This window comes from Rhodoblastus acidophilus, from assembly GCF_009720655.1.
GTDB lineage: Bacteria > Pseudomonadota > Alphaproteobacteria > Rhizobiales > Beijerinckiaceae > Rhodoblastus > Rhodoblastus acidophilus_A.
In genome coordinates this window covers 225,056-282,726 of the sequence record NZ_WNKS01000002.1, presented here as the reverse complement: position 1 = coordinate 282,726, position 57,671 = coordinate 225,056, and the positions used below count along the sequence as shown (strand labels likewise).

The following is a 57,671-nucleotide window of genomic DNA, read 5'->3' as shown; positions in this document are numbered from 1 at the left end:
GCCGATGGCGAGCGCAAGCTTTTGCGCACCCACACCTCGCCGGTGCAGGTGCGCACCATGCTGAAAAACCCGCCGCCGATCCGCGTGATCTGCCCGGGCCGCACCTATCGCTGCGATTCCGATCAGACGCATACGCCGATGTTCCATCAGGTCGAAGGTCTGGTGATCGACCGCAAGGCGCATATGGGCCATTTGAAGTGGATCCTCGAAGAGTTTTGCAAGACCTTCTTCGAAGTGCCCAATGTGAAGATGCGCTTCCGTCCCAGCTTCTTCCCCTTCACTGAGCCGTCGGCGGAAGTGGACATTCAGTGCTCGCGAAAGGGCGGCGAAATGCGCTTCGGCGAGGGCGACGACTGGCTCGAAATCTTGGGATGCGGCATGGTCCATCCCAATGTGTTGCGCAATTGCGGCGTCGATCCCGACGAATTCCAGGGCTTTGCCTGGGGCATGGGCATCGACCGCATCGCCATGCTGAAATATGGCATGAACGACCTGCGCGCCTTCTTCGAGGCCGATGTGCGCTGGCTCCAGCACTATGGTTTCAGGCCGCTCGACCTGCCGACGCTTGCCGGCGGCCTTTCGAGCTGAACCCGCGCTTTTCAGAGATAGACGATGAAATTCACGCTCTCCTGGCTGAAAAGCCACCTCGATACCCAGGCGTCGCTGACCGAAATCGCCGAAACCCTCACGAGGATCGGCCTTGAAGTCGAAGGTCTGGAAAATCCGGCCGAAACCCTTGGCGGCTTCCGCATCGCGCGGATCGTGACGGCGGAGCCGCATCCCAACGCCGATCGCTTGCGCGTCTGCCAGGTCGATGTCGGCGAGGCCGCGCCCTTGCAGGTGGTTTGTGGCGCGCCGAACGCGCGCGCCGGCCTGAAAACCGTGTTCGCGGCGCCGGGGACCTATATCCCCGCCAAGAATTTCACCATCGCCAAGGGGGTGATCCGCGGCGTCGAATCCGGGGGCATGATGTGCTCGCCCGAGGAACTGGGCCTTGAGGGGGATTCGAGCGGCATTTTCGAACTGGCCGAGGACGCGCCGGTCGGGACGTCCTACGCCGCTTACGCCGGGCTCGACGATCCGCTGATCGAGATCAACCTCACGCCCAATCGCTCGGATGCGGCGAGCGTTTACGGCATCGCCCGCGACCTCGCGGCGGCCGGCCTGGGCAAACTCAAGGGCTTTTCGCCGGCGCCTGTCGCTGGCGCCTTCCCCTGTCCGGTGACGCCGACGTTGGATTTCGCCGCTGAGGACGCCAGGCTGGCGCCGCTGTTCGCGCTGCGTCTGGTGCGCGGCGTCAAGAATGGTCCCAGCCCGGAATGGCTACAAAAACGCCTCAAGAGCATTGGCCTGCGCCCGATCAACGCGCTGGTGGACATCACCAATTTCATGACCATTGATCGCGGGCGGCCGCTCCACGTGTTCGACGCCGCCAAGGTTTTTGGCGATCTGGTCATTCGCTGCGCCAAGGCCGGGGAAAGCCTCGTTGCGCTCGACGGCAAGACCTATGCGTTGGATGAGAATGTCGTGGTGATCGCTGACAATCACGGCGTCGAATCGCTCGCCGGCGTGATGGGCGGCGAGAGCACCGGTTGCGACGAGACCACCACCGATGTGCTGATCGAATCCGCGCTGTGGGACCCGGCGAACATCGCCCAAACAGGCCGAAAACTGGGCATTGTCTCCGATGCGCGCTATCGGTTTGAGCGCGGCGTTGATCCTGAGTTTACGGTTCCGGGCTTGGAGCTGGCGACGCGCATGGTTTTGGCGCTGTGCGGCGGGGAGGCGTCGGAAATTTCGGTCGCGGGCGCTGTCCCCGCGCTTGCCGAGGCCATTGATTTCCCACTGTCGGAAGTGCAGCGCCTGACCGGCGTTGCGCTCGATCCCAGCGACATGACGGCAAAACTGGAGGAACTCGGTTTTGCTCTTGCGGCGCAGCCCTGCAACGCCGGCCACATCCAGGTGCGCGCCCCGAGCTGGCGCCCCGACATCGAGGGCAAGGCCGATCTGGTCGAAGAGATCATCCGTCTTGCCGGTCTCGACCGCATCACGCCGACGCCGCTGGAGCGCGAAGGGTCTGTCGCCGGCGCGGTGCTGACCCTGTTGCAACGGCGCGTGCGCTCCTCTCGTCGCGCCCTGGCGTCGCGCGGCATGGTCGAGGCGGTCACCTGGTCGTTCATCTCGAAAGCGCAGGCCGAACTTTTCGGCGGCGGCGCGCCGGAATTGGCGCTCGCAAATCCCATCGCCGCCGATTTGTCGGACATGCGGCCGAGCCTCGTTCCCGGCCTGATCGCCGCCGCGAAAAGCAATTTTGCACGCGGCTTTGGCGACATCGCTTTGTTCGAAGTCGGTCAGGTTTTTCGAAGCGACGCCGAGGACGGCCAGTTCCTCGCCGCCGCGGGCCTGCGGCGAGGAACCGCCAAGCCGGCCGGCGCCGGCCGTCACTGGGACGGCAAGGCGGGGTCTGTCGATGTGTTCGATGTGAAAGCGGACCTGTTCGCTCTGCTTTCGGTGCTTGGGGTTTCCGCGCAATCCGTGCAGCTTGTTTCCGGTGGTCCGGCTTTTTTGCATCCGGGACGCTCGGCCACGCTGCAATTCGGCCCGAAAAATATTTTGGGTTGGTTCGGCGAGCTTCACCCGCGCGCGCTGGAGGCGCTGGATGCGATGGGGCCGCTGGTCGCTTTCGAAATCCTCCTCGATGTTCTGCCCGCGCCCAAGGCGAAGCCGACGCGCGCGAAACCGAAGCTGGAGCTGTCCGACTTCCAGCCGCTGGAGCGCGATTTCGCCTTCATTGTCGACAGCCAGGTCAAGGCCGCCGACCTGATCAAGGCGGCTCAGGGCGCAGACCGGCAGATGATCGTCAATGTCGGCGTGTTCGATCTTTATCAGGGGCCGGGCGTTCCTGAGGGAAAGAAATCCGTGGCGCTCAACGTGACCTTGCAGCCGCGGGAAAAAACGCTGACGGATGTCGAGATCGACGCGGTCAGCGCCAAGATCGTCGCCGAGGTCGGCAAGAAGACGGGGGCCGAACTGCGCGGCTGAAAACGGGAGGCGGAGATGGCGGAAGGTTTTTGCTGGTTTGAGCTGCTGACGGACGACATCGACGCCGCGCGCGATTTTTATGGCAAGGTCATCGGCTGGACCGAGGCGCCGGCGCCGGGGGATCGCGCCTACCACATCTTTTCCGCCGGCAAGAGTCCGGTCGCCGGGCTGATGCGGCTTCCCGACGAGGCCAAGGCGCAGGGCGCGCGGCCGTCGTGGATGGGTTACATTTCCTGCGCCGATGTGGACGCGGAAGTCGCGGCTGTTTCCGCCGCCGGCGGCAAGGTTTGGCGCGTGCCTGAGACCATCGAGGGCGTCGGCCGGTTCGCCGTCGTCTCCGATCCGCTCGGCGCCGCTTATTGCCTCTGGCGGGATTTGGTTGGCCAAGAGCCCGCGGAGGTCCCGCCGATGACCCCGGGTCATGTCGGCTGGCATGAGCTGTTCACCGAAGACGTCGACGCGGCCATGGACTTCTATGCCGCGCGCTACGGCTGGACGAAAACCCAGGACCTCGACATGGGCCCGATGGGGGTTTACCGGCTGTTCGCGACCGGCGACATGGCGGTGGGCGGCATGATGAAGCGGCCGGAACAAATCCCGCAGGCGTTCTGGGGCTATTATTTTGTTGTCGATGCGCTGGACGCCGCCATCGAACGGGTGGAGCAGACCGGGGGGACCAAACTCATGGGTCCCGCCGAAGTGCCCGGAGGGGCCTGGATCGCGCAATTCTTCGATCCCCAGGGCGCCTATTTCGCGCTGGTCGCGGCGAAGCGTTGAGACGAGTCGCCGTCCTTCTTCTGCTGTTGCTTGGCGCCGATGGGGTCGCGCGGGCGGCGTCTGACCCTTGCGCAAAATATGCCGACGCCGACGCCTACAATTATTGCCTCGCCGGGTCGGGGCCGGTGGCGCGCTCGCGCTCCCTGGGCGCGGCGCCGGCTGCCGAGGCGCCCGTCGCCCAAAAAAACCGGCGCGTGTCGCGCCGGGCTGCAACAAAACCGTCGAGCCCGCGTTTGCCGGCCGGCGTCGTTCAAAAACCTGCTCCCAGGGGGCGCGTCCGCCTCCAGATTATTCTGCGTTAGGTTTTTGTTTTCACGCGTTTTCTTTACGCGAACCGGCATCCACTTCGCTTGAAAACGCGCTAGATTTCATCGAGTTCAGCGAGCGTGACCGTGTCGGCCACCTCGGACAAGCCGATGACCAAACCATCGCGGAAGCGCACGAAGTCGGCGATATCGACATCGGCGACGCGGTTGGTGCCGCGATGGCGCACGCGCGCCGTGCGTCGGATCGCAACGCTTTCGCCGTCGATGGTCAAGCTGTGCACGGTCGAGCCAAGATTTTCATACTGAGTCATGAGGCACATCATCGCCTTCGCGACATTGGCCTTGCCTTTCACCGGACCGGAGTAGGGAAGGGCCATCCAGCCGCCGCGCACCTCGAAGACGATGTCGTCGGCGACATAGTCCAGCATGGCGCGAAGATTGTTTTCCGCGCGAAGCTCAAGCAGGCGTCGGACGCGGGTTTCAATCAGCTGGCGATCGACCTCGGCCAGCGCGTTGAGTGTTTCCTTGCTGCGCAAATCAGCATTCCTCCAGCCGCGCCATGGCGAGCGAATCGAGTAATTCCGTGAGTTCGGTCACCAGGCCGTCGCGAAAACGCAGGAAATCCACCACGGCGACACCCGCGCTGCGGCCGGTGCCGAGGTGACGCAGACGCGTGGTGCGGCGCACGGCGACGCGGTCGCCGTCGATGACGATGTCGTGGACTTCGGAGCCGAGGCTCTGGAACTGGGTGAAGAGATTGCCGAACGCCTGGGTCACCGCCGCCTTGCCCCGGACCGGCCCGGGAAAGGGAAACATGCTCCAGTTGCCGATCATCTGACAGGCGATGTCTTCCGAGAAGAACGACATCAAGCCGGCCATGTCGCCCGCCGAGCAGAGGCTCAGCATCTCGTGGATGCGCGTTGCGAACAATTCGCGGTCAACGCTCGCGATGTGAGCAAGGTCTTGGAGGCTTTGCATCGGCGCTCCTGAACTCGGGCAAAGTCGTCTCTTGCGGTCCGACTCCGCGCCGAGTTATTGACGGAATACAACCCTCTAGATGCAATTTCGAAACCCCGCCTTGCGCAGGATCAACCTTCTTCGAGTCGGGCGATGGCGAGGGAATCGACGATTTCAATGATCTCGACGATCAGACCGTCGCGGAAACGCAAGAAATCCGCGATTTCCACGTCGCCGACCCGTCCCGTGCCGTAGTTGCGCAGGCGGGTTGTCCGGCGCAAGGCGACGCTGTCGCCATCGATCACGACGTCATGCGCCGTCGAGCCCAGGTTTTGCAACTCTGTGTAGATCGTGGTGAGCGCGCGCGCCCAGGCCTCCTTGCCGCGCGCGCGCCGCGCACTGGGAAAAATGCTCCAGTTGCCGATCAGCTCGAAAACGACATCGTCCGAAAAAAGCGCGAGCAGGCCAGGCAGATCCCGTGCAACCAGCCGGTCGTTAATGGCCTGAAGCCGCGACTCAATGAAGCCGCGATCGACGGTGGGTATGCGGGTGAGAACGTGCAAGCTCTGCATCAACAATCCCGAGCCGTTTGAAAGGCTCAGCTCCCTGAATGTTTCTGCCCCCGATCTGATCGGAAACGTTGTCTTGGCATTTCTCGATTTTCCCGCCGGGTTTTCAAGCGTTGCAACTACGTAGCTGCAAAATGCGCGCGCGTGCGTTGCACGAAATCAACATTCCTCAAGGTCGGCTATGGCCCGGGAATCGACGATCTCCGTGAATTCCACGACCAGACCATCGCGAATTCGCAGGAAATCAACGATTTTGATGTCGCCGACCCGGCCGGTTCCATAGCTGCGCAGGCGGGTGGTGCGCCGCAGCGCGATACGATCACCGTCGATGACAAGGTCGTCCAATGTCGAGCCGAGGTTTTCGACACTCGTGTAGATTGTAATGAGGGCCTGCGCCAGAACGTCCTTGCCGCGCAATCGACCCGCCTGCGGAAAGATGCTCCAGTTGCCGATCAGCTCGAATTCGATCTCGTCGGCGAAGAACGCCATCAAACGCGAAAAGTCCGTCCCGGCGGCCAGCAGTTCGAAATAGGCGTGGACCTGCGTTTCCACGCGTTCGCGATCGATGGTTGCGATCCGGGCGAGATCTTCCGGGCTTTGCATCGGCGCGGCTGAACCTCAGCTGAGGTTCAGCTCCTTGAAGAAATCGTTGCCCTTGTCGTCGACGACGATGAAGGCGGGGAAATCCTCGACCTCGATCTTCCAGATCGCCTCCATGCCGAGCTCGGGATATTCGAGCAACTCGACCTTCTTGATGCAATCCTGCGCCAGACGCGCGGCCGGGCCGCCGATCGAGCCGAGATAGAAGCCACCGTGCGTCTTGCACGCCTCCGTCACCTGGGCGGAGCGGTTGCCCTTGGCGAGCATCACCATGGAGCCGCCATGGGACTGGAACAGGTCGACATAGGCGTCCATGCGGCCCGCGGTGGTCGGCCCGAACGAGCCCGAGGCGTAATTGGCCGGCGTCTTGGCCGGTCCCGCGTAATAGACCGGATGGTTCTTGAGATAGTCGGGCATGGGGTCGCCCTTTTCCAGCCGCTCCCGGATTTTCGCGTGGGCGAGGTCGCGGGCGACCACGATGGTTCCCGTGAGCGAAAGCCTCGTCTTGACCGGATATCGGGACAGCTTCGCCAAAACCTCCTTCATCGGCTGGTTCAGGTCGATCTTGACCACATCGCCGCCGAGTTCGCCTTCGATCGCCGGCAGATATTTGGCGGGATTGCGCTCCAGTTCCTCGACGAACACCCCGTCCCCGGTGATTTTTCCCAGGCACTGGCGGTCGGCCGAGCAGGACACGCCGATGCCGATCGGCAGCGAGGCGCCGTGGCGCGGCAGACGGATGACGCGGACGTCGTGACAAAAATATTTGCCGCCGAATTGCGCGCCGACGCCGAGGTCCTGGGTGAGTTTGTGGATTTCGGCTTCCAGCGCCAGATCGCGGAAAGCGTGGGCGTCTTCGCCGCCTTCGGTCGGCAGCGTGTCGAGATAGCGCGCCGAGGCCAGCTTCACCGTCTTGAGGTTCAGCTCCGCCGACAGGCCGCCGATGACGATGGCGAGGTGATAGGGCGGGCAGGCGGCGGTGCCGAGCGCCAGGATCTGTTTTTTCAAAACCTCGAGCAGCCGGTCATGGCTGAGCATGGAAGGCGTGCCCTGGACCAGATAGGTCTTGTTGGCGGAGCCGCCGCCCTTGGCCATGAACAGGAATTTGTAATAATCCTCGCCCTCTTCATAAATGTCGATCTGGGCGGGGAGATTGGTGCGCGTATTCGTCTCCTCGAACATGGAGACGGGCGCGAGCTGGGAATAGCGCAGGTTGCGTTTTTCGTAGGCGTCCTTCACGCCCTCCGACAGCGCGGCCTCGTCGCCGCCCTTGGTGAAGACGCGGCGGCCCTTCTTGCCCAGGATGATGGCGGTGCCGGTGTCCTGGCACATGGGCAGCACGCCGCCGGCGGCGATATTGGCGTTTTTCAAGAGGTCGAAGGCGACGAACTTGTCGTTGCCGGTCGCCTCGGGATCGTCAAGAATTTTGCGCAGTTGCGCGAGATGGCCAGGGCGCAGCAGATGGTTGATGTCGCCCATCGCCGTTTCCGCAAGCAGGCGAATGGCCTCGGGCTCCACCACCAAAATGTCCTCGCCATCGAATTTTTCGACGCGAACGCCCTTGTCGGTCAGTTTGCGATAGGGCGTTTCATCCTTGCCGAGAGGAAACAGCGGGGCATAGGCGGACATGGCGACATCCCGAAATTTTTCAGTTGGGCGCGCTTGTAAGGAATTTTCGCCGCCCTTCCAAGAGCGGCGATGGGATGAGGCCTTGGTCCTCAAAGGTTTGCGGGAAATACTTAAGGGAAAACCGTAAACCCGATGAAGACGAAGAAAATCGTCAGGTGGACGGCGCCCTGCAACAGGGTGGCGCGGCCGATGCCCAGCGTCACCGTGCTGACGAACAGGGTCAGCAGCAGCAGGGAGGTGTTCAGCCGGTCGAGGCCAAGCACCAGCGGGGCGCCGAGCAGGAAGCTGGCCACGGCGACGACGGGAATGGTCAGGCCAATGCTCGCCAGCGCCGAGCCGATGGCGAGGTTGAGGCTGGTCTGGGTCTCGTTGCGGTTCGCGGCGAACAAGGCTGAAATCACCTCCGGCAACAGCACCAGGGTGGCGACACAGACGCCGATGACGGCCGGCGGCAGCCCGGCGGCCAACACCATCGCCTCCAGCGCCGGGGTGAGGCTTTTCGCCAGCAGCACGACGGCCGCCAGTGAGAACGTCAAGAGGCCAAAGTTGGCGAAGGTCCGGGGCCAGCTCAGCGCGCTGCGATCCACCTGGTGGGGTTCGAGGCCGTCGGCCTCGCTGAGGAAATCGAGGGGGTGGCGCACCGACTGCACAAAGACGAAGACCAGATAGAGCACCAGGGCGGCGGAAGCGACCATCACCAGTTGCGGCATGGAAAAATGGGGGCCGGGCGCGGTGTCGGTGACATTGGGCTCAACCAGGGTCAGGACCGCGAGCGTCGCCAGGGTCACCAGCGCGCCGGTGGTTCCCTCCAGGCGGAACTCGACGCGGCGATAGCGCAGGTCGCCGATCACCAGGCAGGCGCCGATCAGGCCATTCAAGACGATCATCACCACGGCGAACAGGGAGTCGCGCGCCAGGGCCGCGTTGCGGGCGGGGTCGGCGACCATCAGCGAGACGATCAGCCCCGCCTCGATGCAGGTGACCGCGAGCGCGAGCACGAGCGCGCCATAGGGCTCGCCGATCTTCGCGGCGACGGCCTGCGCGTGGCGCACCGCGGCGAACACCACGGCCACCAGCAGCCCGGACGCAAAGATCTTCACGGCGGGCGAGTCAAGATCGAGCACGTGGGCGTATTTCGCCGCCAGCAGCGCCAGCGCCAGCAGCGGCGCGGCGATCGACCAGGCCGGCGTGCGGCGAAGGGTTTCGATGGATTCCAAATCAACCTCGCAAAAAATCTTCAAGTCGCGCCGCAAGCGTCTGCCGGTCGCGGGTTTCGCATTCCCATACCGTCAGCACGGACCAGCGCTGCGCCGCATAATGCGCCAGAATTTTTTCGTCCCGTTCACGGTTGCCCGCGATCTTGCGGCGCCAGTATTCGGCGTTGGTCTTGGGCATGCGCGCGCCGCGCTTGCAGTCGTGCCCGTGCCAAAAGCATCCGTGGACGAAAATGGCCTTCTTGCGGCCGATATAGACGATGTCGGGCGCGCCCGGAAGGTCGCGCCGGCACAGGCGATAGCCGGGCGCGATCGCTCGCAGCAGGCCGCGCACAAGACGCTCGGGCGTGGTGTCCCGGCCCTTGACCGCGCGCATGACGTCGGAACGGTCCATCGTCGGGCCCAAGCGATGCTTTCGCGCATCCTTAAATTTTGGGGGGAGGTAGGCGCAGCACTTCCTCCGTCTTCTTGGCGATCTTGTTCGTGATCGTTTCGCCGATCGCCGCGAGCAGCCACGGCAGGTCGATGGTGACGCGGACCAATTCGGGCAGGAATTCCAGGCCGCCTCTCAGCGTCTGGCCCATGGCGGTGACGGTGAGGTCGGCGCGGCCCTGGCCCCAGACGATGTCCACCGCCGAGAGTTTGTCTCCGAGCTTGTCCTGAACCGCGCCGAATCCATTGCGGACCCGGCGCTCGGCTTCCGCCGCGCCCAGCTTGTGCGGCACGTCGACGCTGATAGTCTTGCCCATGATGCCCCCGATTGAAGTGCGGATTATCGCCGAAGTCCGTTTGCGCACAAGGCCGGGAGCGGCCTCAAAACGCGCGAAGAGTTATGCGATCTGCGCATGGTTGCTGCGCGAATTTACTTGAAATTCGCAGGTGCAGCAAGCTGTCTTTATTGCTGTTTTTTCAAAGCTTTGCCGAGAATCTCGTGCTGCGTTGCAACGAAAGGTGAGAGCAAATTCCCCCCAAAACAACCAGATGATTATTCCATCGTCGCATAGCTAAACTTCCAATGCGCAGATTATACGCAACTTCCCGTCATCCCCAGGGAATAAAGCGCCATGGCCGGTAACCGCATTCGCAATGCCCAGCTTCGCAGCAAGATCATGACGGCGGACCAAGCCGCAGCCTTGATCCCTAAGGGTAGCAATGTCGGCATGTCCGGGTTCACCGGCGCCGGCTATCCCAAGGAAGTGCCGCTGGCGCTGGCGGATCGCATGAACGCCGCGGCCGCGGCGGGCGAAAAATTCAAGATTTCGGTGTGGACCGGCGCCTCCACCGCACCGGAACTGGATGGCGCGCTCGCCAAGGTCGACGGCATGGAGATGCGCCTGCCCTATCAATCCGATCCGATCTGCCGCAAGCGCATCAACGCCGGCGAGATGGAATATCTCGACATTCACCTGTCGCACGTCGGCCAGTTCGTCTGGGGCGGCTATCTCGGCAAACTCGACGTCGCTATCATCGAAGTCGTCGGCATCCGCGAGGACGGCTCGCTGATCCCCTCGTCTTCGGTGGGCAACAACAAGACCTGGCTCGACTGCGCCGACAAGGTCATCATTGAGGTCAACAACTGGCAGAACGAAGCGCTGGAGGGGATGCACGACATCTATTACGGCACGCAACTGCCGCCCAAGCGCAAGCCGATCCCGATGATCACGGCCTCCGATCGCATCGGCGAAACCTGCCTGCGCTGCGATCCCGCAAAAATCATCGCCATCGTCGAGACCCACTCGCCCGACCGCAACTCGCCGTTCACGCCGCCGGACGAGAATTCAAAGCTGATCGCCAGCCACATCATCGACTTTTTGGGCCATGAGGTGAAGCGCGGCCGCCTGCCCAAGGAGCTGCTGCCGCTGCAATCCGGCGTGGGCAATGTCGCCAACGCCGTGATGGAACAGTTGCAGGACGCGCCCTACGACAATCTCATGGCCTATACGGAAGTGTTGCAGGACGGCATGTTCAACCTGCTGCGCTCCGGCAAGATGAGCTTTGCCTCGGCGACGGCGCTGTCGCTGAGCCCCGAAGCGGCGGAAGAATTCAATCGCGACGTGCATCTCTATCGCGAAAAGATCGTGCTGCGCCCACAGGAGATTTCGAACCACCCCGAGGTCATCCGCCGCCTCGGTCTGATCGCCATGAACGGCCTGATCGAGGCCGATATTTACGGCAACGTGAACTCCACCCACATTCGCGGGTCGAGCATCATGAACGGCATCGGCGGCTCCGGCGATTTCGCCCGCAACAGCTGGCTATCGATCTTCATGACGCCGTCGCAGGCCAAGAACGGCGCGGTGTCCTGCATCGTGCCGATGGCGACCCATGTCGATCACACCGAGCATGACGTGCAGGTGATCGTCACCGAGCAGGGCCTCGCCGACCTGCGCGGTCTCTCGCCGAAGAAGCGCGCGCGCGTCATCATCGACAATTGCGCGCATCCGTATTTCAAGCCGGCGCTGAACGAATATTTCGAGCGTTCCGTGAAATATTCGCACGGCCAGCACACGCCGCACATTCTCGACGAAGCCTTCACCTTCCTGCCCGAATGGCAAGCCGACAAGGCGGCGCAGGACGCCTGGAAGGAAGACAGCCTGGTGCAGGCCGACGCCTGGAAGTGATTTTTTGCGTCGCGCGGGGCGTTTGTCCCGCGCGAATTTCAGAGGTCGAAAGCGGCGGCGAACAGGTCCTGCGTGTATTTTGCGCGCGGATTGGCAAAAATCTCCGCGGCCGTGCCCTGCTCGACCGCCTTGCCGTCGCGCAGCACGATGATTTCGGACGCCAGCGCCTTCACCACCTTCAAATCGTGGCTGATGAACAGGTAGGACAGGCTCCGCCTGTCCTGAAGCGCGCGCAAGAGGTCGACGATTTGCGCCTGAACCGAGCGGTCGAGCGCGGAGGTCGGTTCGTCCAGCACGATCACGTCAGGATCGAGCGCAAGGGCGCGGGCGATGGCGATGCGCTGGCGCTGGCCGCCGGAAAATTCGTGGGGATAGCGGTCCATGGTCGCGGGATCGAGCCCGGTGTCGGCCAGCGCGCGGGCGACAAGCTTGCGACGTTCGTCTGCTGACAGGCCCCTGTCCTGGACAATCAAGCCTTCCTCGACGATCTCGGCCACCGACAGGCGCGGCGACAGCGAGCCATAGGGGTCCTGGAACACGATCTGCAATTTTTTCCGCAACGGCCGCATCTTATTTGCGCCGAGCGTGTCGATGTTCTGGCCGAGATAGAGGATCGGCCCCTCCGAGCGGATCAGCCGCAGCAGCGCCAGGCCCAGCGTGGTTTTTCCAGAACCGGATTCGCCGACCACCGCCAGCGTTTGACCCTTGCGCAGGCTGATCGACACGCCGTCCACCGCTTTCACATAGGAGGTTACGCGGCGGAAAAGGCCTGATTTGATCGGGAACCAGACGCGCAGATTGTCGGCCGACAACACTTCGGGGGCGGACGTATCGGCGGGCGGCGGGTCGCCCTGGGGTTCAGCGGCTAGCAGCATTTTGGTATATTCGTGCTGCGGATTTGCAAAGATCTCGGCGGTGGGGCCGGTTTCGACCACGCTTCCTCCGCGCATCACCGCGACCTCATCGGCCATCCTTTTGACCAACCCGAGATCGTGCGTGATGAACAGGATGGCCATGCCGTGGCGCTTTTGCAGATCGCGCAACAGGTCGAGGATTTGCGCCTGAATGGTCACGTCGAGCGCTGTGGTCGGTTCGTCGGCGATCAAGAGGTCGGGGTTGTTGGCGAGCGCCATGGCGATCATCACGCGCTGGCGCTGCCCGCCGGACAGTTCGTGCGGATAGGCGCCCATGCGCGCCTCGGCGTTTTGCAGCCCGACTTCCTTGAGCAGTTCAAGGGTTCGGGCGCGGCGGGCCTGCGCCGAGGCCATGCCGTGGATTTCGAGGATTTCGCCGATCTGCTTTTCGATGACATGCAGAGGGTTGAGCGAGGTCATCGGCTCCTGGAACACCATGCCGATGCGCACGCCGCGCAGGTCGCGAAGCGTGCTTTCGGGAGCCGTGGTCAGCTCCTGCCCGTCGAAACGGATGGAGCCGCCAACGATTTTCGCGCCGGGCGCCAGCAGGCGCACCACGGCGAGCGCCGTGACCGATTTGCCCGAGCCGGACTCGCCGACAAGGCCCAGCGTTGTGCCGCGCGCCAGCTTGAGCGAGGCGTTTTGCACCGCTGGGGTGTCGCCGAAGGAGACGGAGAGATTTTGGATGCGAAGCAGGGGCTGGTCCATCACACCGTCTTTCGCGGATCATAGGCGTCGCGCAGCGCCTCGCCGATGAAGACCAGCAGCGACAGGGTCACGGCAATGACCGCGAAACCGGACAGGCCGAGCCAGGGCGCCTGCAAATTGCTCTTGCCCTGCAGCAACAGCTCGCCCAGCGAAGGCGATCCCGGCGGCAGCCCAAAACCCAAAAAATCCAGCGAGGTGAGGGTGGTGATCGAGGCGCTGAGGATAAACGGCAAGAAGGTCAGCGTCGCCACCATGGCGTTGGGCAGCACGTGCTTGACCATGATCTTCCGATTGCTCAGGCCAAGCGCCCTTGCCGCGCGCACGTAGTCAAAATTCCGGGCGCGCAAAAATTCGGCGCGCACCACATGGACGAGATTGACCCACGAGAACGCCAGCAGGATGCCGAGCAGCACGAAAAAGCTCGGCGTGACGATGGCCGAGAGGATGATGAGCAAATAGAGGCTTGGCAGCGATGACCAGATTTCGATGAAGCGCTGCATCAACAAGTCGGTCCAGCCGCCGAAATAACCCTGCACCGCACCGGCGCTCACCCCCACCACCGACGAGATCGAAGCGAGCAGCAGGCCGAACAGGACGGAGATTCGAAAACCGTAGATCAGCCGCGCCACCACGTCGCGGCCCTGGTCGTCGGTGCCGAGCCAGTTCCATTCGATGTCCTGGCAATTCTTGGCCGGGCCGCCTGCAAACGTCTTGCCCTTGGCGCATTGCGCGTCGGTCAGCGTCCACGTCGGCGGCGCCGGCGCCGGGGTCGGCAGGCTGAGATTGTGGGTGTTGTAGGAATAGCGGATCGGCGGCCAGAGCATCCAGCCGTTGGTCTCGATCTCTTTTTGAATGACGGGGTCGCGGTAGTCGGTTTCCGCCAAAAAGCCGCCGAATTTCTCTTCCGGATAGTTTTGGAGCGCAGGGAACAGCAGTTCGCCCTTGTACCACGCGAGGATCGGGCGGTCGTTGGCGATGAATTCCGCGCCCAGCGACAGGATAAAGGCGATCAGGAACAGCCAGAGCGCCCAGAAACCGCGACGGTTGCTGGCGAAGGCCCGCAGACGCCGCATGGTGATCGGGGTGAGTTTCATCGTCAGGTTTCCCGAGTCTCGAAATCGATGCGCGGATCGATCCAGGCATAGGTGAGGTCTGACAGCAGGTTGATGAACAGGCCCAGCAGGGCGAAAATGTAGAGGTTGGCGAAGACCACGGGATAGTCGCGGTTGAGCGTCGATTCAAATGACAGCAACCCCAGGCCGTCGAGCGAGAAGATCGTTTCGATCAGCAGCGAGCCGGTGAAAAAGGCGGAGATGAAGGCGCCGGGAAAACCGGAGATCACGATCAGCATGGCGTTGCGAAACACGTGGCCGTAGAGCACGCGGCCCTCCGTCAGCCCCTTCATGCGCGCCGTCGTGACATATTGCTTGCGGATTTCTTCGAGGAAGGCGTTCTTGGTCAGGAACGTGGTCGTCGCAAAGCTGCCGAGCGTGAGCGCGCTCACCGGCAGGACGATGTGCCAGAGATAGTCCTTGATTTTGTCGAACGTCGAAAGCGTGGCGAAGTCATCCGAGGTCAGCCCGCGCAGCGGGAAAATCTGCCAGAACGAGCCGCCGGCGAACAGCACGATCAGCAGGATGGCGAAGAGAAAACTCGGGATGGCGTAGCCGACGATGATGACGGCGGACGTCCAGGTGTCGAGCCGTTCGCCCTCGCGGCGCGCCTTGGCGATGCCGAGCGGGATCGAAATGGCGTAGGACAGCAGAGTCATCCACAGGCCAAGCGACATGGACACCGGCAGCTTGTCGCGGATCAACTGGAGGACAGGGGCGTCGCGGAAATAGGAGCGGCCGAAGTCGAACATGGCGTAATTGCGGATCATCAGCCAGAACCGTTCCAGCGGCGGCTTGTCGAAGCCGAATTGCTTTTCCAACTCCGCGATGAATTTGGGGTCGAGGCCCTGCGCGCCGCGATACTTTCCGGAAAATTCCGCGCCGGCGCCGGGCCGCGCCCCGGCCAGCGTCGATTGCGCGCCGCCGCCGAAGCGGGAGGTCGCGCCGGAATCCTGCCCCTGCATCTGCGCGATGACCCGCTCGACGGGGCCGCCGGGCGCGAATTGCACGATGAGGAAGGACAGGGCCAAAATCCCGAACAAGGTCGGGATCATCAGCAGCAGGCGGCGCGCGATGTAAAAGATCATCAGCCCCGGGCCTTGGTCGCGGCGGCTTTTTCCGCGTCCCACCACCACAGCTGGGAATAGGAGAGATCGAGGCGGGGGGTGACGTCGGGATGGCCGAAGAAGTCCCAGGAGGCGATGCGGCGCGACGAGGCGTGCCAGTGCGGAATCCAGTAGCGGCCGGCGCGCAGCACGCGGTCGAGCGCGCGGCAGATCACGATCAACTGGGCGCGCGACTTGGCCTGGAGCGCCTGGTCCACCAGCGCGTCCACGGCGGGATTGTCGATGCCCGGCAGGTTCATGCCGCCCGGCGCTTTTCCGGAAACCGAGCCGAAATAGGCCAGCAGTTCGTCACCCGGGACGCCGCCGATCATTTTTCGATCCGTGATCATGTCGAAATCGTAATTGTCGATGCGCGACTTGTATTGCGCGGAATCCACCACCCGCAGGTTCGCCTCGATGCCGAGCAGGCGCATGTTCTTGAACATGGGTTGCACGACCTTGTCGAAGGCGTTGTTGAACTCCAGCGCTTCAAAGGCGAGCGGCGTTCCGTCGGGCAGCAGCAATTGTGTGCCCTTGCGCTGGCAGCCTGCCTCCTTGAGCAGGGTGCTGGCGCGTTGCAGGAGAGCGCGGTCCTGCCCCGAACCGTCTGACACCGGCGGCACGAAGGGCATGCCGAAAACTTCCGCCGGAATTTTGTCGCGCAAGGGTTCGAGGATCGCCAGTTCCTCCGGCGAAGGCGGGTCCACCGCCTTCATCGCGGTATTTTCAAAATAGCTGACGTTGCGCGTATAGGCGCCATAGAACAGGTTGCGGTTCGACCATTCGAAATCGAGGCAAAGGCCCATCGCCTCGCGGATGCGGGGGTCCCTAAACTGGGGACGGCGCATGTTGAAGAAGAAGCCCTGGAAGCCGGGGCTGCGCTTGTCGGGAAATTCCTTTTTCGTGACGCGCCCGTCGCGCATGGCTGGGAAATCGTAGCCGGTCGCCCATTCCGAAGCCGTAAAACTCTCGTGCAGGTTGACCTGGCCTGACTTGAACGCTTCAAAGCCGACCGCGCGCTCGCCAAAATAGTCGTAGCGGATCAAGTCAAAATTGCCCTGGCCGCGATTGACCGGCAGGTCTTTGCCCCAATAGTCCTTGACGCGCTCGTAGGCGATGTAGCGGCCCTGTTCGAACGCGCCGATCTTGTAGGCGCTGGAGCCCAGCGGCGGCTCCAGTCCGGCGCGGCCGAAATCGCGCTTGGCGTAGTGGGCGGCCGAAAAAATCGGCTGTCCCGCGACGTTGAGGATGGAGTCGCGCCCAAACCCGTCCTTCAAGACCACCAGCACGCGGTCGGGGGCCTCGGCTTCGACGCGATCGACATCGCGCAGCAATTGGCGGATCAGGGGATGGCCCTTTTCGCGCAGCACGTTGAGCGAAAACACCACGTCGGCGGCGGTCAGGAGCGAGCCGTCGTGGAAGCGGGCCTGCTTGCGCAGGAAAAAGCGGTACGTCTTCTTGTCGTCGGTAAATTCGACCGCTTCCGCCACGAGGCCGTAGAGCGTGTTGTCCTCGTCGAGGCTGCCGGCCATCAGCGTGTCGTAGACGAGGCTCAGGCCCTGCGCGGGATTGCCCTGGAGGATAAAACCGTTGAGGGAGTCCCAGGAACTGCCGCCCGCCTCCATGATCAATTGGCCGCCCTTGGGCGCGTCAGGCCGGGCGTAGGGGAAGGCCTGGAAATCCGGGGGCAGGGCGAGGTCGCCGAAGGAGGACAGGCCGTGGCTGCGATGCATCCCCTGTTCGGCGCGCGCGCCGCGCAGGATCGGCAGGGTCGCGGCGGCGGCGAGGACGGCGCGGCGGGAAAAGACGAGTTTTTCGGAAATCATGCGGGCTGGGCGCTCCGGGGGCTCGACAAACATTCGCCGGCCATTATGTCGGTTTTGCGCACGGCGGCCATAGCGTTTGACGAAGAAACGCGTCGAAACGAAAAAAGGAGCCGGCGACGTTTTTGAACGGCCGCCGGCTCCGGATGTGTTGACTTGCCTCAGACCGCGACGCTGTGCTTGGCGGCGCGCGCTTTCAGATAGGCGTCGAAGGCCGCGGCGACCAGACGCATGAAGGGACGGCCGGGCTCGGTCAGCGCGACGGTCCGCCCTTCCTGGGTCGCGACGCCATCGCGAACGAGCTGCGACAGTTCCTCTTGCGCGCCGTCGAAGGCGGCGGCGTCGCCGAGCATTTTTTCCGCGATCGCGCCGTAATCGACGCTGAAATCACACATTAGCCGCTCGATCACCGCCGCGCGGGCGATGTCCTCGCGGGTGAAGGCGACGCCTTTGACCACGCTGAACTGGCCGGCCTCGACGGCGCGGCGCCAGCCGCCGACATCGGGGGCGTTCTGGATATAGCCCTGCGGCAGCTTGCCAATCGACGACGCGCCAAACGGCAGCATGGCGTCGGCCTGATCGACCGTATAGCCCTGGAAGTTGCGGCGCAGCGTTCCGTTGCGCGCGGCGATCGCCATCGGGTCCGACGGCAGGGCGAAATGGTCGAGGCCGATGGCCTGATAGCCCTTGGTCACCAGCGTTTCGCGGGTGATCGCGGCCTGGCGCAGGCGCTCGGCGGCGCCGGGCAGGGCGGCGGCGTTGATGAGTTGCTGGCGCTTGGCGAACCAGGGGGCGTGGGCGTAGCCGAAAATGGCGAGACGGCTCGGGTTCAGCGAGGCCGCCAGCTCGGCGGTGCGGATCACGTCGTCTTCGGTCTGATAGGGCAGGCCGTACATCAGGTCGAGGTTGATCGCCTTGAAACCGCTGGCGCGCAGATCGGCGACGCACTTTTCCACGACATCGAACGGCTGGACGCGGCCGATGGCCTGCTGGACGTGGTCGTTGAGGTCCTGCACGCCGAGGCTGACGCGGTTGAAGCCGGCGGCGGCGAGGGAGTCGGTCAGCTCGCGGTCGGCGTGGCGCGGGTCGATCTCGATGGAGATTTCGGCGCCCGGGGCGAAGGCGAAGCGGCTGCGCAGCGCGTCGGTCAGGGCGAGCAGGCGGGCGCCGCCGAGCAGGCTCGGGGTGCCGCCGCCCCAATGGGCGTGGGTGACGGTGCGCGCGGGGGTCGCATTGGCGACAAGCTCGATTTCGCGCTCAAGCGTCGCGGCATAGGCGTCGAGCGGCTCGGCTTTTTGCGTCGCCTTGGTGTGGCAGCCGCAATAGGTGCACAGCTCGCGGCAATAGGGCACGTGAACGTAAAGCGACAGGCGCGCCCGCGGATCGAGCGCGCGCAGCCACTCACCGGCTTTTTCCGCGCCCACGGCGTCGGAAAAGTGGGGGGCTGTCGGATAGCTCGTGTAGCGAGGGACCGACTTTTCGGCTAGGACCAGACTGGACGAAAGAGTGCTCATGTTCCCTCTTAGACATAAGTCAAGCGCGCGCTCCTTGACGCGGATCAAACGCCTCTGCCTGATCCATTGCTTTCCGCGCACCTTTATCGGAATAACAATAGACGAGTTTTCGCAACTTAGCCATGATCCCTTCGACACACCATCCGCCCCCCTACGGCAAGATCGGCGTCCTCCTGGTCAACCTCGGCACGCCCGAGGCGACGACCTATTGGCCGATGCGGCGCTATCTCGCGGAATTCCTGTCGGACCGGCGGGTGATCGAGACCTCGCCCTGGCTCTGGTTGCCGATCCTCCACCTGATGGTTCTGCCGAAGCGTTCCACGCAAAAAGGCAAGGATTACGAGGCGATCTGGAACCATGAGCGCGACGAGGGTCCGCTGAAGACGGTCACCCGTTCGCAAACCGAAAAACTCGCGGCGCGACTTTCCGACGCAGGCGACAGAATCATCATCGTCGATTGGGCTATGCGCTACGGCAAGCCTGCGATCGCCGACAAAATTCTGGACTTGCAGGCGCAGGGCTGCGACCGGCTGCTGGTGGTCCCGCTCTATCCGCAATATTGCGCCGCCACTTTCGCCACGGTCGCCGACAAGACGTTCGACGCCCTCAAGCAGATGCGCTGGCAGCCGACGCTGCGCATCGCCGCGCCGTTCTACGAGCGTTCCATCTATATCGACGCGCTCTCGTCAACCTTGCGCAAAAAGCTGACGGAATTGCCGTTCACGCCCGACCGCATTGTCGTGTCCTGGCACGGCATCCCCAAGGATTATTCCGAGCGCGGCGATCCCTATTATTGCCATTGCGCCAAGACCACCCGCCTGCTCGGCGAAGCGACCGGCCTGACCGACAAGATGGTCATGACCTTTCAGTCGCGGTTCGGCCCGAAGGAATGGCTGCAGCCCTACACGCTGGAGACGGTCGAAAGCCTGCCGGCGGAAGGCGCGAAGAATGTGCTGGTGATCGCCCCCGGTTTCTTCGCGGACTGCCTGGAGACGCTGGAGGAGCTGGGGGTCGAAAACCGCCACGCGTTCCTGGACGCCGGCGGCGAAAACTTCGCGCTGGTTCCCTGCCTGAACGATGGCCCCGAGGCCATCGACCTGCTGGAGGACATTGTTCGGGCGGAGACGGGCGGATGGATTTAGCCTTCTGCGTCGTTCAGACCACGATCGATGACGAGGCCAGGGCTCACCAAATGGCCGCCGCGCTGGTGACGCAAAATCTCGCCGCCTGCGTGCAAGTGGCGGAGGTGACCAGCCATTACGTCTGGAAGGGCGCGGCGGCGCGGGACAAAGAGTTTTTGCTGGCCGCCAAGGCGCGGCGCGCCGATTTCGACGCCATTGCCGCGGCGATCCGCGCGCTGCACACGTACGAACTGCCGGAGATCATCGCCACGCCCGTCTTGGCGGGCGATCCCGCCTATCTGGACTGGCTGCGGCGCGAGACGGAGCGCTGATGATGCGCGCGAAAATCCTGCTGGCGATGCTTTGCGCCTGACCAGCCTGGGCTTTGGGCTGCCCCGTGAAGGAACACGGGCCCGATTACATTGACAACGCCAATCGCGCGATCAAGGCCGCGCGGGGGTGCGAGCAAGGCGCCGAAATCGCCGAGGCCCGCGGCTTCGGCGGGTCGGCCGACCTGGACACCGCCCCTGCCGCCGAACGCGCGCGCGGGCTGGATTCTTGCAAAAGCTGAGCGCCGCGGACAAGCAGGTCTATAACGCCCTGCAAGCCAAGTGCGACATCAAATACAAGGGCATGGACGGTACAAGGTGCGTCAACGCCCACGCCTTTTGACTGTTTGGCGTGGCGCGTCTCTCCTCCTCGCTCTACCGTCCAGCCGAGGATTGAACCGGATCAGCCCGCCTTTTCGGCCAATAGCTTCTTCTCCCAGGCCAGGGCCTGGCGCACGATTTCCTCCAGGTCGTCGTGGACGGGTGTCCAGCCCAGCACCGATTTGGCCCGGGCGTTGTCGGCGACAATCGCCGCGGGATCGCCCGGCCGGCGCCCCGAAATTTTGACCGGAAAATCGACGCCCGAGACTTTTTTGACCGTCTCGATCACTTCCTTCACCGAATAGCCGCGCTTGTAGCCGCAATTACAGGTGAGATTGTCGCCGCCAGCGCGCAGATGTTTGAGCGCGTCCATGTGGGCGCGGGCGAGGTCGGTGACCTGGATGTAGTCGCGCAGACACGTCCCGTCAGGGGTCGGATAGTCCGTGCCAAACATCTCCATGCCTTTGCGCATGCCCAGCGCGGCCTGCACCGCCACCTTGATCAGGTGGGTGGCGTTGGGGAAGGACTGGCCCGTGCGCCCCTTCGGATCGGCGCCGGCGACGTTGAAATAGCGCAGCACCACATATTTGAGCTCATGGGCGGCGGCGGTGTCGGCCAGCATCCATTCGACCATCAGTTTCGAGCGGCCATAGGGCGAAACCGGCTTGAGCGTTTCGTCCTCGGTGACCGGATTTTGCTCCGGGTCGCCATAGACGGCGGCGGTGGACGAAAAGATGAAATGTTTCACGCCGCTGTCCACCGCACAGGCCAGCAGGCTGCGCGCGGAGGCCGTGTTGTTGAGGTAATAGCCGAGCGGATCGGACACCGATTCGGGCACGACGATTTTCGCCGCGAAATGGATGATGGCGTCGACGCCCCGGCTGGCGAGCAGTTCCTTGACCAGGGCGGCGTCGCCGAATTCGCCGACCACCAATTCGGCGTCCGGGTGCACGGCCTCGCGGCGGCCGGTCGACAGATTGTCGAGCACGACCACCTTCTCGCCGGCTTCCACCAGCTCCAAAACCATGTGCGAACCGATATAGCCGGCGCCGCCGGTAACGAGGACGGTCATGTGAAATCCTGTGCCAATGCGACGAGAAGTCGCGGGAATTGCGCCGATTTAGCCCAGTCCGCTCCTGAACGGAAGAGGATAGACTAAAGCGGCAGGCGGGCTGGCGCCGCAATCTCCTTAACGCGGCCCCAGTTGCGGTGCTATGAGCGTAGCCGAATTCAGCTTCATCACCTGAGATGGACGATCCATGAAGAAAATTCGTAAAGCCGTATTTCCCGTCGCCGGTCTCGGCACCCGCGTCCTGCCCGCGACCAAGACCGTGCCCAAGGAGATGCTGACCGTCGTGGATCGCCCGGTGCTCCAGCATTGCGTCGAAGAGGCGCGCGAGGCCGGCATCGAGCATTTCATCTTCGTCACCGGCCGCAACAAGGCGGTGATCGAGGACCATTTCGATATCGCATACGAGCTCGAGGACACGCTCCAGCGCCGCAACAAGCTGAAGGAGCTCGAGGGCCTGAAGTCGGACCTGCCGGCGGCGGGCGCCACCAGCTTCACCCGCCAGCAGTCGCCGCTCGGTCTCGGCCATGCGGTGTGGTGCGCGCGCGACATCGTCGGCGACGAACCTTTCGCCGTGCTGCTGCCCGACATGATCACCCTGCCCGGCGCCAGCGGCAAGCGGTGCCTGCAACAATGCGTCGACACCTATGACGCCCATGGCGGCAATGTCATCGCGGTCGAAACCGTGCCGAACGACCAGACCCATCAATATGGCGTGGTCGCCCGAGGCCAGGAGTTTGGCCAGGCGTTCGAAATCACCGGCATGGTGGAAAAGCCGCCGCAGGGAACCGCGCCGTCGAACTTCATCATTTCCGGCCGCTATATCTTGGAGCCGGAAATTTTTGACTTGCTCGGCAAGGGTCAGAAGGGCGCCGGCGGCGAAATCCAGCTCACCGATTCCATGATCGAACTGGCCAAGGCGCAGAAATTCTTCGGTCATCATTTCGACGGCAAGACCTATGACACCGGCTCCAAGGTCGGGTTCCTGGCGGCCAACGTCGCCTTCGCCCTGGCGCGGCCGGACATCGAGCCGGAGTTCAGGGCCGAGCTGAAAAAGATCGTCGGGACGATCTGATTAACGGCTGAGCAACTGATCCAGGAGGCGGACGACCTCGGCCGAGGCCGCCTCCATTTTTTCCACTTCCGCGAAGGCGCCGGCGCGGTCGCCCCGCGCAAAAAGCTCGGCCGCGCGCCGGCCGTGGACGTGAACGGCCTCATGCGGCCGCTCCAGCGCGGCAAAGGCCGGATGCCGCTTGACCGAGGGCTCGACCGGCCCGTCACGCCACTTGCCAAGCCGGCAGGAGTGGTGGTCGACCAGTTCCGAGGCCTCAAGCTTCGAGACGCCCGCGAGCATTTCATTCAAATGCTTCTTCCACAGCATGTGATCGGATTTGGCGCGATGCAGCACGTAGTCGCGCGGCTTTCTTGTGTCGAACTCGGCGAGTTGCGCCTCGATCAGTTTGTCCGACGCCTTGCAGGCGGCGACGGCGGTGTTGGAATGCGCGACGGTCTTGTCGAGCTGCCGCGAAATTTTCGAGGCGGTCGTCGCGAGCTGCGATGTCGTCGCCGTTTGTTCGCCGAGGATGCGAAAAAGTTCGTCCATCCGGTCCGCGTTGGATTCGCGCGCCGCTTCGGCCGCCGACATTTTGGAATGGGCTTCGGCGTTGACTCCCCGGCATTGCTCCATCGCCGCTTCTGCGTCCACAACGCAGGCGCCGAGTCCCTCGGTGTCGCCGCGCAAGCGCTCGATGCGCCGGCGAATGTCGTCGGTCGCCTTTGCCGTCTGACCGGAAAGCGCCTTCACCTCCTGCGCCACCACAGCAAAGCCTCGGCCGCTTTCGCCGGCGCGCGCCGCCTCGATGGTGGCGTTGAGCGCCAGCATGTTGGTCTGCGAGGCGATGGCCTCGATATTGCCGACGATTCCGGTGATTTGCGCGGTCGCCTCGGTAAGCGCGGCGGCGCGCGCGGCGAGTTTTTTCAGCGCTTCTCCGATCTGCTCCACGGAGGCGGTTGAGGCGCCGACGGCTTCGGCGCCTTCGCGCACGAGCTTCGCGCTCTCCAGCATCACGGTCCTGGTCTGGCCGCCGACCGCGTCCAGGTTTTTCATGGAGCCGTCCAGGCGTCCCAGCGCCGAGGACATGTCCTGCACCAGCGCATCGATCTCGCGCACTTCGACCGTGGTGCGTGAGAACGCCGCCATGGCCTCGCTGGCCTGGGTCGAGAGCCCCACGGTTTGCTTCAAGCCCGTTTCGTCGCGCGCCTGGAGGGCCTCGAAAAGGGCCAGCAGCGCCGTCCCCACCGGATCGGGAAGAGAGCCTTCGGGTCCGAGTCCGGCGCGCAGCCTGTAAATGGCTTCGGCGATGGGCCTGAGCAGGTCTTGTTGCGCTTGCGCGCTGTCGGGTTCGCTCTTGTTGGCGATGATGACCTGTTCGGTCCGCTTCGGCTTCAGGAGGTTCAACATGGCGGGAGCTCTTTCCGCGCGGGCGTGGCGTCGCGCAGTCTAGCCGCGTTAACCTTGCCTAAACCTTTCTGGATTCAACGCTGAAGCCTCAGGCCGACCATGATGATGTTGGCGGTGTAGTCGCTGCCGGGCTGGTTGGAGTCCAGCCGCTGATGCGTGAACGAGCCCTTGATCACGACGGAGCGCGTGAGACTGTATTCCGCGAGGAGACCGCTCTGATAGGTGGTCTGGATGAGGTTGACCCCCTCGTACCGCGACGTCGTGAAGCCGCCCATTGCGGTCAGCGTCACATTGCGCATCAGATCATGAGCGACCTGGAGATTGACGGCATGCGTGAGGGCGCCGGGCGAGAGGGGGATGGTGGTCTCGTCCATCGTGGTCGTTCCGCGCAGGGTCACCCTGGTCAGAGGCGTCGCCGTCCACAGCAGCGAGGAGTCGAGCAGAGGGCCGCGCAGCGGGATCAGAAGGGGATCGCGGTAATTGCGCTGGCCATAGCCGACGCTGACGACGCCCGTCAGCAGCCGCGTGATTTCGAAAGTCGAGCCGGCCCGCGCCTGGACGCCGGTGGAATCGCGCCAGAACGCGCCGTCGTGGAGGCGCGTGTCGACATTCGCCTCGACGAAGGGTTTGACGCCCGGAGTCAGCTCGTAGGAGGCGCGCCCGCCCACGCCATAGGCGTCGTAGGAATAGGCCGACAGGTTCTGCGTGAAGCCGTCGGTGAAATAGGCGTCCTGCCAGTAATCCCGCTCGACGGAGCCGCGCAGGGTCAGTTCGAGCCGGTTGAAGGTTTTTGAGACGCCGAGCCCGCCGCCAAGGATGGCGATGATCGGGCGGTTCTTCAGCTGGCCGGCGTTGATGATGTTCGGCGAGTTCGCGCCTTGCGTGCTCACGCTGTATAGGCCGTCCACATTGATCTTCAGGTCGCGGGCGACGTCGAGGCGGAGCAGAAACCCGCCCGCGCCATCCGGCGCGTCGGAATAATGCGCGTTGAAATAGTCGTTGTAGCCGAGGCGCAACCGGCCGGTGAAGCTGTGGTTGCTCCAGTCGGACTCCGCCGCGACGCCCATTTCCTGGCGCGTGAAGGCCGAAGGGGTCGCGATCCGGTTCGGCGTGCCGCCAGGGTTGTCGTTGTAGCCGATATCGCTCTCGAAATAGGGCTTGACCCGCAGCAGGCCGACATCGATCCCGATCGGCGCATAGGGTTTGTCCTCGACCTTGGGGCGGGTCCTGACCGGGATCAGCGGCGGCGCCGCGGTGGTCGGCGAGGGCGCGATGTAATCCGCGTCACCCGGCGCCGGGAGATGGTCCAGCTTCGCCGCCCGCCGCGCCTCGGCGGAGGTCGGATAGGGAACGAGCGGACGCAAGGCCGGGGTGGGCATTTTCCTTGGCGGCTTCTGGCCCGGCTTTCTGGTAACGGGCTTGCCGTAGTTCGCGGCGCCAGACCGCAGATCCATCGCGTCTTGCGCGGATAGGCCGCCGAGGTCGCCGCCCGGCGGGGTGCTTGCGCCGTCAAAGGACGTGGAATCGCCATCGCCGAGCCTGAGCGCGTCGTTGACCGCCGGCTGGCGCGATCCGGGCGTCGGCAGTTGACCGAATTCCTGCGCGCAGGCGGTCCAGATCGGCGCGAGCGCGAGCAGCGCCGTCAGCGACAGCGCGGACCGACGAACGCATCGACGCGGCAAACTCGACACCTGAACCTCGCTAGAGCGGCGCGCGATCACGCCCTCTCTAGCGTTAGGCATTTATGGTTAACAAAGGGATAGCGCTCAAGCTTGCGGGGCGCGAGGCGGACGGGTAAGCCAGTCCGGAAGTTCGGTTTTTTCGGCCGGACCGGCGGCTTCGGTTTTTTCGAACGGCGCGTCGGACGGGTCGTCTGCGAAACGCAGAATGGTTTCGTCCGGGCTCCAGGGCGCAGGGGCGGTCCTGGCGTTTGCGCCCAGGGCCTGCTCCAGCATGAGGCGCCAGCTTTCGGGCTGAAGCTCGGTCTTGCCGCGATGGCCGCCGATGTAGACGCGCTCCTCGGCCCTGGTCATGGCGACATAGAGCAGCCGCCGGTATTCCTGCAATCCCGCTTCCTTCTTGTCCGCCCTGAGGGCGGCGACCCCAGCGCAATCAAGCTCCTTTCGCGGCGACCAGACCGGCAGAGGACCGGAGCCCGTGTCTAGCAGGAAGATCGGAAAATCCAGGCGGGTCGTCGGCGTCGCGCAGACGTCGGGCAGAAAGACGATTCTGCTTTCCAGCCCCTTGGCCGCGTGGATGGTCATCACCCGGACCTGACCGGCGCCGGTGTCGAGATCCCGCTTGATCGTTCCCTCCGACGACTCCACCTCGGCGACGAAATTGCGCAGGTTCGGCGTGGTCTTGCCCTCATGCTGGAGGGCGAGGTTAAGGAATTCGTCGAGGACGTCGCCGGCCTCCGGGCCGAGGCGGGCGAGGATGGCGCGCCGCGCGCCCATCGGCCCCAGCAATCTCGCGAAGAAATCGAAGGGGGTGAGCTCGCGCGCCATGCGGCCGAGCCGGTCCAGCGTCGCGCAGGCGGCCTGGTGTTGGAAACGCTCGGATGCTTGCAGGGCCTGGATCAGGGCGCCTTCGCGGTTGGGCGCCAAAGCGATCAGGTCGTCGTCGTCGAGGGCGAACACCGGACTTTTGAGGATCGTCGCGAGCGTGAGGTCATCCTCCGGCAACAGGGCGGCGCGCGCGATCGCCAGGAGGTCCATGACGGCGATATGGTCGGCCAGCGCCAGACGGTCCGAGCCCGCTGTCGGAACGCCTTTTTCCTTCAAGGCGCGGATCATCGCCTCGAAAAACGCGTCGCGCCGCCGCACCAGGATCATGATGTCGTCGGGCCGGATGGCGCGACGCCCGGGCCCGGTTCCGATCGGTTCGCCGTCGCGCAGCCAGCCGGCGATGACGCTGGCGATGCGCCGGGCGGACGCAACCGCCGGATCGGTCTCGTCGCGATAATCGAGCGGCAGGCGCCAGTCGCGGCTGGGTTCGGTCTCCGAGGGCGCGATCACGTCCCAGAGTTCGACGACCGCGGGCTGCTCGCGCTTCCAGGCTTCGTGAACGGTCTTGACATGGTCTTGCCCGCCGTAAAGGCCCCGGCTCCTCTCGGGGGACGCAAAAATTTCATCGACGGCGGCCAGCACGCCCGGCGAGGAGCGGAAGGACAGGTGCAACTCGACCGATTCGAACTCCCCGTCCGCCTCGCGAATTTTTTGGGCGAACATGCGCCGCTTGGTTGAAAACAGCTCCGGCTGCGCGCCCTGGAAAGAAAAAATGGATTGCTTTTCGTCGCCGACGACGAACAGGGTGCGGACTTGCTGGGCCTGGCCTTCGCCGGCAAAAAAATCCGCCGAAATGCGCTCGACGATCTCCCATTGCGACGCCGAGGTGTCCTGGGCTTCGTCCAGCAGAATGTGGTCGATGCCGCCGTCGAGTTTTTTGAGCAGCCATGCGGCAGAGGACCGGGTCAGCAGGGTCGACGTGCGCTCGATCATGTCGTCGAAGTCGATGCATTGGCGCATCGACTTATAGTGTTCGTAGCGATCCGCGACGGCGTTGACGACCACGCTCAACGCCAGCGTTCGCTCGCAGACGCGCACGGCGGCCAGCCGGTCCCACAAAAGCATCAGGCGGCTTTGCTCGGCCTCCAGCGACTCCAGCATGTCGGGCCGGGCGGTCGCAAGCGGTTTGGTCAGAAGTTTGGCCGGCCCGCCATCGCTCTTTAAATAGATCGACGCCAGCCTCTCGCTGGCCGCCTCAAGATCGCCCGTCCGCCAATGTTCTTGCGCGGCGCGAAAGGCTGCGGCGTATTTCTTGTCGGTGGCCGAACCCGTGCTCATGAACTCGGCCACCTTCGGCCAGTCCTCGGGCGGCAGGTCTCCCGTTCCGATGGCGCGCAGGACCGAGTCGACCGTGTCCTGCGCGCCGGCGCCCAGCGCCGTGCGAAGGCGCTGGTGCGCGGCTTCGGCCTTCAGTTCACGAAAGGCGGCGCGCTTTTCGAGGGCGCTGCCGATGGTCTTTTCGAAGTCCACGCCGCCGTCGCGGGCGACGATGTCCAGGGCGGACCGAAGCGCAGCATTTTCGGCGGCCGCCTGCAAGACATCGGCGCGCGCGCGCTCGAGCAGTTCGGTCTTCTGCTGGTCTTCCAGCACCGAAAAATTCGCGGGAACGTTGGCCTCGAAGGGCGCGATGTGCAGAAGCCGCTCGCAAAACGCGTGAATGGTGAGGGTTTTGAGGCCGCCGGGCGATTCCAGCGCGCGGGCGAACAGGGTGCGCGCAGCCGCAAGATCTTTCGGACTGTCGGGGCGTTTTTCTCCGGTCGCCGCGATGGCGTCGCCGAGTTCGGCGTCCGAAAACGTCGCCCAGTTCGCCAGCGTGCGGAATACGCGCTCCGACATGTTGGTCGCCGCCGCTTTCGTAAATGTCAGGCAGAGGATGCGGTCGGGTCGCCCCCCCTGAAGCAGCAGACGGACGACGCGCTGCGCCAGCACGTGGGTCTTTCCGGAGCCGGCGTTGGCGGCGACCCAGGCCGATTTTTTCGGGTCCGAGGCGCGGGTCTGGTCGAACCGCGTCTTTTCCGGAATGGGCGGCTTCATGCGTCCTCCGCTTCGTTGGCGCCGACGATGGACCACTCGCGTGTGCGCGCCAGATGATCGTAATCGTTGTAGCGGGAGGCGAATTGCGGGAAGGGACGGGCGGGATAGCCGCGCCTGGGATCGCGAAAATCGTTGAGGAGCTTTTGCAGTTCTTGAAAATGCTCCTCCGCAAGCTCTTGAAACGTGAGTTTTTCGCGGGCGCGCGGGCCCGGCTTGATTTCGCTGACCGCGCTCTTTGGCGCGCCGCCGAGCGGAATGTAAAAGCCTGAGGTCACGGGACCGGGTTTTATGCGCCTAAGACCGCCGCGCGCGATCATCGCGGCTTCCAGGGTCAGTTGCGGCGAAAAGCCGGCGCTGATTTGCGAAAAGCTCGGGACCGCGCCGGTCTTGAAATCGCAAACGTCCATGGCGCCGTCGAGCAGAAGCTCGATGCGGTCCGCCCGGCAGGTCAGCAGGAAGTCGGAACCGTCCCGCAACGGAATCGAGAGCGCGCCGCCTTCCTCGATGAAGAGTTTTTTCAGCGCCGGACGATGGTCGGCCTCGAAGGCGAGATAGAGATCGATCCCCTTTTGCAGGCGCGGCCAGCGAAACGTCTGGAATTCGGGATCGCTGGCGAGGGCGCCGAGATGGCGATGCAAGAGGTCGAGAATCGTTTCGCGCGCGTTTTCCGGCAGGGGGCCGTGTGGGTGGGCGCGGCAGAATTCTTCCAGAACGGCATGGACGGCGACGCCGATCTCGCGCGCGCCGGCTTCTTCCTCCAGAGGCGGCAGCGGCTCCAGGCGCAGGATGTGCTGGGCGTAGATCGAATAAGGGTCGCGGCGCAGCGTTTCGATCTTGGTGACCGAAAGCGATTTTGGCCTCAGATCCACGGCCGGCTTGGGGTCGGGCCGTTTCAAGGGCGCGACCGGCTCCGATTGGTCCAGGCGACGGGCGAAATCGAGCCAGCGCGCGCCGCGATCACGAAAATCGTCAAAAATCTCCGCGCCGGCCAGCGCCTCCATGCGTTGCAGGAAGCGCGAGGGAATGGTGGGGGCGCCGCCGCGTTTCCGGGCGCGGGTGATGATCACCTCTTGCGCTCCGAGCGCCTGACAGAAATCATGCGCCGTCTGTCCGATCCGTCGATCGATGGACGAGAGACCGAGCTTTTCGCGCATCGGGCGGCTCAACAGGGAACTGCTGGGCGCCTCCGGCGGCCAGACGGTTTCGTCGAGGCCCGCCAGGACAACGCGCGTCGCGCCGAACAGGCGCGCCTCCAGCAGTCCCAGAATTTTCAGGCGTGGATGCCCGCTCTCGGCGCCGCGCAACATGCGCTCCGCGATCAGGGCGTCGAAAAAGGTCGTATAGGCCTCGAGATCGAAGACGTAACGCGCGCTGGCCGCGCCGGACAATTCGTCGAACAGGGCGGCGAGGGCCTCGCCGTCCTCGCCGGTGGGAAACGTTTCCGAGCCTGTTGCGAGGCCAATCGCCTGGCGATGCGCGTCGAGCCAGCGGCTGAGCGGGTGGCGGCCCGTCAGGGATTGAAGTGGCGCGGCGACGGCGTCGAGCCGGTCGGCGAAATCTTCCAGTTGGAGCCATTGCTCCTCGGAAATCGCTTTTTGCCGGGGATGCGCGTCGCGCCGTAGCGTGGCCTCGCGCGCCCGGTCGACTTCCGGACGCCAGCGCCCCGTGAAGCGTGCGCCTGAGCGCAGGACGCCGATCTCGAACAGATTCGAAAACTCCGGCGCTTGCGACTCAAGGCCAAATGTCGCCAGCGGGTGGCCGAGCAAGGCGGCCCAGGACGTCGCGTCCACAACCTTCAGGAGGAGGCTCGCCAAAGTCCCGGCCTGCGTCAGGCCGAGGGGGACGCCGCCGGTGTCGTCGATCTCGACGTCCCACCGCAGCATTTCCGCGCGCACGCGCCTTGCGAGGGCGCGGTCGGGCGTGACCAGGGCGGTGATGCGCGTCTCGTCTTCGAGCGCCTCGCGCAGGCAGACGGCGATGGCGAGCGCTTCCTCGCGTTCGTTCGCGGCTTCAATGACGCAAATGTCTTCCAGCGCGGCGCGGAGGTCGGCCGGGTCTTGAAGGGAGCGCCAATGGCGCCAAAGGTCAGTGCTTTCGGCCGGCCGAAAACTTTCGGAGATGAATTCCTGGCGCTTTGACAGTTTGGTGGAGGGGGCCCCGAGCGGCGCGACGTCGTCCCTGTCGATGCCAATGCCGGCGATCAGCCGCGCCAGAAACGCCTGCGGATGCGTTGGTTTTGACACCACCGCATCGCGCAAGGCGGCGAAGGAGGGGGCGTCGAGATGCGTGTCGAGGCCGGGGAGGACGACGGCGCCTCGCTTGGCGCGGGCAATGGCCGCGAGCAATTGCGCCGTGCTGATGTTGGAGCCCGTCGAGCCCAGGGCGATCACGGGATGGTCGGCATTCGCAACCGTTTCGACGGCGCGCTTGATCGATTCCTTCTGGCGCGTCGCGGGATCGACGAGATGGCGCTCCTGCTGGATCGCCGGCCACGCTTCGACGGCGATGTTGAGGAAGTGGAGCGTGAGCCGCCAGTACTCGTCGAAATCGAGGTTGAGCGCGTCGAGGTTTTTCCAGGCGACGTCTTCGATAATCATCTCGTCGATCAGGCGCGCCAGTTCCCCCGAAAGGCGCCAGGCGTCGACGGGATGCGTTCCCACCAGCAGCGGTTCCGGGGCGTGGCGGATCGCGCCGTCGCGGTCGATGGAGACGATCGCCTGTTTGAGCCGCGCCGACCACGCGAGGATCAGTTCGCCCAGGATCATGCGGCGTTCGAGTTCGCCGGCCGCGCGCGGGCTGTCGAAAAAATCGCCCGCGGAGAGTGCGGAGCCGTCGTCCTCCAGGGCGCCGAGCGGCTGGATCGCTGGCAGGAAGCGCGAACCGCGGTTCTGTCGCTTCAACTCCACGGCCAAAGCCTGCGCGGCGCGCTGCGTGGGCACAAAAATCCGGCATTGCGCGAGGTCGCGCGGGGACGATTGGCTCAGGCCGGGGATCACGCGCCCGTCAAAAAGGGCCGCAACAAAAGTCTCCAGGAACGGGCAGCCCGGCGCTATGTTGAATACGCGGGGGGGCATGTCGGCTCCTCCGATCGCGACGCGAAGGCCGCATCGGCCCTTTCGATCATGTCGGTTGTGCCGACATGCAACCAGCGCCCTTGCAGGACCAGCCCGTGGAGTTTTCCGCGCGCGGCGGCGTCGAAGAAGAACGGGGCCAATCGCAACGGCTCGACCGCCCGGTTCTCGAACAGCGCGGATTTGATGACGCCAACCCCGGCATAGGTGTAGGGCGCCTCCTCGCCCGGAGCGGGCCGGGACAGCGCGCCGGACGCGTCCATGTCGAAATCGCCGCGGCCTTCGACTCCAAAACTTTCGGCTCGGTTGGCGAGCAGCAGCAGCACGTCCATCTTGTCGCCGTCCCAATGGTCGCGCAGCCGCGCGACTTGCGACGAAGACGAATCGATCCACAGCGCGTCGGTGTTGCAGATGAAGAAGGGCTTGCCCTCGAATTCCGGCAGAACCTTGATGATCCCGCCCGCCTGATCGAGCAGAAGCGCCCGCTCGTCCGAGATTTTTATGGAGGGGGCGCGCCGCTTCGCCGTCGCGGCTTCGATCTGGTCCGCGAGCCAATGCGCGTTGACGATGGCTTTCGTCACCCCGCCCTCGGCCAGACGATCGAGCATATGGTCGAGCATGGTCTTGCCGCCGACCTGAACCAGGGGTTTGGGCAAGGTCAGGGTCAACGGCCGCATGCGCGTTCCCAGCCCGGCGGCGAACACAAAAGCCTTTTCGGGACGCGAGGTCATGTCAAACCTCCGGGGCCACGAGTTTCGGCAGATTTTGTTCGAACCAGTCCTTGAGGTCGCGCAGCGCGGGGTGCCTCAGATTCTTGTTGAGGTAGCCGATCACGCGCGGCAGATGTTTGAGATACGCCGGCTTGTCGTCGCGGCGGTCGAGGCGCGCGAAAATGCCGATGATCTTGCTCGCCCTTTGCGCGCCCATCACCGCATAGGAGGCGGCGAACGCGGCCATGTCGAACTCCGGGGAGGTTCGTTTGCGCGCCAGCGCGTAGCCGCCGAGAAGCTTCAGTTCGAGTTCGTCGGAAATGTCCACGCGGGCGTCCTGCGCCAGAGAGACCACATCGTAGGCGGCGGGTCCGAGCACGCAATCCTGGAAATCCAGCAGGCCGACGCGGCGCAAGCCTGGCCGATTTTCAAGCCAGAGCAGATTGGGCGAATGATAGTCGCGCAGGCACCAGGTCTTTTTCTCCGCCAGCGACGGGGCGAGAGCCGCGCGCCAGGCGTTTTCGAGCTTCGCGCGGGCGCCGGAGGCGAAGCTGACCCCCGCGATGTGCGGCGCGTACCAGTCGAGAAGCAGCTCGGTTTCGGTCAGCAGCGCGTCCACGTCATAGGTGGGGATGGCGTATTGCCCCTCGCCGAGCGGAAGGGTTTCGGGCAGATCGCGGTTGTGGAGGAAAGCCAGGACGTTGGCCGCTTCGAGATAGCGATCCGCGATGGGGCCCGCGTCATTGACGACTCCCGTGCGGCCGAAATCTTCGAGCACGGCAAAACCCTGCTCGAGATCGGCGGCATGGATTGTCGGCGCGGAGAGGCCCAGCGCCCGCAGCCCCTCGTCCACCGCCACGAAGGGACCGATATTTTCCGCCAGATGCACCAGCGCGCTGTAGGACTTGCCGTTCTTGATCACCGGGCCGTCGGGGCGTGGCGGGGAGATCATCAATATGGTCGTTTCGCCGTTGGGCCGGCGAAGCAGATCGTAGGCGCGGCTGGAAGCGTCGCCTTGCAGCCGCGTGCGTTCCGCGTGACGCCAGCCCGAGCGCTCCAGGACCGATTTGGCGCCGCGCGCCTGGGCGAGACGCGCGGCCATGGTCCCATGGCCGCGAATGTCCGCGCGCCGGAAGGCGGGGTCGCGGCTCGCGTCCGTGGCGAGTGCGATGTCGAGCCGATCCGTCGCCAGTTCGCCGCCCGCGCGCTCCGCCCATTCGACAATGACCAGCGCGCCCTCCGAGGCTTCGGTCCAGCCGAGTTCGACCAGTTCACCGGGATCGCGCACGCGGTAGAGATCCGCGTGGACGACGGGAAAACGCGGGGTGTCGTAGAGCTGCATCAAGGTGAAAGTGGGGCTGGGGGTTTCCAGTTCGGGATCGTCCGCCAGCCGCCGCAACAGCGCGCGCGCGAAGGTCGTCTTGCCCGCGCCGAGATCGCCGGAGAGGGTGACGAGGTCGCCGGCCCTGACGAATTCGGCGATGTCGTCGGCCAGCGCGCGGGTCGCGGCTTCATCCGGCAATTCGATGCGCCAAACCGGATCAATCATGCCTGCGCCTCTGCTTTGACGTTCGCTTCAGGGCATCCGGGATCACGGACGCCCCTCGTAGGGAAAATGCAGGTCACCACCGTCCCCTCTCCTGGCGCGGAATCGATCAGGACCCGCCCGCCATGCAGTTCCACAAAGGCGCGCACGATCGAAAGGCCGAGTCCGACGCCGCGATGGCGCGAATTCAGCGTGTGGCTTTCGAAGCGGTTGAACACCTTGTCGAGAATTTCGGGCGGGATGCCGCGTCCGCTGTCCGAGACCTTGAACACCAGATCGTCGGCGCGTCGGAACGCGGCCAGGGTCACGGTCTGGCCGGGCTCGGAAAAGCCGATGGCGTTCGACAGCAGATTGAACAGAATCTGGCGCATGCGTTTTCCATCGGCGCGGAAGGCGCCTATGTCATTCGGCATCACCAGCGACAGCTCGACCTGCGATTCGACCAGCCGATCCTGCACACCCTCGGCGGCTTCGCCAATGGTCTTGGCGATATCCACGTCTTCGATGCGCAATTCCATGGAGTCGCGGTCGATGGTCGCGAGGTCGAGAATGTCGTTGATGATCGCCAGCAGCGCCGCCGAGGATTTGAGCACGTAGTCCGTGTACTCGCGCTGTTTGTCGTTCAGCGGGCCGACCGAGGAATCGCCGAGAAGCTGGATGAAGCCGATGATGTTCGTCAGCGGCGAGCGCAATTCGTAGGACACGTGGTGGACGAAATCGTCGCGCAACCGTTCCGCCGCGACCAGGGCCTGATTGCGTTCGGTCAGGGCGCGCTCGACATTCACCCCGTCGGTGACGTCGATGAAGGTGAGCAGCGTGCCGCCGTCCGGCAGCGGCGCGGCGGCGCAATCGACGATGGAGCCGTCGGCGCGCGGCATGCGCCGCCCGAAACCCATGCGCGCGGCGTGAAGCCCGGTGACCACAGAGCGCAGATCGCTCCAGGCGGCGTCATCCGGCCCCAGCGCGCGACAGCCTTCCGCGATCACGTCGATATGCGGCTTTTCCTTCAACTGGCTGAGCGGCAGGCGCCACATGCGCCCGAACGCCGGATTGTAAAGCTTTAAGCGGCCGTCCGCGCCGAACACGGCGACGCCTTCCTGCAAGGCGTCCAGCGTCTCGGTCTGCACCCGCGCCAAGGCGTTGTATTGGGATTCCAGCGTGAACCGCTCGGTCACGTCGTCGAACAGATAGGTCAGGCCGCCCTGGGGATTCGGGTCGAAACCGACGCGGATCGTGCGTCCGTCCGGCAAATGCCAGGTCTGCGGCGCCGGGTCGAGGCTGTGATAGAGCCCGTGCAGGCTGTTGCGCCAGCTGCGGAAATCGGGCTGTTCCGGCAGCCGCCGCGCTGCGCGCAGACGCTCCAGGATTTCGGAATCGCTCGGCTTCTGTTCCAAAAAGCTCTGGTCGAGGCTCCAGAGTTGCCGGTAGGCGGCGTTGGCGAACACCAGGGTCTTGCTGCGGTCGAAAATGGCGACGGCGGTGGCGATCTGGTCGAGCGTGCGGATGTGGGAATCCATTTGCCGCGCATGATCGGCGCGCAGCGCCTCCAGTTCGGACAGGTCATGGGCGATGCCGCCGGACCCCAGGGGAAACGCGGCGTCGAAGACTTCCATGAGCTTGCGTTCGCCGGCCACAACCAGATTTCGACGCCCGCGGAAAACCTCGCCGGAGGCGCGGGCGCGCGCCGACTGCTCGCGGGACTGGCTGTCGAGAATTTCAAGGTTTCTCGCCACGACGTCCTGGCGATCCTTCGCCTCGACCGCACGGACATAGGCCTCGTTGACCCAGGCGATCGCGCCATCGGCGCTGCGGGTCCAGACGGGCTGCGCGGAGGCGTCGAGCAGGGCATGGAGGGTTTCGAGCTGGCCGGATTGCTCCGCATGGACCGCGCGCAAGCGCATCAGCTCCAGCCGGTCCCCCGAAACATCGCGCACGCGCAAAACCGCGCGGCTGCCGATCGCCCGTCCCTCGGCTTCCAGATGCCGCCCGGCGTTGCTGACGAGATCGAGGCGAAATCCCTGACCGCGTTCGCGCAGGCGCGCGACATGCGCCTCCATCGCGCTCGCCTGGTCGGGCGACAGCCAGGTGTTGAACCCCAGGATGCGGCGCGGCAGCGGCGCTTCGAGCGCAAGCCCGATATCGCCCTCGATCTCGGGATCGTTGGACGGGCCGCCCCAGACAATGACGAATTGCGAGTCCGAGGCGCTGAAGGAGCGGGCGCGGTCGGCCTGCTGGCGAAGGGCTTCGACCTCCGCCTCCAACTCCAGCTCACGCTTGCGCCAGGCTTGCCGGCCCGTGAGATGGAACAGGATGGTGATGGCGGAGAAAATCACCAGACCGACGCCGGCGGTGATGCGGATCACCCCATGCGCCTCTTCCGCTTGGGCGAAATTCAGCAGCGACTCGGCCCGAGCGGCCGAGCAGGGGAGGAGGGTTGCAATTCCAAGCGCCTGCGCGAGCGCGCCTTTCAGCGGAGTCGGACGGCTTTTCCGCTTCGACATGGACCCTGAATCTTTCCAACGAGCAAATCGCAGGGTCCCGCCCCTGACGAATCAATCCAATTTACTGCGTTCGGGCGCCACGAAAAAGCCTCCGCGCGGACAACGCGGAGGCCAAGTTCATGTCAAACCGCCGATCGTACGATCAGTAGCGATAATGCTCGGGCTTGAACGGACCTGCGACCGGCACCGACAGGTAATCCGATTGCGCCTGTGTCATTTTGGTCAGCTTCACGCCAATTTTTTCCAGATGCAGCACCGCGACCTTTTCATCCAGGACCTTGGGCAGAGTGTAGACCTGCCGGTTGTACTGGCCCTGCTTCGTGAAAAGTTCGATCTGCGCCAGCGTCTGGTTGGTGAAGCTCGCGGACATGACGAAGGACGGGTGGCCCGTCGCATTGCCGAGATTCACGAGACGGCCTTCGGACAGCAGGATGATGCGCTTGCCGTCGGGGAATTCAACCTCGTCCACCTGCGGCTTCACATTGTGCCACTGGAAGTTGCGCAGGCCGCCGACCTGGATTTCAGAGTCGAAGTGACCGATGTTGCAGACGATGGCGCGATCCTTCATGGCGCGCATGTGATCGACGGTGATGACGTCCACATTGCCGGTCGAGGTCACGAAAATGTCGGCGCGCGTCGCGGCGTCTTCCATGGTGGTGACTTCATAGCCTTCCATCGCCGCCTGCAGCGCGCAGATCGGGTCGATTTCGGACACGAGCACGCGGCAGCCGGCGTTGCGCAGCGAGGCCGCCGAACCCTTGCCGACATCGCCGAAGCCCGCGACCATGGCGACCTTGCCGGCCATCATCACGTCGGTGCCGCGACGAATGCCGTCCACCAGCGACTCGCGGCAGCCATAGAGGTTGTCGAACTTCGACTTGGTCACGGAATCGTTGACGTTGATGGCCGGCCACAGCAGGCGGCCTTCTTTGTGCATGATGTAGAGACGGTGCACGCCCGTGGTGGTCTCTTCGGTCACGCCCTTGATCGCGGCGGCGTTGCGGCCATAGAAACCGGGGTTGCCCTTCAGCCGCTTCTTGATCGCGGCATACAAAACTTCTTCTTCCTCGTTGGTCGCGGTGTCGAGGAACGCCACGTCGCCCTGCTCGGCGCGCAGGCCGAGATGGATCAGCAGCGTGGCGTCGCCGCCGTCGTCGAGGATCATGTTGGGCTGACCGCCATCGGCCCACTCAAAAATCTTGTGGGTGTATTCCCAATATTCCTCGAGGCTCTCGCCCTTGATGGCGAAGACCGGCGTGCCGCGCGCGGCGATGGCGGCGGCGGCGTGATCCTGGGTCGAATAGATGTTGCAGGAGGCCCAGCGCACGTCGGCGCCCAGCGCCTGCAGCGTTTCGATGAGCACAGCCGTCTGGATCGTCATGTGCAGCGAGCCGGCGATGCGCGCGCCCTTCAGCGGCTGGCTCGCGCCATATTCCGCGCGCGTGGCCATCAGGCCCGGCATTTCGGTTTCGGCGATCGCGATTTCCTTGCGGCCCCAATCGGCAAGGGCGATGTCGCGAACAACGTAATCGTGGGTCGGGTGGGTCATGAAAAACAATCCTCCGGGCTGTTGATCGCCTATAGCAGCGGGCAGGGCGATTGGCAATAAAGATATAAAGAACTGTTTATGTGGCTGGCGCGAGCGCGGCGCGGATTGATTCCGCGCCGCGCATGGTCCAGGTGCTCGCGCTGCGAATCTTCAGGACGACCGGAATGAGCGAGCAAACGCCCCCCCACCTGTTTTCCATCCGTGTCTATTATGAGGACACCGATTTTTCCGGCATCGTCTATCACGCCAATTATCTGCGCTTCATCGAACGCGCGCGGACCGAAATGCTGCGCGACGCGGATCTTCACCAGGGCGAAATCCATGCGGGCGGAAAAGTCTTTTTCGTCGTGGCGCGCATGTCCATCGAGTTCTTGCGCCCGGCGCGGATGGACGATTTGCTGGCGGTCGAGACGCGGGTGCTCAAACTCACCGCCGCGACGCTGGAGCTCGACCAGCGCGTGAAAAAGGGCGACGAAATCCTGTTCACGGCCAAGGTTCTGATCGCCGCCGTCTCGGGTGGGCGCGCCTGCCGCATCCCCCGGGAGGTCAGGGAAAAGCTGTCGCCGCCCGCGTAACAGTGGGCGCGCGAAAATTGAGAATTTAACCAGACATTAACCATCGCGGCCGCTTTACTGGGGCCTCGACCGCGCGTTTTTGCGCGCACAGCCGCAGAAATGACGGATTTCCCCTGCATGTGCAGCGCAGCAAAAGCGCCGCGGGAAGGATGAGGATCGCCCTGATGAATGAAGTCGTCGCAGCCGGGAGCGAAACATCGGTTTTCGCCATGTTCCTCAACGCCTCGATCGTTGTGAAAATGGTGATGATCGGTCTCTTGAGCGCCTCGGTCTGGTGCTGGGCGATCATCATCAACAAGACCATCCTGATCCGGCGCGCCCGCGCGGCCATCGAGGAATTCGAGGCCGTGTTCTGGTCCGGCAATTCGCTCGAAGACCTTTATCAATCGCTGACCGGGCGCCCGACCATGGCCACCGCTTCGCTGTTCGTCGCGGCCATGCGCGAATGGAAGCGCTCATTCCAGACGGCGGCCGCCTCTTTCGTCGGGTTGCAATCGCGCATCGAAAAAGTTTTGGATGTCTCCATCGCGCGTGAGGTCGAAAAGCTTGAGGCGAACCTGCTGGTGCTCGCGACCGTCGCCTCCGCCGGCCCCTTCATCGGCCTGTTCGGCACGGTCTGGGGCATCATGACCTCGTTCCGCTCGATCGCGGCGTCGAAAAACACGTCATTGGCGGTGGTCGCGCCCGGCATCGCCGAAGCCCTGTTCGCCACGGCCATCGGCCTGTTCGCGGCCATTCCCGCCCTGATCGCCTACAACAAGCTTTCCGGCGACGTCGCCAAGACCCAGGCCAAGATGGAGGCCTTCGCCGACGAATTCTCCGCCATCCTGTCGCGCCAGATCGACCAGCACACGTCGCGCAACGCCTGAGGAGTTTTTTCGACCATGGGCATGTCTGTCTCATCAGGGGGCGCCGCACGCAGGCGGCGCGGCGTGCCGCGCTATCGCGCCATGGCCGACATCAACATGACGCCGTTCATCGACGTCATGCTGGTGCTTCTCATCATCTTCATGGTGGCGGCGCCGCTGCTGTCCTCCGGCGTGCCCATCGACCTGCCCTCCACAAGGGCGGGCGAACTGAACATCGACAAGAAGCCGGTCGCCGTCGCCATCAACGACAATGGCGAAATCTTTCTCATGGATCAGAAGATCGAGATCTCCCAACTGGTCGAGGCGGTGAAGGCGCAGGCCAAGGATGGGGTGGATGAGCGCGTCTATGTCCGCGCGGCCAAGGCGGTGCCTTACGGCAGGGTGGCGGAGGTCATGTCCGATCTGACCGCGGCGGGCTTCAAAAAAGTCGCGCTCGTGACCCAGCAGGAGAAGAAATAGGTTTTGCGGGTGATGCGGCGGTGAAGATTTCGCGCTCCGAACCGGGCCTGTTTGTGTCGGCGGCCGTCCATCTGGGCGTGCTGGCGTTTCTGCTCATCCATTTTACCAGCGAACACAAGTTCGACGACGCCCACGAAGCCGTTCCGGTGGAAACCATCACCGACGCGCAATTCAGCCAGATCATGAAGGGCGAGAAGATCAAGGAGATCGCGCCCAAGCCGCGCGTTGACCGCGTCGCGCAGGCCGACGAGCAGAAACCGACGCCTCCGACGCCCAAGGCGCAAAAGGAGGTTTCGAGCCCTCCGCCGCCGCTCAAGCGCCAGCCTGAACCTTCCGAAGAGCCGCCTCCGCCTCCGCCGGTCCGGCCGCCGGAGCCGAAGCCTGAGGTCAAACCCACGCCCAAGCCGCCGCCGAAGCCGCCGGAAAAAGCCGAGGAAAAGGAAGATCCGGAAAAGGACGACGCCGAGCCGGTGAAGCCGCCGCCGCGCCCAAAACCGCCGGAAAAGAAGGCCGAGGCCAAGCCCGAGCCGCCGCCGCCGCAACCGCCCAAGCCGCCGCAGCCGCCCAAACCTCTGGAAAAGCCGACGCCCAAGCCGCCGAAACTGGATGAGGTCGCCAAGCTGTTGTCTTCGTCGCAGAGCAAGGACGCGAAACCGACGGAAAATCCGAGCGACAAGCCGCCGAAACCCAAATCCGGCGAGGAAAGCAACGCGCGCCCTTCGCCGAATCTGGCGGACATTTCAAAACTGCTGAGCCGTGAGCCCGCGCAGTCGCGCGGCTCGGCCGGCCGCGAAGTGAGCCACGCCCCCGCGGCGGGCGCGCCGAACGCCCATGCCGCCAAAATGTCGCCGTCGATGGCCGACGCGCTCGATGGCTATTTGCGCGAACGCTACAAGCAGTGCTGGAACTATGTGGCCTTCTCGGAGACGCCGCATTACGTGCCCAAGGTGCGCGTGGCCTTTCGGTCGGACGGATCGCTGGCGGCGGCGCCGGTGCTGATCAACCCGCCGTCAGACCCCACGGCCCGCGCCTTGGCCGAAAGCGCCCTGCGCGCGGTGCGGTCCTGCAACCCCATGAAAATTCCCGCGCAATTCGCGCCCTATTTCGAGCAGTGGAAGGATTCCACCGTCGCCTTCAACCCGCAGGACTGACGAAAACCTGATCCCAACAGACGCAGGACGACAGAAATGACCTTTGCTCCGACCCGCCGCCATGCCGCCGCCTTGCTCGGCGGATTGGCCGCCGTTCCCTTGATTCGCGGCGCAAGTTTCGCCGAACGCTACATCGACGTGCGCGGCGGCGGCGACTTCAAGCCGGTCAATGTCGCGGTGGCCCCGTTCGGCGGCGACAGCGGCGCATCGATGAGCACGATCATCGTCAACAATTTCAAGCGCTCGGTTTTCCTCAATCCCGTCGAGGCCGGCGACCTCGGCGGCAATCCGGACGCCGCGCCGAACCTTGCGGCCGCGCGCGCCGTGAACGCCCAATTCGTCGTCACGGGGCGGTCGGGGCGCGGCGAGGGACGGATGAAAACCGAATTCCGGCTCTGGGACGTCGGCTCCGGCGCACAGGCCGCGGGACAGCAATATGTCACCGACCCCAACAATGCGCGCCGCGTCGCCCACATTGTCTCGGACGCGATTTTTTCGAAAATCACCGGGGAAAAAGGATTTTTCGACACCCGCGTCGCCTTTGTCGACGAGAGCGGGCCGCGCGAAAACCGCCGCAAGCGCCTGTCGATCATGGACCTCGACGGCGCCAGCCTCCGCCATCTCACGCGCGGCGACGATTTGGTGGTGACGCCCCGGTTCTCGCCCAATTCGCAGGAGCTCACCTATATGGCGTTCGGCTCCGAGGACCCGCGCGTCTTCCTGCTCAACATCGACACGGGACAGCGCGAAGTCGTCGGCAATTTCCCGGGCATGACCTTTTCGCCGCGTTTTTCGCCTGACGGCCAGCGGGTGGTGATGTCGCTGTCGCAAGCGGGCGCCGCCAACCTTTATTCGATGGACCTGCGCACGCGCGCGACCACGCGTTTGACAGATTCCGGCGCCATCGACACCTCCCCGTCCTATTCGCCGGACGGTTCGAAAATTGCGTTCGAATCCGACCGGGGCGGCACCCAGCAGATCTATGTCATGGGCGCCGGCGGGGGCGGGGCCAACCGCATCTCCTTCGGCCAAGGCCGCTATTCGACGCCGGTTTGGTCGCCCAAGGGCGACTACATCGCCTTCACCCGCCAGGGCAGTGGCGGTTTCGCCATCGGCGTGATGAAGCCCGACGGTTCCGGAGAGCGCATCCTCGCCGAAGGATTTCATAACGAAGGTCCGAGCTGGGCGCCCAACGGCCTGTTCGTCATGTTCTTCCGCAATGGCGGCGGCGGCCCGAAACTGTTCATGGTCGACATTTTCGGACGCGGCGAATTCCCGGTGACGACGCCGGGCTTCGCCTCCGATCCGTCCTGGAGCCCGTTGCTGGGGTAACGAAGCGCTTTCAAGCGAAGGGAATGCCGGTTCGCGTGAAGACAGCGCGTCAAAATAAAAGGCGAAGCTTTCGCCCCATTCTGGCCAGAAACGTCTTGTTAACCATGGGCCCAAACGCCACAAATTCGCCGGATTTCGTAACCCCTTATCAAGGTTACGAAAACCTTCGCTTAATGTTTCGCAGGCTACCACTGGCGGAAAGCTCAATCCGCCAGCCAAAGGAGCGCGCCGGATGAATATTTCGATGCATCAACTGAAACTCGCCGGGGTCATTGCTGTCGCCGTGGCTCTGGGCGCCTGCTCCAAGAATCCGACCGATCTCGACGGACTCAACGGCTCCGGGGCCGGTCGCTCTGGGGTCGGCGGCGTCGGCGCCGCCGGGGCCGCGTCGCCCGGCTCGACCCAGGATTTCGTCGTCAATGTCGGCGACCGCATCTTCTTCGACAGCGATTCGTCGGAGATCAACGGGTCGGGACAGGCGACGCTCGACAAGCAGGCGCGCTGGCTGAACCAGTACGCCAGCTACGCCTTTACCGTCGAAGGCCATGCGGACGAACGCGGCACTCGCGAATACAATTTCGCGCTGGGCGCCCGCCGCGCCGAGGCGACGAAGAACTATCTGATTTCGCGCGGCGTCTCCGCCGCGCGCATCAAGACGATCTCCTATGGCAAGGAGCGCCCGGTGGCGGTGTGCGACGACATCTCCTGCTGGTCGCAAAATCGCCGCGCCGTGACGGTGCTCAAGCCGGGCGCCTGACGCGGTTTTTTGCGGAAGCCTGCCGAAATTCGACGCCTCGGCGTCGAATTTTCGTTTGCGTGTTGGCGCGCAATCGCCACTTTTGCCGCTTGTCGCGAGGGTTCCTGGTGTAGAATGTGGCGACTCAAAGCGCTTCCGAGGGTAGGATGAACCGGAATAACAACGCGTATTTTCGCGCCTTTGGAGTGGCGTGCGCGATTTTTCTCGCGGGAGCCGCCACCGAGGCGCGCGCGCAGAGATTCGATCGACCGCCTGTCGATATCGAGGATCGCGGCCCTGCCGAGGACCCGAGCGCATCGCTGCGCGTCGACCGCCTGGAATCGCAGGTGCGGACCCTGAACGGCCAGGTCGAGCAGTTGCAGTACCAGATCAAGCGCATGGAAGACATGCTGCGCAAATTCCAGATGGATGTCGACCAGCGTTTCCAGGAGCAGGGCGGGGCGCGTCAGCCCCAGCGGCGCTCCGAGCTTCCGGACCAGCCTGCGTCGCCCCCGGTGGCCCAGGTTCAGCCGCCGGCGCCTCCATCTCCTGCAGTCGGCGAGGGGCGGCGGCGCGACGCGTTCGATCCGTCCGCCCAAGGCGGGGCGCCGGGCGCGCCCAAGGAGTTGGGATCGCCGCATTCGGCGAGCAAGCCGCTGCGCGTCGACAACGATCCGCTGGCGCCGCTGGACATCAGCCCTAGGGGCGCGCGCAACGATGGGACCGCGACGCCCGTGGCCCTGGAGCCTCCGGGCGCGACGCCGTCGGCCGATCCGGTGAAGGCGGATTTCGACGCCGCCTCCGAGCTGCTGAAGGCGCAACGCTACGACGCGGCGCAGCAGGCGTTTGCCGGCTTCCTGCAAAAGCATCCGGGCACGCGCTACAATGCGCCCGCGATCTTCCACTATGGCGAAAGCTATTATTACCAGAATCGCCACCGCGAAGCGGCCGAGCAATTCTTGAAAATCGCCACGGATTACTCGAAAAGCAGCGTCGCGCCGGGCGCGATGGTCAAGCTCGGCGTGTCCCTGAACGCGCTGGGCGCCAAGGAGCAGGCCTGCGCCTTCTTCGCCGAATTGCCGCGCAAATATCCCAATGCATCCGCTTCGGAAAAGCAGTCGGCCGCGCGTGAGGCCAAAAAGGCGGCCTGTTGAGCGACGACACGGCGAATCCGGCGCGGATGCTCGAAGCGCTGGCGTTGCATTCGGTCGTTCTGCTCGCCATCTCCGGCGGGCCCGATTCCATGGCGCTCCTGCATCTCGCGGCGGCCTGGCGCGACGCCGATCCGAAGGCGCCCCGGTTTTTTACCGCGACCGTCGATCATGGGCTCAGGGCCGAGGCGGCGATCGAGGCGGCCAAGGTCGCGGAATGGTCTCTCGCCCTCGGCATGGCGCACAAAACCCTGGTCTGGACGGGCGAAAAGCCGATCACCGGCGTTCAGGAGCGCGCCCGGAGCGCGCGCTACGCTCTGCTTGTCGATCATATGCGCGAAATCGGGGCGACGGCGCTCGCCACGGCGCATCACGCCGACGACCAATGGGAGACCGTGATGATCCGGCTGGCGCGCGGCAGCGGGATCGCCGGTCTCTCCGGAATGTCCCGTGACCAGGGTTTTTCTGGCGGACGGCTCGTCCGTCCCCTGCTTCACCTGCCGAAGGCGGCCTTGGTCGACTATTGCCGAGCGCGGGGCCAAGAATTTTTTGACGATCCCTCCAATGCGGACCCGAGATTTGCGCGCGCCCAATGGCGCGAACTGGCCGCGCCCCTGCACCGTCTCGGGTTTACGCGCGAACGCGCCTCAAAACTTTCCGAGCGGGCGGAAAAGTGCGACCGCGCTTTGGCGTGGGCGGCGATGCGTTTTCTCGAAGAGGCTCAAATTCCGACCGAAAACCATGCCTATGATTTTTCGAACGCGCTGAATGCGCCGACGGCGATCATCGAATATGTCCTGCAACTGGCGTTGATCAAGGCGGCTGGCGCTCCGGCGTCTCGCCTGGAGCGCGTCGAACGCCTGGCCGTCAGACTGGAAACCGCGCTGAAAACGGATGCCGAACTTTTCGCCACTTTGGGCGGCTGCGTCGTCACCCTGAACCGTGACAGGCGCCTGAAAATCGCGTTGGAGCCTCAGCGCAAGCGGGGCCTTTGAAAATCAAACCACTGTCCTTCACTTGGCAAGTGGAACCTGCGCAACTACATTCAAGTTTCGATGCGACCGGCGCGCTCCATCGGTCGGAAAGGCTACGCAAGGAAGAGATGAATCCTAATTTTCGCAATTTCGCCCTTTGGGTGATCATCGTTCTGCTGGTTGTGGCCCTGGTGGTGCTGTTCCAGAAGCCCAGCGAGCGCGTCCCCGCCCAGGAGATCAACTACAGTCAGCTTCTGACCGACGCGGACCAGGGTCGGATCAAGGACGTGACCATCTCCGGCTCGGAAATCACCGGGCATTACACGGATGGCAAGACCTTCTCGATTTACGCGCCCAACGATCCGAACCTTGTTCAGACCCTGAACAAGAAGGGGGTTCAAATCACGGCGCGGCCGCCTTCCGACGGCAACAACTGGCTGGTGACGCTGCTGGTCAATGGCCTGCCGCTGATCGCCTTCATCGGCATGTGGATTTTCCTCTCCCGGCAAATGCAGGGGGCTGGCGGCAAGGCCATGGGTTTTGGCAAGTCCAAGGCCAAGCTTTTGACGGAGGCCCATGGGCGCGTCACTTTTGAGGACGTGGCCGGCGTGGACGAGGCCAAGGAAGACCTCGAAGAAATCGTGGAATTCCTGCGCGACCCGCAAAAGTTCCAGCGCCTCGGCGGCCGCATTCCGCGCGGCGTGCTGCTGGTCGGCCCGCCCGGCACGGGTAAAACCCTTTTGGCGCGCGCCATCGCTGGCGAAGCCAATGTGCCGTTCTTCACGATTTCCGGTTCGGACTTCGTGGAAATGTTCGTCGGCGTCGGCGCCAGCCGCGTGCGCGACATGTTCGAACAGGCCAAAAAGAATGCGCCCTGCATCATCTTCATCGACGAAATCGACGCGGTCGGCCGCCATCGCGGCGCCGGCCTCGGCGGCGGCAACGATGAACGCGAGCAGACGCTGAACCAGCTTCTGGTCGAAATGGACGGCTTTGAAGCCAACGAGGGGATCATTCTCATCGCCGCGACCAACCGTCCCGACGTGCTGGACCCCGCCCTGCTGCGTCCGGGCCGCTTCGACCGCCAGATCGTTGTGCCGAACCCCGACGTCATCGGCCGAGAGAAGATTCTCCGGGTTCATGCGCGAAAAGTTCCGCTGTCGCCGGATGTCGATCTCAAGGTGGTGGCGCGCGGCACGCCCGGTTTCTCCGGCGCGGACCTTATGAACCTCGTCAACGAGGCGGCGCTGCTCGCGGCGCGGCGCGGCAAGCGCGTCGTCACCCGGGACGAGTTCGAGGATTCCAAGGACAAGATCATGATGGGCGCCGAGCGTCGCACCATGGTCATGACCGAGCAGGAAAAGCTGCTCACCGCCTATCACGAGGGCGGCCACGCCATTGTTGCGATGAATGTGTCGGCGACCGATCCGGTGCATAAGGCGACGATCATTCCGCGCGGCCGCGCGCTGGGCATGGTCATGCAGCTGCCCGAGCGCGATAAGCTGTCGATGAGCTTCGAGCAGATGACGTCGCGCCTCGCGATCCTCATGGGTGGCCGCGTCTCCGAGGAAGTGATCTTCGGCAAGGACAAGGTTACCTCCGGCGCGCAAAGCGATATCGAGCAGGCGACCAAGCTCGCGCGGGCGATGGTCACGCGCTGGGGCTTTTCCGACGAACTCGGCACGGTGATGTACGGCGAAAACCAGGAAGAGGTCTTTTTGGGCTATTCCATGGGCCGCCAGCAGAATATTTCGGAGGCGACTTCGCAAAAGATCGACAGCGAAGTGCGCCGCCTCGTCGAGGCCGGACAGTCGGAAGCGCGTCGGATCATCACCGAAAAGCGCGACGATCTCGAAACCCTGGCCAGGGGATTGCTCGAATACGAAACCCTGTCCGGTGACGAAATCCGCAACCTGCTCGAGGGCATCCCTCCGGTTCGCGAGACGGGCGACGAACCGCCGCCTCCGCGCCGCTCGGCCGTTCCCGCGGCGGGCAAGTCCAGCTGGGGCGCGCCCGACGCCGATCCGGGACTCGCGCCGGCGCAATCCTGATCCGGTGGTTCGACGGGCGGTTTTCCGCCCGTCGACATTTTGACCACGTTAAACATTGATGAATTCTGGAGGGCGCTGTCATTTTACGATAGATTTGCCTCAGGAATTGGAGATTCGCTAATATGAGCCGCAAGTTTTTCGGCACGGACGGCATTCGTGGCCTCGCCAACAAGGTCATAACCCCGGAACTGGCGCTGAAAGTCGGACAGGCCGCCGGCATCGTTTTTCAAAACGGAGACTATCGGCATCGTGTTGTGATCGGGAAGGACACGCGTCTTTCCGGTTACATGATCGAATACGCGCTGGTCGCCGGCTTCACCTCCGTCGGTATGGACGTGCTGCTGCTGGGCCCCATGCCCACGCCGGCGGTCGCCATGCTGACCCGCTCCATGCGGGCGGATCTCGGTGTGATGATTTCCGCCTCGCACAATCCTTTCGAGGACAACGGCATCAAATTGTTCGGTCCGCAGGGTTTTAAACTCTCGGACGAGGTGGAGCGGCAGATCGAAGCTTTGATCGAAGGCGATCTCGGCTCGAAACTGGCGGGGTCTTCCGCCCTCGGTCGGGCGCGCCGCGTCGATGATGTTCGCGCGCGCTATGTCGAATTCGCCAAGCACACCTTGCCGCGCAACATGTCGTTCGAGGGCATGCGGGTGGTGATCGATTGCGCCAATGGCGCGTCCTACAAGGTGGCGCCGGAAGCGTTGTGGGAACTGGGCGCCGAAGTGTTTTCGCTCGGCGTCGAGCCCGACGGTTTTAATATCAACCGCAACGTCGGTTCGACCGCGCCCCAGGCGCTTGCGCAACGGGTGCGGGAACTGCGCGCCGATATCGGCATTGCGCTCGATGGCGACGCGGATCGCGTCCTCATCGTCGATGAACATGGCCGCTTGGTCGACGGCGATCAACTCATGGCGGTGGTGGCGCAGGACTGGCGCGCCGACGGCAAACTGTCCCGGCCAGGCATTGTGGCGACCGTGATGTCCAATCTCGGACTGGAGCGTTATCTCGGCTCTTTGGGTCTGTCGCTGGCGCGCACGCCGGTCGGCGACCGCTACGTGCTCGAGCACATGCGCGAGCATGGCTATAACGTCGGCGGCGAGCAGTCCGGGCACATGATCCTGTCCGATTATTGCACCACCGGCGACGGCTTGGTTGCGGCGATGCAGGTCATGGCGGTGGTCAAGCGCCGTGGCAAGCCGGTCTCCGAAGTCTGCCACGCCTTCGATCCGCTGCCGCAGATTCTGAAGAACGTGCGCTTCAAGGGCGGCAAGCCTCTGGAGACCGAGTCGGTCGCCAAGGTGATTCAGGCCGCCAAACAAAAACTTGGCAATGAGGGGCGGCTGGTGATCCGACCCTCCGGCACAGAGCCGGTCATTCGCGTGATGGCCGAGGGCGACGACAGGCTTGTGATCGAGAGCATCGTCGACGAGGTTTGCGAGGCGGTCGCCGCCGCCGCCTGATTACCGCGCCAGTTTGGCCAGCGCTTCCAATTGATCGGCTTCGGCCGGTCTCTTGTCGCGTCGGATGCGGTTGATGCGCGGAAAGCGCATGGCGTAGCCGGATTTGTGCCGGGGGGAGACTTGCACGCCTTCGAAGGCGATTTCCAGAACAAGGCCGTTGTCCGATGCGTGAACCACTTCGCGCACCGGACCGAATTTCTGCACCGTATTCTGCCGGACAAAACGGTCGAGCTGGGCCAGCTCCGCATCCGTAAAACCGAAATAGGCTTTGCCGACCGGCAGCAGCGCATCGCCGCTCCACAGGCCAAAGGTGTAGTCGGAATAGAGCGAGGCGCGCTTGCCGTGACCGCGCTGCGCGTACATCACCACGCAGTCGAGCAAATGGGCGTCGCGCTTCCACTTGAACCACTCGCCCTTCGGCCGCCCGGCGATATAGGGGCTGGCCTTGCGCTTGAGCATCACGCCCTCGACGCTGGGATGTTCCGCTGAAACCGCGCGTTGGGCCGCGAGCGCGTCCCAATGTTCGAACGAGAGCAGCGGCGACAGCAGCAGGCGGGGATCGTCGGCCTTCGCGACCGCCTGTTCCAGCAGGCGGCGGCGCTCCAGAAACGGCAGCGGCCGCACGTCGGTCCAGTTTTCGCCGCTGGCGTCGGCGGCAAACAGCAGATCGTAGGCGATGATCGCCACGGGGATGCGCGCCAGCATGGCGGCGGAAATGGTTTTGCGATTGAGCCGCTGCTGCAAGGTGGAAAAGCTCGCCACGGCTTCCAGCCCGGTTTTCCCCGGCTCCAGCGCGACCAGCTCCCCGTCCAGCCCGCCGGCAAACACGAGGGGGTGACCATGTACGCCGGATGCTTTCCTGACGACGTCGGGGCTAACGCCCCCGCCCCTCACCCCCGCCCTCTCCCCGCTTGCGGGGAGAGGGAGCAAATCGAGGCCTTCGCCTGAAGAGGCGACCAATTCCGGAAAAGCGGCGGAAATATCGTCGCCGGAGCGCGAGAACAGGCGGGCGCCGGCCCCCGAGCGGCCTTTCAACTGAACCCTGATCCCATCCCACTTCCATTCGGCCTTGAAATCGCCCGGCTCCAGTCTTTCGAAATCCGCGTCGTCGATGGGATGCGCCAGCATGGGCGAATGGAAGCACAGGGCGTCACAGGCGGAGGGGCGCGCCGCCGCGCCCGAAAGCCAGGCGAACAGCGGCAGGTAGGGCGGCGCGAAACCATGCCAAACCTCTTCGATCTCCGTCTGCGCCACGCCGCTCCATTGCGAAAGGGCCTGTTTGGCGAGGCCGGTGGAAACGCCGACGCGCAGCGCGCCGGTCACCAGTTTGAGCAGCGCCCAACGGCCGGTCCCGTCGAGCGTGTCGAGCCAGCCGGGCAGGCGCCGCCGCGCTTCGGCTTTGGACATGGCGCGCATGGATTCGACGATCTGCGCCAGTCCCGGCGGCTCCGCCGCTTCGCCCGGCTCCCACATCAGCGCGATGGTTTCGGAGAGATCGCCGACAAAATCGTAGGACAGCCGAAACAGGATGGGGTCGGCGCGCTCCTCGATCAAGGCGCGCAACAGACCCGGCTTGACCTCGTCCAGCACGAGATCGCCGCACAGGGCGGCCAGCGAATAGCCGCGGTCGGGATCGGGCGTGCGGTTGAGATAATCGACCAGCAGCGCCAGTTTTCCATTGCGCGCCGGCTGGCAGAGCAAGTTTTCGAGAAGATTCGAAAAATCCTTCATTCCGCCTCTTCCCCCTCATAACCGTGAAGATTGAGCGGGCGGGCGAAAAGGCCGCGCAAGTCGCACCAGCGCATCAGCGCGTCTTCCTGGCCGTGGGTGATCCAGATTTCCTCCGCGCCGGTGTCGAGAATGGTTTGTTGCAGGGCGGGCCAGTCGGCGTGGTCCGAGAGGATCAGCGGCAATTCCACGTTGCGCTGGCGGGCGCGGCCCTTGATCTGCATCCAGCCCGAAGCCATGCCGCGCACGGCGTCCCCAAACTTTTGCGACCAGCGGTCCTGCAAGGCCGACGGCGGGCAGATGACCAAGCCCGGCGCCGAAGATTTTGTGCTTTCGGCGCTGGCCGGCTCCAGCGCGCCGAGTTTTGCGCCAAAGTTTTGGTAGAGCTCGCAGATTTTTATCGCCGCGCCATGCATCGCTATGGCGCGGTCGTCGCCGGCCGCGCGTATTTCGGCGACCAGACGTTGCGCCTTGCCCAAGGCATACGCGCCCACGACATGCCAACGCTCGGGCGCGCGCGCCATGGAAAGGCGCAGTTTCTCCAGCTCGTCGCCGGGCGGCGGACGGCGGAACACCGGCAGGCCAAAGGTGGCCTCGGTGATGAAGACATGGCAGCGAACCGGCTCGAACGGGGCGCAGGTCGGGTCGGCATCGCGCTTGTAATCCCCCGAAAACACGATTCGCAGGCCGCGCCACTCCAAAAGAACCTGCGCTGACCCGAGCACGTGGCCGGCGGGAACCAGGGTGACGTCGACCTCGCCGATCCGCACTTTTTCGCCGTAGCGCAGGGTCGAGAACCGCCCGGCCGCGCGCTCGCCGAGCCGGGCTTGCATGATGGCGGCGGTGGCCTCGGTGCAAATGACCTCGTCGTGGCCGGGGCGCGCGTGGTCGGAATGGCCGTGCGTAATCACTGCCCGCGCGGCGGGCCGCAGCGGGTCGATGAGAAAATCGCCCGGTGGGCAGAACAGGCCCTCCGGGCGCAGCACAGCCAAGTCCTGCGGACGCATCGCCAATCCGGATTCCCTTTCCTATATGGTCGAGGACGCCATGAACGCCAAGCCGCCGCGCCCCGATCTGCCCGAAATCCTTGTCCGTTGGTTCGAGCGGCGCGGCTGGATTTTGCGCGACTACCAGCGGCGGGTTCTGGACCTCGCCACGCGAAAAGAATCGGCGCTGGTGATCGCGCCGACCGGCGCCGGCAAGACGCTTGCGGGCTTTTTGCCGGCCCTGTGCGATCTCGCGCGCGGCGAGGCGGCGCCACTGTTCGCGCTTTACGTCTCGCCGCTCAAGGCGCTGGCGGTGGACGTGCGCCGCAATCTTGAAATCCCCGTCGCCGAGATCGGTCTCGACGCCCGGATCGAGGCGCGCACCGGCGACACTCCCGCGAGCCGGCGCGCCCGCCAGCAGAAAAACCCGCCGCACATCCTGCTGACCACGCCGGAACAGCTTGCCCTGATGCTGTCGCGGCCCGACAGCGCCAAAGTGTTTGCAAATCTTAGATATTTGGTGCTCGACGAAGTCCACGCGCTCGCGCCGTCGAAGCGGGGCGATCTGCTGGCGCTCAACCTCGCGCAACTCGCGAGGATCGCGCCCGATGTCCAGCGTTTTGGCCTGTCCGCGACGGTGAAAGATCCCGAGGCGCTGGCGCGCTGGCTGGCCTCGGGCGGTGCGCCCACGCCGCACATTGTCAAAGCCGAGGACGCGCCGCCGCCGCGCTTCGAGATTTTGGAAAGCGAAAGCCGCACGCCCTGGTCGGGCCATTCCGGCCGCTATGCGGTGGGCGACATTTATCAGCGCCTGCGCCGCGCGACGTTGAGCATCGTTTTCGTCAACACCCGGCTGCAGGCGGAGCTGATGTTCCAGCTTCTCTGGGACATCAACGAGGACAATCTGCGCATCGCCCTGCATCACGGTTCGCTCGATCGCGCCCACCGCCGCCGGGTGGAAGCGGCCATGGCGGAGGGGGCGGTCGATGCGGTGGTGGCGACATCGACCCTCGATCTCGGACTCGATTGGGGCGATGTCGATCTGGTCATCCAGGTCGGCGCGCCAAAAAGCGCCAGCCGTTTGACCCAGCGCGTCGGGCGCTCCAACCACCGGCTCGACGAACCCTCGCAGGCCCTGCTCGCGCCGGCTAACCGTTTTGAGTGGCTGGAATGTGTCGCGGCGGTCGAGGCGGTGGAGGCCGGCGCGCAGGACAATGAACCGGCGCGGGAGGGCGCACTCGATGTTCTGGCCCAGCATGTGGTCAGTCGGCTCGGCGCCGAGCCGATGACCGCCGCCGCGCTTTATGACGAGATTGTCGCCGCCGCCCCTTATCGCGGCCTCACGCGCGAGACTTTTGGGCGCGTGCTCGCCTTCGCCCGCAATGGCGGCTATGCGCTGAAGGCCTACGATCGCTTCGAAAAAATTCGCGCCGATGCGAACGGGGTGTTGCGCGTCGCCAACGCGAAAATGCTGGCGGCGCATCGCATGAACATCGGGACCATCGTCGACAATCCCATGGCCCGCGTTGTTCAGGCCATCGGGGCGGGGCGCGCGCTGAAAAAAGCCGGCAAGGAACTGGGGACGATCGATTCGCTGGTCGCGGCCGGCATGGCGCCGGGCGACACGTTTTATTTTGCCGGCGAGGTCTGGGAGGTTCGCGAGCTGCGCGAGGAGACACTTTTTGTATCTCGCGCGCGCGCCAATGCCTCGACGATTATTCCCTCTTATATGGGCGGGCGGTTGCCGGTGTCGGAATCGCTCGCCGCCCGCGTCGCCGAACTGATTTCGGGGGCGCGCCACGACATTCCATTTCCGCCGCAGGTGGCGGAATGGCTCGCCGCCCAGGCGGATGTCAGCATGGCGCCGCGCCCCGGCCGGCTGCTGGTCGAGGTTTTTCCGCGCGCGAAGCGACATTACTTGGCGCTCTATCCCTTTGCCGGGAGGCTGGCGCACCAGACCCTTGGTGTGCTGCTGACGCGGCGGCTCAACCGCGCTGGCCTCGCGCCGATCGGTTTCGCCGCCAACGATTATGCGGTGCTGGTCTGGCAGTTGCGGCCGTTTCCCGAAACAGAGGATTTTTCGAAATTGCTGTCGCCGGACATGCTCGGCGACGATCTCGAGGAATGGCTGGACGAGAGCAGCATCATGAAACGTGCGTTCCGCAATTGCGCGCAGGTCGCCGGACTGGTCGAACGTCGCGTGTTTGGCGAGGCTAAGTCGGGGCGGGCGTTGACCATCTCCTCCGACCTCATTTACGACGTGCTGCGCCGTTATGAGCCCGACCACATCCTGTTGCAGGCCGCGCGTCTGGAGGCTTCTCGCGAAATGCTCGATCTCGACCGCCTCGCGGGAAAACTGGTGATGTTCGCCGATAACATCGATCTTGTGCGCCGCGCCCGGCCGACCCCGCTGGCCGTGCCGCTTCTGCTGGAAATCGGCCGCGAAAAGGCGCCGGGGAACGCGCGCGATCTCGCGCTGGAAGAACTCGGCGACGAATTTTTGGGGACATGAACAAGCCCCTCAACGTCAAACCGCTGCTGGTCGCGCGCAAAATTTCCTTTCATGGACATCGCATCGAGCTGCGTCCGAGCGGCGCGCTTTGTTTTCCTGACCTTTCCGCCCTGGTGGTCGCCGACCTTCATCTCGGCAAGGCGCTGCATTTTTCCGCCGCCGGGATGTTCCTGCCGCCCTACGAGTCCGACGCGACATTGCAAAAACTCGACGCCGAGGCGCGGGCCACGGGAGCGGACAAAATCGTGCTGCTCGGCGACGCCTTCCATTCCGCGCGACTGACCGCCGAGCCGGATTTCTTGCCGCGCATGGTCGAAATTTTGGCGCGTCGCGCCGCGCCCGTGTTCGTGCTCGGCAACCATGACCGGCCGCTGACTCAGGCGCTGCAAAAGCTGTCGTGCGCTTTGCTGGAGGAATGGCGCGTCGAAAACATCCGCCTGCGCCATGAACCTGACGGGCTCAGCGGTCCGCAGATTTTTGGCCATCTGCACCCTTGCGTCCGTGTCGCCACGCGTGCGGGCAAACAGCGCCGCGCCTGTTTTGTGGTCGGGGCCGAGAAGATCGTCATGCCGGCCTTCGGCGCGCTCGCCGGCGGGCTCTGCGTGACCAGCCCGGCGCTCGCCCCCTTCGCGCGCGGCGCCGACCTCCACCTAATTTGAATTCTTCCCCGCGCCGCCGACGAAAAAACGCCGCCGAAGCTGGTTCGGCGGCGTTTTTCGTCGGCACGCGGCTCAATAGTAGTGGCGGCGATGCCAGTAGTGAGGACGGTACCCATAGTAAGGCCGATAATGGGGCCTGTAATATGGACGATAGTAAGGCCGGTACGGCCGATAATAATGCCGATAGTAGGGGCGGTAATAATGCCGGCGATAATAATATTGGGTTTGCTGAATGGCCGATCCATAGGATTGCGTCGCCAGCAGGTTCGACGGCGCCACTGGGGCGGCCTCCGCAGGTCGGGGAACTGGCGAGAACAAAACGGCCAGACCGAGCAGCGCGGCGAATAAGATTTGTGTCACAGGGCGCTTCATGACGTCTCCCTTTCTGATCGGCCCGCCCGAAACTGTCTGAACGTCTCAGCGGGCGACCGTTCCGGCATGATGCGCTCGCAAAATCGTGACTTCAATGCGTCAAAATGCGGCCGCCGTTCACGAAAATGCGATCCCTCAATGCGGCGGCGGCGGCGGCGGCGGGTGTGCGCTTTCCTCGCGCAGCGCGCGGCGCAGGATTTTTCCGACATTGGTTTTCGGCAGGTCGCCGCGAAATTCGATCTGGCGCGGGATCTTGTAACCGACCAGATATTTGCGGCAATGGGCGACCAGTTCATCGGGGCAGAGCGCCTCGTCGCGCTTGACCACGACGATCTTGACGGCTTCGCCGGTCTGCTCGTCGGCCACGCCGACGGCGCCGACCTCCTCCACGCCCTGGTGCAAGGCGACGACGTCTTCGATCTCCCCCGGATAGACGTTGAAGCCGGACACCAGGATCATGTCCTTCTTGCGATCGACGATGTGAACAAAACCTTGCGGGTCCATGGTGGCGATATCGCCCGTGCGCAGGAAACCGTCGGACGTGAAAACCTCGGCGGTTTCGTCCGGGCTGTTCCAGTAGCCCCGCATCAGTTGCGGCCCCTTGATGCAAAGTTCGCCGCGCTCGCCCGGCGCGACTTCGGCGCCCGCGTCGTCGCGGATGGAGACGTCGGTGTGCGGCATGGGCAGGCCCGCTGCGCCGTTGAAATCTCTGAGGTCCAGCGGATTGATCAGGGCGGCGGGCGAGCATTCCGTCAGCCCATAGCCTTCGATCAGCGGCCGTCCCGTGACCGCCTTCCATTTTTCCGCGACCGCCTTTTGCAAGGCCATCCCGCCGGCAACCGAAATCTTCATGCCGCTAAAATCGAGCCGCCGGAAGTCTTCGTTTTTGAGAAGCGCATTGAAAAGCGTGTTCACCCCGCTGATGCCCGTGAACTTCGTGCGCGCCAGCTCCTTGACCATGCCTTTGATGTCGCGCGGATTGGCGATGAGCAGGTTGGCCGCGCCAATGCGCATGAACAGCAGGCAACTCACCGTCAGGGCGAAGATGTGGTAAAGCGGCAGCGGCGTGACAATGACCTCGCGCCCGTCCTCGACGAAGGGCCGCACCCAGGCGTAGCCTTGCTGGATGTTGGCGATCACGCTGCCATGGGTGAGTTCGGCGCCTTTCGGCACGCCCGTGGTGCCGCCGGTATATTGCAGGAAGGCGAGGTCGTCGGGGCCGAGGTCCGGCGGCTGCATCGGCGCGCGGGCGCCGAGGCGCAGCGCCTCCATGAACGGGATCGCGCCGGGAATTTCCCAGGGTGGAATAAGGCGCTTGACGCGTTTGACGACGAAATTGGCGAGCGCGCCCTTGGGAAAGCCAAGGAGATCGCCGATGCGCGCGACCGCCACGGCGCGCACCGAGGTGCGCTCGATCGCCTTGGCCGCCGTGGCGGCGAAATTCTCCAGCACGACCAGGGCTTCGGCGCCGGAATCCTGCAATTGGCGCTCAAGCTCGAACGACGTGTAGAGCGGATTGCAATTGACGACGACATAACCGGCCGAGAGCGCGCCGAACAGGGCGACCGGATAGGTCAGCAGGTTGGGCGTCATCAGCGCGACGCGCGCGCCTCGCGGCAGCTTGACGACATTTTGCAGCCAGGAGCCGAAATTCCAGGCGAGTTCGCGCGAGCGCCGGTAACTCAGCCGCGCGCCCATGCTGATGAATGCCGTGTTGTCGGGAAAGCGGGCGACGCTGTCCTCGAACATGTGGCGCAGCGACGGAAACGCGCGAACGTCGACATGAGCGTCGACGCCAGCGGGATAGCGTGATTCCCAGATGCGCTCCACGATGCGCCCCTCCCGATTGTTGATCTTTGTCATTGCGCGGTTCGTCCATTCATAATCTGGTCGCCGCAGTCAAAGACAATGATTCCGATCAATACGCCGATAGCGCGGAGACTGAGATGCGGACCCTTTTGTTGCGGAGCGCCGTCGTTCTGATCCTCATCGTGGCCGCGATCGCTGGCCACCTCACAAGATTGCTGTTCGGCTTCGAGGCCGGGCTCATCGTCCTCCTCCTTGTCTTCGTCGGCTTGCCCGCGGCCATTCCGAGCGCCGCCATCGCCATGAACGCGCCGAATTTTCTGAACATCGGCGCGCCCGAGCGGCGCTGGCTGGCTAGCGCGGCCGAGGTTTACGCCTTCTGGCGCGCCTTCGTGGTGTTGATGCCGTTCGACACGTTCTGGATGGGCGACGAGAAGGTGTTGCCTCATGCGCCGGATGAAACGCCGATCGTGCTCGTTCCCGGCTATTGCTGCAATCGCGGCATGTGGTTCGAAATGGCGCGCGATCTCGAGGCGGCCGGCCGCAAGGTTGCGCCCTTGACGCTGGGGTGGACGTTCGCCGATATCGACGAACTCGCCGACGAACTCGACCAGCACATCGCCCGGGTGAAAGAACAAACCGGCGCGGAAAAGGTTTTGTTGGTCGGTCACAGCAAGGGCGGGCTGGTGGCGCGCGCCCGTATCGCCCGTCGCGGC

45 protein-coding genes (2 of these 45 running past the window's edge) are annotated in these 57,671 nt (G+C 64.3%); 20 read left to right on the top strand and 25 right to left on the bottom strand.

Translation table 11 applies throughout. From position 1 onward, the window contains the following. The 3 genes in view from pheS to GJ654_RS03635 are tightly spaced (at most 24 nt apart) and all read left to right on the top strand, a layout consistent with a single transcriptional unit that may run on beyond the window. Positions 1-588 carry the 3' portion of a phenylalanine--tRNA ligase subunit alpha gene (gene pheS, locus GJ654_RS03645; protein ID WP_155444743.1) on the top strand. It extends 495 nt beyond the left edge of the window, so the window shows 588 of its 1,083 coding nt (coding positions 496-1,083); its start codon lies beyond the left edge, outside the window; its stop codon occupies positions 586-588. Positions 589-612: 24 nt separating this feature from the next. Continuing rightward, positions 613-3,042, top strand: a complete 2,430-nt coding sequence (gene pheT / locus GJ654_RS03640; protein ID WP_155444742.1) for a phenylalanine--tRNA ligase subunit beta — start codon at positions 613-615, stop codon at positions 3,040-3,042. A 15-nt stretch (positions 3,043-3,057) separates the two neighbouring features. Continuing rightward, positions 3,058-3,819, top strand: a complete 762-nt coding sequence (locus GJ654_RS03635; protein ID WP_155444741.1) for a VOC family protein — start codon at positions 3,058-3,060, stop codon at positions 3,817-3,819. Between the two features lie 361 nt (positions 3,820-4,180). Here the strand turns inward: GJ654_RS03635 and GJ654_RS03630 are convergent, their stop codons facing one another. From GJ654_RS03630 to GJ654_RS03595, 8 genes are all read right to left on the bottom strand, one after another. Beyond that, positions 4,181-4,621 carry a nuclear transport factor 2 family protein gene (locus tag GJ654_RS03630; RefSeq protein WP_155444740.1) on the bottom strand — a complete coding sequence of 147 codons (441 nt, stop codon included), beginning with the start codon at positions 4,619-4,621 and terminating at the stop codon, positions 4,181-4,183. A 1-nt stretch (position 4,622) separates the two neighbouring features. Next, positions 4,623-5,063: a nuclear transport factor 2 family protein gene (locus GJ654_RS03625; protein WP_155444739.1), complete on the bottom strand. Its 441-nt coding sequence runs from the start codon at positions 5,061-5,063 to the stop codon at positions 4,623-4,625. 110 nt (positions 5,064-5,173) lie between these two features. Next, entirely contained in the window at positions 5,174-5,614 is a 441-nt protein-coding gene (locus GJ654_RS03620) for a nuclear transport factor 2 family protein (protein WP_155444738.1), read from the bottom strand. Between the two features lie 156 nt (positions 5,615-5,770). Then, positions 5,771-6,214: a nuclear transport factor 2 family protein gene (locus GJ654_RS03615; RefSeq protein WP_155444737.1), complete on the bottom strand. Its 444-nt coding sequence runs from the start codon at positions 6,212-6,214 to the stop codon at positions 5,771-5,773. Between the two features lie 15 nt (positions 6,215-6,229). After that, positions 6,230-7,840, bottom strand: coding sequence for a fumarate hydratase (locus tag GJ654_RS03610; protein WP_155444736.1), 1,611 nt, complete (start codon positions 7,838-7,840; stop codon positions 6,230-6,232). Positions 7,841-7,950: 110 nt separating this feature from the next. Then, on the bottom strand, positions 7,951-9,057 hold the full coding sequence (locus tag GJ654_RS03605; protein ID WP_155444735.1) for a calcium:proton antiporter: 1,107 nt from the start codon (positions 9,055-9,057) through the stop codon (positions 7,951-7,953). A gap of 1 nt (position 9,058) precedes the next feature. After that, positions 9,059-9,448 (bottom strand): very short patch repair endonuclease, encoded by a 390-nt coding sequence (locus tag GJ654_RS03600; RefSeq protein ID WP_155444734.1) that lies wholly within the window; start codon positions 9,446-9,448, stop codon positions 9,059-9,061. Positions 9,449-9,479: 31 nt separating this feature from the next. Further along, positions 9,480-9,803, bottom strand: coding sequence for a polyhydroxyalkanoic acid system family protein (locus tag GJ654_RS03595; protein ID WP_155444733.1), 324 nt, complete (start codon positions 9,801-9,803; stop codon positions 9,480-9,482). Between the two features lie 315 nt (positions 9,804-10,118). Between GJ654_RS03595 and GJ654_RS03590 the strand changes: the two genes are divergently transcribed. Further along, complete coding sequence (locus GJ654_RS03590) at positions 10,119-11,675, top strand: acetyl-CoA hydrolase/transferase family protein (RefSeq protein WP_155444732.1); 1,557 nt, start codon at positions 10,119-10,121, stop codon at positions 11,673-11,675. A 38-nt stretch (positions 11,676-11,713) separates the two neighbouring features. Here the strand turns inward: GJ654_RS03590 and GJ654_RS03585 are convergent, their stop codons facing one another. From GJ654_RS03585 to hemN, 5 genes are all read right to left on the bottom strand, one after another. Further along, entirely contained in the window at positions 11,714-13,297 is a 1,584-nt protein-coding gene (locus tag GJ654_RS03585; RefSeq protein WP_155444731.1) for an ABC transporter ATP-binding protein, read from the bottom strand. Then, positions 13,297-14,391 carry an ABC transporter permease gene (locus GJ654_RS03580; RefSeq protein ID WP_155444730.1) on the bottom strand — a complete coding sequence of 365 codons (1,095 nt, stop codon included), beginning with the start codon at positions 14,389-14,391 and terminating at the stop codon, positions 13,297-13,299. The genes GJ654_RS03585 and GJ654_RS03580 overlap by 1 nt, the downstream gene beginning before the upstream one ends. Positions 14,392-14,393: 2 nt before the next feature. Next, a complete protein-coding gene (locus GJ654_RS03575) occupies positions 14,394-15,497 on the bottom strand; it encodes a microcin C ABC transporter permease YejB (protein ID WP_155444729.1) in 1,104 nt (367 codons plus the stop codon). Next, positions 15,497-17,374 (bottom strand): extracellular solute-binding protein, encoded by a 1,878-nt coding sequence (locus GJ654_RS03570; protein WP_246664571.1) that lies wholly within the window; start codon positions 17,372-17,374, stop codon positions 15,497-15,499. The genes GJ654_RS03575 and GJ654_RS03570 overlap by 1 nt, the downstream gene beginning before the upstream one ends. A 125-nt stretch (positions 17,375-17,499) precedes the next feature. Beyond that, positions 17,500-18,852, bottom strand: a complete 1,353-nt coding sequence (gene hemN / locus GJ654_RS03565; protein WP_155444728.1) for an oxygen-independent coproporphyrinogen III oxidase — start codon at positions 18,850-18,852, stop codon at positions 17,500-17,502. A 122-nt stretch (positions 18,853-18,974) separates the two neighbouring features. On the opposite strand from hemN, the gene hemH reads away from it, so the two are divergent. Both hemH and cutA read left to right on the top strand, forming a co-directional pair. Further along, on the top strand, positions 18,975-19,994 hold the full coding sequence (gene hemH, locus GJ654_RS03560; RefSeq protein WP_155444727.1) for a ferrochelatase: 1,020 nt from the start codon (positions 18,975-18,977) through the stop codon (positions 19,992-19,994). Next, positions 19,985-20,305, top strand: coding sequence for a divalent-cation tolerance protein CutA (gene cutA, locus GJ654_RS03555; RefSeq protein ID WP_155444726.1), 321 nt, complete (start codon positions 19,985-19,987; stop codon positions 20,303-20,305). The genes hemH and cutA overlap by 10 nt, the downstream gene beginning before the upstream one ends. Before the next feature lie 400 nt (positions 20,306-20,705). Here cutA and galE read toward each other — a convergent pair whose 3' ends face one another. Continuing rightward, positions 20,706-21,695 (bottom strand): UDP-glucose 4-epimerase GalE, encoded by a 990-nt coding sequence (galE, locus tag GJ654_RS03550; RefSeq protein ID WP_155444725.1) that lies wholly within the window; start codon positions 21,693-21,695, stop codon positions 20,706-20,708. Between the two features lie 187 nt (positions 21,696-21,882). Here galE and GJ654_RS03545 point away from each other — a divergent pair, with 187 nt between their 5' ends. Continuing rightward, a complete protein-coding gene (locus tag GJ654_RS03545; RefSeq protein ID WP_155444724.1) occupies positions 21,883-22,767 on the top strand; it encodes a UTP--glucose-1-phosphate uridylyltransferase in 885 nt (294 codons plus the stop codon). Here the strand turns inward: GJ654_RS03545 and GJ654_RS03540 are convergent, their stop codons facing one another. The 8 genes from GJ654_RS03540 to ahcY all read right to left on the bottom strand — a co-directional run bounded on the left by GJ654_RS03540 (position 22,768) and on the right by ahcY (position 38,131). Continuing rightward, positions 22,768-24,153 (bottom strand): methyl-accepting chemotaxis protein, encoded by a 1,386-nt coding sequence (locus tag GJ654_RS03540; RefSeq protein WP_155444723.1) that lies wholly within the window; start codon positions 24,151-24,153, stop codon positions 22,768-22,770. Positions 24,154-24,227: 74 nt separating this feature from the next. After that, positions 24,228-25,844, bottom strand: coding sequence for an outer membrane beta-barrel protein (locus GJ654_RS03535; protein ID WP_196305426.1), 1,617 nt, complete (start codon positions 25,842-25,844; stop codon positions 24,228-24,230). Positions 25,845-25,919: 75 nt separating this feature from the next. Further along, the gene (gene addA, locus GJ654_RS03530) at positions 25,920-28,754 is read right to left on the bottom strand and encodes a double-strand break repair helicase AddA (RefSeq protein ID WP_155444721.1); all 2,835 of its coding nucleotides are present in this window, start codon (positions 28,752-28,754) and stop codon (positions 25,920-25,922) included. Next, positions 28,751-31,828, bottom strand: a complete 3,078-nt coding sequence (gene addB, locus GJ654_RS03525) for a double-strand break repair protein AddB (protein ID WP_155444720.1) — start codon at positions 31,826-31,828, stop codon at positions 28,751-28,753. The genes addA and addB overlap by 4 nt, the downstream gene beginning before the upstream one ends. Beyond that, entirely contained in the window at positions 31,804-32,556 is a 753-nt protein-coding gene (locus GJ654_RS03520; protein ID WP_155444719.1) for a nucleotidyltransferase family protein, read from the bottom strand. The genes addB and GJ654_RS03520 overlap by 25 nt, the downstream gene beginning before the upstream one ends. 1 nt (position 32,557) lies before the next feature. After that, positions 32,558-34,084 carry a tRNA (adenosine(37)-N6)-threonylcarbamoyltransferase complex ATPase subunit type 1 TsaE gene (gene tsaE / locus GJ654_RS03515; protein ID WP_155444718.1) on the bottom strand — a complete coding sequence of 509 codons (1,527 nt, stop codon included), beginning with the start codon at positions 34,082-34,084 and terminating at the stop codon, positions 32,558-32,560. Beyond that, the gene (locus GJ654_RS03510; RefSeq protein WP_155444717.1) at positions 34,081-36,582 is read right to left on the bottom strand and encodes a PAS domain-containing sensor histidine kinase; all 2,502 of its coding nucleotides are present in this window, start codon (positions 36,580-36,582) and stop codon (positions 34,081-34,083) included. Before GJ654_RS03510 ends, tsaE begins: the two co-directional genes overlap by 4 nt. A gap of 142 nt (positions 36,583-36,724) precedes the next feature. Beyond that, a complete protein-coding gene (gene ahcY / locus GJ654_RS03505; RefSeq protein ID WP_155444716.1) occupies positions 36,725-38,131 on the bottom strand; it encodes an adenosylhomocysteinase in 1,407 nt (468 codons plus the stop codon). A gap of 164 nt (positions 38,132-38,295) precedes the next feature. Between ahcY and ybgC the strand changes: the two genes are divergently transcribed. From ybgC to glmM, 10 genes are all read left to right on the top strand, one after another. Then, positions 38,296-38,706 carry a tol-pal system-associated acyl-CoA thioesterase gene (gene ybgC, locus GJ654_RS03500; RefSeq protein ID WP_155444715.1) on the top strand — a complete coding sequence of 137 codons (411 nt, stop codon included), beginning with the start codon at positions 38,296-38,298 and terminating at the stop codon, positions 38,704-38,706. 164 nt (positions 38,707-38,870) lie between these two features. Beyond that, entirely contained in the window at positions 38,871-39,575 is a 705-nt protein-coding gene (gene tolQ / locus GJ654_RS03495) for a protein TolQ (protein WP_155444714.1), read from the top strand. Positions 39,576-39,590: 15 nt separating this feature from the next. Then, positions 39,591-40,034: a protein TolR gene (gene tolR, locus GJ654_RS03490; RefSeq protein WP_155444713.1), complete on the top strand. Its 444-nt coding sequence runs from the start codon at positions 39,591-39,593 to the stop codon at positions 40,032-40,034. 20 nt (positions 40,035-40,054) lie between these two features. Continuing rightward, complete coding sequence (locus GJ654_RS03485; protein WP_155444712.1) at positions 40,055-41,185, top strand: cell envelope biogenesis protein TolA; 1,131 nt, start codon at positions 40,055-40,057, stop codon at positions 41,183-41,185. Between the two features lie 36 nt (positions 41,186-41,221). Further along, the gene (gene tolB, locus GJ654_RS03480) at positions 41,222-42,517 is read left to right on the top strand and encodes a Tol-Pal system beta propeller repeat protein TolB (protein ID WP_155444711.1); all 1,296 of its coding nucleotides are present in this window, start codon (positions 41,222-41,224) and stop codon (positions 42,515-42,517) included. A gap of 232 nt (positions 42,518-42,749) precedes the next feature. Then, positions 42,750-43,274, top strand: coding sequence for a peptidoglycan-associated lipoprotein Pal (gene pal, locus GJ654_RS03475; protein ID WP_155444710.1), 525 nt, complete (start codon positions 42,750-42,752; stop codon positions 43,272-43,274). A gap of 146 nt (positions 43,275-43,420) precedes the next feature. Further along, a complete protein-coding gene (gene ybgF, locus GJ654_RS03470; protein ID WP_155444709.1) occupies positions 43,421-44,407 on the top strand; it encodes a tol-pal system protein YbgF in 987 nt (328 codons plus the stop codon). Continuing rightward, positions 44,404-45,399: a tRNA lysidine(34) synthetase TilS gene (gene tilS / locus GJ654_RS03465; RefSeq protein ID WP_155444708.1), complete on the top strand. Its 996-nt coding sequence runs from the start codon at positions 44,404-44,406 to the stop codon at positions 45,397-45,399. Before ybgF ends, tilS begins: the two co-directional genes overlap by 4 nt. Before the next feature lie 107 nt (positions 45,400-45,506). Continuing rightward, positions 45,507-47,429 (top strand): ATP-dependent zinc metalloprotease FtsH, encoded by a 1,923-nt coding sequence (ftsH, locus tag GJ654_RS03460; protein WP_155444707.1) that lies wholly within the window; start codon positions 45,507-45,509, stop codon positions 47,427-47,429. Between the two features lie 122 nt (positions 47,430-47,551). Then, positions 47,552-48,892 (top strand): phosphoglucosamine mutase, encoded by a 1,341-nt coding sequence (gene glmM / locus GJ654_RS03455; RefSeq protein ID WP_155444706.1) that lies wholly within the window; start codon positions 47,552-47,554, stop codon positions 48,890-48,892. On the opposite strand, the gene GJ654_RS03450 is transcribed toward glmM, so the two are convergent. Both GJ654_RS03450 and GJ654_RS03445 read right to left on the bottom strand, forming a co-directional pair. Further along, positions 48,893-50,623 (bottom strand): ATP-dependent DNA ligase, encoded by a 1,731-nt coding sequence (locus tag GJ654_RS03450; protein WP_155444705.1) that lies wholly within the window; start codon positions 50,621-50,623, stop codon positions 48,893-48,895. Continuing rightward, positions 50,620-51,627, bottom strand: coding sequence for a ligase-associated DNA damage response exonuclease (locus GJ654_RS03445; RefSeq protein WP_155444704.1), 1,008 nt, complete (start codon positions 51,625-51,627; stop codon positions 50,620-50,622). The genes GJ654_RS03450 and GJ654_RS03445 overlap by 4 nt, the downstream gene beginning before the upstream one ends. Before the next feature lie 40 nt (positions 51,628-51,667). Between GJ654_RS03445 and GJ654_RS03440 the strand changes: the two genes are divergently transcribed. Further along, the gene (locus tag GJ654_RS03440) at positions 51,668-54,118 is read left to right on the top strand and encodes a ligase-associated DNA damage response DEXH box helicase (RefSeq protein ID WP_155444703.1); all 2,451 of its coding nucleotides are present in this window, start codon (positions 51,668-51,670) and stop codon (positions 54,116-54,118) included. Continuing rightward, positions 54,115-54,777 carry a ligase-associated DNA damage response endonuclease PdeM gene (pdeM, locus tag GJ654_RS03435; RefSeq protein ID WP_155444702.1) on the top strand — a complete coding sequence of 221 codons (663 nt, stop codon included), beginning with the start codon at positions 54,115-54,117 and terminating at the stop codon, positions 54,775-54,777. The genes GJ654_RS03440 and pdeM overlap by 4 nt, the downstream gene beginning before the upstream one ends. Before the next feature lie 507 nt (positions 54,778-55,284). Here the strand turns inward: pdeM and GJ654_RS03425 are convergent. Then, positions 55,285-56,979, bottom strand: a complete 1,695-nt coding sequence (locus tag GJ654_RS03425; RefSeq protein WP_264586112.1) for an AMP-binding protein — start codon at positions 56,977-56,979, stop codon at positions 55,285-55,287. A gap of 116 nt (positions 56,980-57,095) precedes the next feature. Between GJ654_RS03425 and GJ654_RS03420 the strand changes: the two genes are divergently transcribed. Beyond that, positions 57,096-57,671, top strand: partial view of a lipase family alpha/beta hydrolase gene (locus tag GJ654_RS03420; RefSeq protein WP_155444699.1) — the 5' portion only. It continues 504 nt past the right edge of the window; 576 of the gene's 1,080 nt are visible here — the first part of the coding sequence; the start codon lies at positions 57,096-57,098; its stop codon lies beyond the right edge, outside the window.

What these genes read in the sequence shown, in the direction of transcription:
- hemN (WP_155444728.1), bottom strand. Translation starts at nt 18,852, where the DNA reads ATGAGCACTCTTTCGTCCAGTCTGGTCCTAGCCGAAAAGTCGGTCCCT.
- tolB (WP_155444711.1), top strand. Translation starts at nt 41,222, where the DNA reads ATGACCTTTGCTCCGACCCGCCGCCATGCCGCCGCCTTGCTCGGCGGA.
- GJ654_RS03615 (WP_155444737.1), bottom strand. Translation starts at nt 6,214, where the DNA reads ATGCAAAGCCCGGAAGATCTCGCCCGGATCGCAACCATCGATCGCGAA.
- GJ654_RS03445 (WP_155444704.1), bottom strand. Translation starts at nt 51,627, where the DNA reads ATGCGTCCGCAGGACTTGGCTGTGCTGCGCCCGGAGGGCCTGTTCTGC.
- pdeM (WP_155444702.1), top strand. Translation starts at nt 54,115, where the DNA reads ATGAACAAGCCCCTCAACGTCAAACCGCTGCTGGTCGCGCGCAAAATT.
- ybgF (WP_155444709.1), top strand. Translation starts at nt 43,421, where the DNA reads ATGAACCGGAATAACAACGCGTATTTTCGCGCCTTTGGAGTGGCGTGC.
- ftsH (WP_155444707.1), top strand. Translation starts at nt 45,507, where the DNA reads ATGAATCCTAATTTTCGCAATTTCGCCCTTTGGGTGATCATCGTTCTG.
- GJ654_RS03450 (WP_155444705.1), bottom strand. Translation starts at nt 50,623, where the DNA reads ATGAAGGATTTTTCGAATCTTCTCGAAAACTTGCTCTGCCAGCCGGCG.
- GJ654_RS03635 (WP_155444741.1), top strand. Translation starts at nt 3,058, where the DNA reads ATGGCGGAAGGTTTTTGCTGGTTTGAGCTGCTGACGGACGACATCGAC.
- cutA (WP_155444726.1), top strand. Translation starts at nt 19,985, where the DNA reads ATGGATTTAGCCTTCTGCGTCGTTCAGACCACGATCGATGACGAGGCC.
- ahcY (WP_155444716.1), bottom strand. Translation starts at nt 38,131, where the DNA reads ATGACCCACCCGACCCACGATTACGTTGTTCGCGACATCGCCCTTGCC.
- GJ654_RS03590 (WP_155444732.1), top strand. Translation starts at nt 10,119, where the DNA reads ATGGCCGGTAACCGCATTCGCAATGCCCAGCTTCGCAGCAAGATCATG.
- GJ654_RS03540 (WP_155444723.1), bottom strand. Translation starts at nt 24,153, where the DNA reads ATGTTGAACCTCCTGAAGCCGAAGCGGACCGAACAGGTCATCATCGCC.
- GJ654_RS03545 (WP_155444724.1), top strand. Translation starts at nt 21,883, where the DNA reads ATGAAGAAAATTCGTAAAGCCGTATTTCCCGTCGCCGGTCTCGGCACC.
- addB (WP_155444720.1), bottom strand. Translation starts at nt 31,828, where the DNA reads ATGCCCCCCCGCGTATTCAACATAGCGCCGGGCTGCCCGTTCCTGGAG.
- GJ654_RS03510 (WP_155444717.1), bottom strand. Translation starts at nt 36,582, where the DNA reads ATGTCGAAGCGGAAAAGCCGTCCGACTCCGCTGAAAGGCGCGCTCGCG.
- pheT (WP_155444742.1), top strand. Translation starts at nt 613, where the DNA reads ATGAAATTCACGCTCTCCTGGCTGAAAAGCCACCTCGATACCCAGGCG.
- glmM (WP_155444706.1), top strand. Translation starts at nt 47,552, where the DNA reads ATGAGCCGCAAGTTTTTCGGCACGGACGGCATTCGTGGCCTCGCCAAC.
- GJ654_RS03620 (WP_155444738.1), bottom strand. Translation starts at nt 5,614, where the DNA reads ATGCAGAGCTTGCACGTTCTCACCCGCATACCCACCGTCGATCGCGGC.
- GJ654_RS03610 (WP_155444736.1), bottom strand. Translation starts at nt 7,840, where the DNA reads ATGTCCGCCTATGCCCCGCTGTTTCCTCTCGGCAAGGATGAAACGCCC.
- GJ654_RS03585 (WP_155444731.1), bottom strand. Translation starts at nt 13,297, where the DNA reads ATGGACCAGCCCCTGCTTCGCATCCAAAATCTCTCCGTCTCCTTCGGC.
- addA (WP_155444721.1), bottom strand. Translation starts at nt 28,754, where the DNA reads ATGAAGCCGCCCATTCCGGAAAAGACGCGGTTCGACCAGACCCGCGCC.
- GJ654_RS03600 (WP_155444734.1), bottom strand. Translation starts at nt 9,448, where the DNA reads ATGGACCGTTCCGACGTCATGCGCGCGGTCAAGGGCCGGGACACCACG.
- GJ654_RS03580 (WP_155444730.1), bottom strand. Translation starts at nt 14,391, where the DNA reads ATGAAACTCACCCCGATCACCATGCGGCGTCTGCGGGCCTTCGCCAGC.
- hemH (WP_155444727.1), top strand. Translation starts at nt 18,975, where the DNA reads ATGATCCCTTCGACACACCATCCGCCCCCCTACGGCAAGATCGGCGTC.
- GJ654_RS03440 (WP_155444703.1), top strand. Translation starts at nt 51,668, where the DNA reads ATGAACGCCAAGCCGCCGCGCCCCGATCTGCCCGAAATCCTTGTCCGT.
- tolR (WP_155444713.1), top strand. Translation starts at nt 39,591, where the DNA reads ATGGGCATGTCTGTCTCATCAGGGGGCGCCGCACGCAGGCGGCGCGGC.
- pal (WP_155444710.1), top strand. Translation starts at nt 42,750, where the DNA reads ATGAATATTTCGATGCATCAACTGAAACTCGCCGGGGTCATTGCTGTC.
- galE (WP_155444725.1), bottom strand. Translation starts at nt 21,695, where the DNA reads ATGACCGTCCTCGTTACCGGCGGCGCCGGCTATATCGGTTCGCACATG.
- GJ654_RS03575 (WP_155444729.1), bottom strand. Translation starts at nt 15,497, where the DNA reads ATGATCTTTTACATCGCGCGCCGCCTGCTGCTGATGATCCCGACCTTG.
- tsaE (WP_155444718.1), bottom strand. Translation starts at nt 34,084, where the DNA reads ATGATTGATCCGGTTTGGCGCATCGAATTGCCGGATGAAGCCGCGACC.
- tolQ (WP_155444714.1), top strand. Translation starts at nt 38,871, where the DNA reads ATGAATGAAGTCGTCGCAGCCGGGAGCGAAACATCGGTTTTCGCCATG.
- GJ654_RS03570 (WP_246664571.1), bottom strand. Translation starts at nt 17,374, where the DNA reads ATGTTTGTCGAGCCCCCGGAGCGCCCAGCCCGCATGATTTCCGAAAAA.
- GJ654_RS03520 (WP_155444719.1), bottom strand. Translation starts at nt 32,556, where the DNA reads ATGACCTCGCGTCCCGAAAAGGCTTTTGTGTTCGCCGCCGGGCTGGGA.
- GJ654_RS03595 (WP_155444733.1), bottom strand. Translation starts at nt 9,803, where the DNA reads ATGGGCAAGACTATCAGCGTCGACGTGCCGCACAAGCTGGGCGCGGCG.
- ybgC (WP_155444715.1), top strand. Translation starts at nt 38,296, where the DNA reads ATGAGCGAGCAAACGCCCCCCCACCTGTTTTCCATCCGTGTCTATTAT.
- GJ654_RS03625 (WP_155444739.1), bottom strand. Translation starts at nt 5,063, where the DNA reads ATGCAAAGCCTCCAAGACCTTGCTCACATCGCGAGCGTTGACCGCGAA.